The following is a 55,804-nucleotide window of genomic DNA, read 5'->3' on the forward strand; positions in this document are numbered from 1 at the left end:
CACAGCCAGGCGGAATAAGCCCGGCCATGCACAGCGTCCTCGCTGTGTGTGCCTACCCACCCCCGAAGGGATCGGCAGGACTTTCAAAGGAACCGCGTCCCGACCAGAAGGCCAGGGACGGGGTATTTTATAGTCTGGCGTTGACTTTTAGCACGCTGTTGAGTTCTCAAGGAACGGACGCTTCCTTTGGTCCCGTTTCCGGGCCCTCCGGGCGCTTCCCTTCGGTGTTCCACCACTCTATCAGGAGTTTTTCCGCTCCCTTACCGCTCGTTTTCCGCAGTCACAATGGACACACGGGCACACAGAGGCGGATCCAGGAAAAGGATCAAATCCGATAGGTGCCGCCCCTCGCCTTGCCAGCAGTTGACTGCGGGCCTCGGTCGTGGGCAGGGACCCGACAGTACATCCCCGCGCGGGGCGAGGCAAATCGATTACGGGGCAGTCCCCACGCGCATAGGAGGGGCCATGGGGCTCCGCCGGGTGGCCCTCACTCGTGCGGAATCCGCAGTTCCTATGACATACGCTTCTGGCCAGCGCGCCGTCCAGGACAGGCAGTGACGGCGTGTGATGAATCTTCACCCCTGGGAGGCTTCCCATGACCACCGTGACGTCCCCTCTTGCCGGACGCGCCATCGGACTCGCGGCAGTGCCCGATCCGGTCTTCTCCGGCGCGATGGTGGGACCCGGTACCGCTATTGACCCCGTGCGTGAGCCCTCGGCCGCGGTCTCGCCCGTGGACGGCGTCATCGTCTCGCTGCACCCCCACGCGTTCGTCGTCGTCGACGGCGAGGGGCACGGCGTGCTGACGCACCTCGGCATCGACACCGTCCAGCTCAACGGCGAGGGCTTCGAGCTGCTCGTCAACAAGGGCGACACGGTCACGCGCGGCCAGGAGATCGTGCGTTGGAACCCGGTCGCCGTCGAAGAGGCCGGCAAGTCGCCGATCTGCCCGGTCGTCGCGCTCGAGGCCGTGGCCGACTCGCTCGGCGACGTGCGCGAGGACGGCGACGTCAAGGCGGGCGACCCGCTGTTCAGCTGGCAGTGAGCCGGCCCCGTCCCTGAGGACAGACAGGGACGGCACGTACGACATCCACCGCGGCGGTCCGAGCCGCCGCATCAACGGAGACGGGTGAAATGGAGACAACGCTGCGAGGCGTCGGCGTGAGCCACGGTGTGGCGATCGGCGAGGTGCGGCACATGGGCACGGCGGTGCTGGAGCCGCCGGCGAAGCAGATCCCGACGGACGAGGCGCCGCGCGAACAGGGCCGCGCCCGCCAGGCCGTGGAGGCTGTGGCCGCCGACCTCATCGCGCGCGGCAACCTGGCCGGCGGCGAGGCCCAGCACGTGCTCGAGGCCCAGGCCATGATGGCGCAGGACCCGGAGCTCATGGCGGATGTCGAACGGCGCATCACCGTCGGCAGCACCGCCGAGCGCGCCGTGTACGACGCCTTCGCCGCCTACCGCGCGCTGCTCGCCAACGCGGGTGAGTACCTGGCCGGCCGGGTGGCCGACCTCGACGACGTGCGGAACCGTATCGTCGCACGCCTGCTGGGCGTGCCGATGCCGGGTGTGCCGGACAGCGACGAGCCGTACGTACTGATCGCGCGGGACCTCGCACCCGCCGACACCGCGCTGCTCGACCCGACCCTGGTGCTCGGTTTCGTGACCGAGGAGGGCGGGCCGACGAGCCACAGCGCCATCCTGGCCCGGGCGCTCGGTGTGCCCGCGGTCGTCGCCCTGCCGGGCGCCGGTGAGCTGGCCGAGGGCACGGTCGTGGCCGTGGACGGCAGCACGGGTGACATCTTCGTCGAGCCGAGCGACGAGAAGCGCGCGGAGCTGACGAAGGCCGCCGAGGCGCGCAAGGCCGCCCTGGCCGCTTCGTCCGGTCCGGGTGCGACGTCGGACGGGCACAAGGTGCCGCTGCTGGCGAACGTCGGCGGTCCGGCCGACGTGCCGGCCGCGGTCGAGGCGGGTGCGGAGGGCGTCGGCCTCTTCCGCACCGAGTTCCTCTTCCTGGACAACAGCGAGAAGGCGCCGTCCGAGGCCAAGCAGATCGAGGCGTACCGCAAGGTCCTGGAGGCCTTCCCCGAGGGCCGCGTGGTCGTGCGGGTGCTGGACGCGGGCGCGGACAAGCCGCTCGACTTCCTGACGCCGGCCGACGAGCCGAACCCGGCGCTGGGTGTGCGGGGTCTGCGGACCCTGCTGGACCACCCCGAGGTGCTGCGCACGCAGCTCACCGCGCTGGCCAAGGCCGCCGAGGGGCTGCCCGTCTACCTCGAGGTCATGGCCCCGATGGTGGCGGACCGTACGGACGCGAAGGCGTTCGCCGACGCGTGCCGCGAGGCCGGGCTGCGGGCCAAGTTCGGCGCGATGGTGGAGATTCCCTCCGCCGCGCTGCGGGCCCGCTCGATCCTGCAGGAGGTCGAGTTCCTGTCGCTGGGGACCAACGACCTGGCGCAGTACACCTTCGCCGCCGACCGTCAGGTCGGTGCGGTGTCGCGGCTCCAGGACCCGTGGCAGCCCGCGCTGCTCGACCTCGTCGCGGCTTCCGCCGAGGCCGCCAAGGCCGAGGGCAAGAGCTGTGGTGTCTGCGGTGAGGCCGCGGCCGACCCGCTGCTGGCCTGTGTACTGACCGGTCTGGGCGTGACCAGCCTGTCCATGGGCGCCGCGTCCATCCCGTATGTGCGCGCGACCCTGGCCAAGCACACGCTCGCGCAGTGCGAGCGTGCCGCTGCCGCCGCCCGTGCCACGGACACCGCCGAGGAGGCCCGCGTGGCCGCGCAGGCGGTGCTGTCCGGCGAGTGAGCCGGTGACGTGGTGACGCGTCGTTGATGTGTGAGGGGTGCCCCGCCGGTCGGCGGGGCACCTTTCGCGTTTCAGACCGTGGTGTGCCCGTCTCCTTCCGTGGGCTCGGGGAGGTGCAGTCCCGCGCGGTAGTCGACGCCTGGCTCGGGCGGCACGGGTTCGCCGGTCCGGGCGTCGGTGCAGTAGGCGGAGAAGACTTCCGCTTCGCTCAGGGGCCGCAGCCAGCCGTCGCGCAGGCTCCAGCCCCGGACCGTGTCGCGGCGGCCGGGCGCGGCGGTGCGCAGGACGACTCCGCCCGGCCGGTCCGTGGCGATGCCCGCCGCCAGGACCGTGCAGAACACGAGGGCCGCGGCCTCCCCGAGGTGCAGCTTGCCGCCGTCGCCGTGTTCCGCGTGGAGGACGGCGACGAGCGGGGTGGCGCCTTCGGCGGGGACGCTGCACACGAGGTGGTGCGTGCCGGGCCCGACCGCCTCGATGAGCTGCCGCAGGGCCTGGGTGGCCCGGGCGAAGGAGGCGCGGCCGATGTCCTCACCGCAGGACGCGCAGTCGCCGCCGCGGGTGAGCAGTGACGAGGCGTACTCCCAAGTCGCCTGCTGTTCGGCCTCGTTGACGAGCTGGGGCAGGAGTCTGCGGATCGGCTGGCCCTCGTAGGTGACTCTGGTGCCCGTGGCCGCGACTTCGGCCGTGTAGCGGGTGCGGCTGGCCGGGGTGTCGGGGTCGAGGTGGGACTCCGCGCAGAACTCCTCGTAACCGACGGGGTCGAAGAGGGCCACGCTGGTGTGTGTGCCCTGGGATGCGAGTGACCGCAGCAGCCCCTCCATCTGCCGCAGGTACGTCGCGTGGTCGTCGAACATGAAGGATCCGTATCGCCTCATGGCGGCGAAATCCTCCTCGTCTGCCAGCACGGCCACCGTGCTGGGCACTTCGCGGCGCAGTGCGCGCCGTGTTGCAAGACCTCGGTTGCCGCCGTTCCTGGTGTACGCCATGGTTCCCCCTCAGCGCGGACGATCAATGCTCACTCACAGTAACCGGTGCCACTGACAACGCCGGGGCTTCGCGCTCGCGCACCAGGCGACGCTGGGCGCAGCAGACCGCGGCGAGGGCGGCGCCGAGGCCGAGCCAGCCGGCCGGGCCCGCGGCGATCGCGCCGGTCATGGCCAGGGGGCCGGCGCTGCGCTGGACGGCCTGGGCGAGTCCGTGGACGCCGAGGTAGGCGCCTTGGGCGGTGGGCGGGGCGAGGGCCACGGACAGTTCCCAGGAGACGGTGGCGTGCAGCATCTCGGCGGCGGTGAAGGCGGTCGCGGCCAGGGTCAGAGCGGCGGTGGCGAGCCAGGGTGTGCCGGCGGTCGAGGCGGCGAGGGCGGCGCCGCTGGCGAGGAAGACGGCGGCCAGCGGGAGGAGAGTGGCGCGTGCGGCGCGTGGGGTGGAGCCGAAGCGTGCGAGGGGGACCTGGAAGCAGACCACGAGCACGTTGTTGAGGACGAGGAGGAGCGGTACGGCCTGGTGCGGCGCGCTGGTGGCGGTCACGGTCCACAGCGGGAGGCCGATCTTGAAGACGGAGTCGTCGAGGAAGAGCACGGCCTCGCTGGCGGTGTAGGCGAGGTAACGGCGGTCGCGCCAGGGGTTGGTGGTGCCCGCGGGTGCCGGTGCGGCGTCGCGCGTGGCTTCGGTTCCGGTCTCCGTGCCGAGGTTGGGGTACGTCGGTGGTTCGGCGCACCGGAGGGTGAGGAGGGCGGCGAGGACGAAGGAGAGGGCGTCGCCGACGAGCAGCCAGCGGTACACGGCGGTGGTCCCCGCGGTGAGCGCGCCCGCCGCCGCGAGGCCGCCGACGGCCCAGCCGACGTTGGAGACGGTGCGGTTGATGGCCTGTTGACGATGCTCTCCCGGCTACCGCCGGGAGATTCCCTTCGGCTACCCGTGAGTGACCGGTTGGGCTTCACGCATCCGCCTCCGCCAAGGGGCGGGACTCGGCACCGTGTGGCGCCTGCGCGTGCTGTTGGTGACCGAGCCGCCCGTCCGGCGGGCTCGGGCCTCGATCTCCACCGAGGCATTGTGATCGGCATCGTCCTCGTGGCCGCAGTGCACACATGCGAACGATCTGCCGCCCCCCTGGCGGGACGCAGGGTCAACTCTTCCACATGCCGGGTTCCCGCACGTCTGCGAAGTGTGGAACGGTGGCACCGGCCGGAGCTCGGAACCGTACAACCGGCACTTGTACTCCAGCTGACGGCGGCGTTCACCGGGGCAGTTGTCGAGAACGGACCGGTTGAGCCCGGTCTTCTGCCGGACGTTCCGGCCCTGCTGTTCCCAGGATCCTTTCGCGCTGGCGGTCATGTTGGTCACGCGCAGATCCTCAATACCGACGAAACCGTGGTTTTTGGCGAGATCGGTGGTGAGCTTGTGCGTGAAGTCCGCCCGGCGATTGGCCTCTCGGGCCTTTAGTTTCGCAAGGGCTGCGATCGTGCGGCGCAGCCGGTTGCTGTACCTTCCTCCGCTGAACTTCTTGGCGTAGGTGATCTGACGCCCCATCCGCTGCTGAAGGCACCGCAGCCGGTCCCGCTCACGCCCGGCAAGCCCCGTCGGCTTGATCCGCGGTGTGTTCTCAGTGGACACATAGGCGGATGAGGCGACGCCGAAATCGACTCCACAGCCCGGTTTGCCGTTGGGGGCGGCAGGCTTGATGCCAGTTGCAACACCGAAGGAGATGTGCCAACCAACCCCGTCTCTGGAGACTGTGGCGTTGCGGATGGCGCCACCCAAAGCGCGCGAGAGTCGGAAACGCACCCAGCCGATCTTGGGTAACCTTACCTCCGCCCAGTGTCGGTTCAGTTTGCGCACCTCAACCGCTTGTCCCGGCAAGGGCACTGCTAAGCAGTGCCCACGCTTCTTGAACGTCGGAAAGACTGCCGGATGCCGGGGATTGAAGAAGTTGTCATATGCCCGGTCCAGGTGCCGCAGCACCTGCTGACCAGCCTGCGCGGGCAGCTCAACCAGCCACGCCAGGTCGGGATCCGCACGTGCGGCCGTCAGGTACTTGCACTGCTCAACAGCCCGAAGCGTCCGGCCCCGCTGCTCATATACGTGCACCCGCTGAGCGAGAGCCACATTCCACAAAGCGCGCGTGGCATGGCCCCACCCAGTCAGACTCCGCTCCTGAGCCCGGGTGGGGTATAGCCGAAACCTGCGCCCCATGTCCGCCTTCACGCCACGTAATCTAGTGCTGATCCTTGTGGCCGCATGGCCAAAACCGCACAGCAGGCACCGTTTCCTCACTTCTGCACGCTTCGCGACGAATTACTGTCGTAACGTGTTCGTTAACGCCCACTTGCCACGTGCGAAAGCGATCCACACAACCGCCCAACGTGAGCAAGATTCAATGCGAAGAAGTGCGACGACATCGAGGCGCACGGGGCGAGCGGACCGAACGTCTGGGTGCCGGTGCGGGACGAGGCCGCGGTGGTGAACGGGCTGCGGTCGTCGGGGTGGTGGGTGGCCGCGGGGGCCCGCTTCCGGTCGGCGTCGGGAGCGGGCGTACGGATCACCGTGGCGGAGCTGTTGCCCTCGGAGGCGGGGCGGTTCGCGGCGGACTTCTCGCAGGCCCTGGGGGAACGGCAGGCGACGTACGGAGGGTGACGGTGAGGGGCGGGTGGGGGTGCCCCCACCCGCTCGCTTCACGCGCGCTCGCGGCCCAGCTTCTCGTAGAAGTGGAGTAGTTCGACGTTGTCGACGGAGCCGGGGTTGACCGCCTTCTCCAGGGGCGTGCCCTGGAGAAGGCGCTTCACGGGGACCTCTATCCGCTTGCCGGTCAGCGTGTGCGGGATGCCCGTGACCTCGATGACCTCGTCGGGGACGTGCCGCGGTGAGAGCTGTTCGCGGATGGTGTGCTTGATGCGGGCGAGCAGTGCTTCGTCCAGCGTGGCGCCGGGTGCGAGGTGGACGAAGAGCGGCATCCAATAGCCGCCGTCGGGCTGTTCGACGCCGATGACGAGGGACTCCCGGATCTCGGGGAGCCGCTCGACGGCCTCGTAGATGTCCGAGGAGCCCATCCGGACGCCCTGGCGGTTGAGGGTGGAGTCGGAGCGGCCGTGGATGACGACGCTGCCCCGCGAGGTGAGGGTGATCCAGTCGCCGTGCCGCCAGACGCCGGGGAACATCTCGAAGTAGCTGTCGCGGTAGCGGGTGCCGTCCGGGTCGTTCCAGAACCGGATCGGCATGGACGGCATGGGGGCCGCGACGATCAGCTCGCCGACCTCGTCGACGACGGGCTCGCCGTGCGCGTCCCACGCCTGGAGGTCCGTGCCCAGGCAGGCGGCCTGGAGCTCGCCGATGTGCACCGGGAGGGTGGGGACGGCGCCGGCGAAGCAGCTGCACACGTCCGTGCCGCCGCTGACGGAGGCGATCCACATGTCGGCCGCCACCGCGTCGTGGAGCCAGCGGAAGCCGTCGGGGGGCAGCGGTGAGCCCGTGGTGGCCACGCACTTGACGCGGGAGAGGTCGAAGTCGCGGCCGGGGTGGACATCGGCCTTGCGGCAGGCCATCACATAGGCGGCGGAGGTGCCGAAGAGCGTGGCCCCGGTGCGCTCGGCGACCCGCCACTGGGCCGCGGTGTCGGGATATCCGGGGCTGCCGTCGTAGAGCACGACGGTGGAGCCCACCAGGAGGCCGGAGACGAGGAAATTCCACATCATCCAGCCGGTGGAGGTGTACCAGAAGAAGCGGTCGCCGGGGCCCAGGTCGCAGTGCAGGGCGAGCTGTTTGACGTGCTCGACGAGGATGCCGCCCTGGGACTGCACGATGGCCTTGGGCAGGCCGGTGGTGCCCGACGAATAGAGCACCCACAGCGGGTGGTCGAAGGGGACCTGCTCGAAGACGGGCTCCACGCCGGCGGAGGTGAGCGCCTCCCACTCCAGCGCCCCGTCGGGGGCCGGGGTGCCCAGCAGCGGGATGTGCACCACTGCGCGCAGCGTGGGCAGCCCCGCGCGCAGCTCGGTGACCGCGTCGGCCCGGTCGTGGCGCTTGCCGCCGTAGTGATAGCCGTCGACGGTGAACAGCACGACGGGCTCGACCTGCTGGAAGCGGTCGAGGACGCTGCGGGCGCCGAAGTCGGGGGCGCAGGAGGTCCAGACACCGCCGACGGCGGCGGTGGCGAGCAGGGCGACGACGGCCTGCGGGATGTTGGGCACATAGGCGCTGACGCGGTCGCCTGGACAGACTCCGAGCCGGCGGAGCTCGGCCGCCAGGGAACCCACCTGGGCCCGCAGCTCGGCCCAGCTCACGGGGCGTGGCTCATGGGTCTCGTCGACGTGCAGCAGGGCGGGCTCGTGGGCGCGAGCGGGGTCCTCGGCGGTGCGCAGGGCGTGCTCGGCGTAGTTGAGCGTCGCGCCGGGGAACCATGTGGCGCCGGGCATGGCGGGGTCGGCGAGCACCCTCTCGTACGGGCTGGAGAAGCGCACGTCGCACCACTCGGTGACCGCCTGCCAGAAGCGCTCCAGCTCCGCCACGGACCAGCGGTGCAGGGCGGCGTAGCTCGCGGCGGGGTCGCCGGGGACGGGGGCGGGCGCGCCGTGGTGCTCGGCGGCCCAGGCGTGGAAGCGGGTGACCTGTGCCCGGGCGACGCGGTCCTCGCCGGGGCTCCAGAGGGGCTCCGGTCGGTCGGCGGGCTGCGGTGCGGTGGTCATCTGGCTGCTCCCGGCTGTGCGCTTCGTGGGCGTCGCCGCGCACGCCGTCGGGGTGCTGTGCGTGACGCGGCTGACCAGGACGATGCCATGTGATCGACTCGGGCACCAGCCCTGTGGACAACCCGCGGGCGGGCCCGCCGGGGTCCGGTGGATCCCCAGGGGGTGAACGGCTGTTGAACGGAGCACCGGCCCGGTGGTGTCGATGGCAGGCTGAGCAGCATGGATGCACGTGATCTGCGGCGGTTAGCGAATGCGGTCGGGACGGCACGGGGCCTGCGGTCCGTGCGGTGGGCGTGGCGCAGGCGGCGGGCGGACGCGGCGGGGCTGCCCCGGCGGGGCGCGGAGCGGGCACGGGTGCCGGGTGCGGTGCGGGGGGCCGAGCCGCTGCCGGGCGGCGGGGTGGTGCGGTTCGCCCGGTCGTCGCTGCGGGTGCGGGTGGCGGCGGGCGGCGCGGTGTTCTGCGGCTGGGACGGCGCGGAGCCGGAGCCGTCGTACGCCCTGGCGGGGCCGGTGCCGGAGGCGGACGAGCGCGCGGTGCTGGAGCCCGACACGGACGGCGGCTGGCGCGTGGTGTCCGAGAGGGTGCTGGTGGTGGTGGGCCGCCACGGCACGGTCGAGGTGCGGACGCCGGGCGGGGTGGTGCTGCGGCGCGACCTGCCGCCGCGCTGGTGGGAACCGGTGGATCCGGCCGCCCGGGAGGCGGTGGAGGCGCGGTGGACGCAGCGGTCGGAAGTGGCGGCGGACGCGCGGTTCTTCGGCCTGGGCGGCAGGGCGGTGGGCCCGCGGCTGCGCGACGGCGCGTACCGGCTGTGGAACACCGACCCCGGCGGCGCCTTCGAGCCGGGTGACGATCCGCTGTACATCACGATGCCCGTGCAGCTGGTGGTGGCGGACGCGGGCACGCACCTGGCCTTTCACGACAACACCTGGGACGGCCGGGTGACGTTGCGCGAGGGCGAGGAGGGCGCGGGGTCGGGGCACGACCGGCCGGGCAGCTGCGAGGTGCGGATGGACGGCGGCCCGCTGCGCTCCTGGGTGATGGTGGGCACTCCCGCGCGCGTGCTGCACACCTGGGCCACCTTGACCGGTGCCCCGGCGCTGCCGCCCGCCTGGGCGCTCGGCCCGCAGCACGCGCGCTGGGGGTTCGGCAGCGAGCGGGAGGTGCGCCGGGTGGTGACGGGGTACCGGGAACGCGGGCTGCCGCTGTCGGTGGTGCATCTGGACATCGACCACTACCAGGGGCATCGCGTGTTCACGGTGGACCGCGAGCGGTTCCCCGATCTGCCGGGGCTGGCGGCCGAGTTGCGGGGGCAGGGGGTGCGGCTGGTGTCCATCGTGGATCCGGCCGTGAAGGCCCGGCCGGGAGTCGCGGAGTACGACAGCGGCGCGGCGGCCGGCGCGTTCGTACGGGACGCGCGCGGGCGGGAGGTGCGCGGCGAGGTGTGGCCCGGTGAGTGCGTCTTTCCCGACTTCACCGATCCGGGGGTGCGCAAGTGGTGGGGCGGGCTGTACGCGGAGCGGCTGGCGCAGGGCTTCTCCGGAGTGTGGCACGACATGAACGAGCCGGTGTCGTTCGCGGCGTTCGGCGATCCCACGCTGCCGCGCTCCGCCCGGCACTCGCTGGAGGGCCGCGGCGGTGACCACCGGGCGGCGCACAATGTGTACGGGCTGACCATGGCGCGCGCCGGTTACGAGGGCCTGCGCGAACTGCGGCCGCAGGAGCGGCCGTTCCTGTTCTCCCGGTCGGGCTGGGCGGGCATGCAGCGCTACGGCGGCACCTGGTCCGGTGATGTGGCGACCGGGTGGCCGGGGCTGCGGGCGTCGCTGGCGCTGGTCCTGGGTCTGGGGCTGTGCGGGGTGCCCTACTCGGGACCGGACGTCGGCGGTTTCACGGGCCACCCGTCGCCGGAGCTGTTCCTGCGCTGGTTCCAGCTCGGCGCGTACCTGCCGTTGTTCCGTACGCACGCCGCGCACGACGCGGGCCGCCGGGAGCCGTGGGAGTTCGGGGCCGAGGTGCTGGAGCACGCGGGGGCGGCGCTGCGGGAGCGGACGCGGCTGCTCCCGTACTTCGTGACGCTCGCGCACCTGGCCCAGCGCACGGGCGCGCCGTACGTGCGGCCGGTGTGGTGGCGTTCACCGGAGGACCGTGCGCTGCGTGACTGCGAGGACGCGTTCCTGCTGGGCGACTCCCTGCTCGTGGCGCCGGTGCTGGAGCAGGGCACGGACCGGCGGGCGGTGCGGCTGCCGCGCGGGCGGTGGTACGACACGGCGACGGGACAGGCCCACGAGGGGCCGGGGCAGGTGCTGTTGGACGCTCCCCTGTCGCGCATCCCGGTGCTGGCGCGGGCGGGTTCGGTCGTGCCGGTGGCCGGGGCGGACGGTCAAGTGGAGCTGGAGGTGTGGCCGCCGGCCGCCGGGCGTACGGGCGGTGGGGTGCTCGTGCCGGACACGGGCGAGGGGTGGGCGCCACCGTCGGTCGTGCGCTTCACGACGCGGCTGCGGGACGGTGTAGTCGTGGTGGAGCGGGAGGGGGCCGAGGGGGTGGGGTATCCGGTGCGGGTGCGCGGGGCAGAGACGGGTGCGGGTGATTAGGGCGTCCTCAAGCTCCGGACGGGCCGCACGGCTCTCTTCCGTACGCCTTCGCCGTCTGCTATCTGAAACGGCATGTCGCGACTCTCCTCTGCGCTGCGCGCCCTCGCTGTTCCTGTCGCCGCCCTCGTCGCCCTGTCCTGCGTTCCCGCCGCGCACGCCCGGGCGCCGGAGCCGAGACCGCCCGCCGGATTCGTGGCGCTCTCGGACGTCGATCCGTCGGTCCTCCAGGAGATGCGGTACGTCACCGCGCACAACTTCACCGGACACCGCGTCGACGGCTACCGCCGCCCCGTGTGCCTCCTCACCCGTCCGGCGGCCGAGGCGCTGCACAGGGCGCAGCGTGCCCTGCTGCCACGGGGTTACAGCCTCAAGGTGTACGACTGCTACCGGCCGCAGCGGGCGGTCGACGACTTCGTGGCGTGGGCGAAGGATCTCGCGGACGAGCGGATGAAGGCGGAGTTCTATCCCCGGGTCGACAAGTCGCGGCTTTTTGACGACGGTTACATCGCCGCGAAGTCGGGGCACAGCAGGGGCAGCACCATGGATCTGACGCTGGTGCGGCTCCCGGCTCGGCCGACGCGCCCGTACCGCCCCGGGGAGCGCCTGGTGCCCTGTTTCACGCCGCGCGAGTGGAGGTTCCCCGACAACTCCGTCGACATGGGCACGGGCTTCGACTGTTTCGACACCCTCGCGCACACGCTGGACCCGAGGATCCGGGGTGTGCAGCGGGATCACCGGCTGTTGCTGAAGTCCACGATGGAGCGGGCCGGTTTCACCAACCTGGCGGAGGAGTGGTGGCACTACACGCTCCGTGGGGAGCCGTTTCCCGACACCTATTTCGACTTCCCCGTCCGGTGACGACGGCGCTTGACGCTCCCGTACGGCAGGTGAACACTGCCCGTTCGAGCAGTGTGGGCCAGCGCAGTCCTCCGAGGAGACGCCATGACGGGCTCGTACGTCGCCGCGATCGACCAGGGCACCACCTCCAGCCGCTGCATCGTCTTCGACCGGAACGGCACGGTCGTGGCCGTGGACCGGCGTGAGCACCGGCAGATCTTTCCCCGCCCGGGCTGGGTGGAGCACGACGCCGCCGAGATCTGGGCGAAGGTGCGCGCCGTGGTCGCGGGCGCGCTCGCCGCGGCGGGGCTGCGGGCGGACGAGCTGAGCGCGCTGGGCATCACCAACCAGCGGGAGACGACGGTTCTTTGGGACCGCTCCACGGGCAAACCGGTGCACAACGCCGTCGTCTGGCAGGACACGCGTACGGCCGCGCTCTGCCGAGACCTCGGCGGCGCGGACGGGCAGGACCGGTTCCGGGAGGCGACCGGGCTGCCGCTCGCCAGTTATTTCTCCGGGCCCAAGGTGGCGTGGCTGCTGGAGCACGTGCCGGGGCTGCGGCGGCGGGCGGAGAACGGTGAGATCGCGTTCGGGACCGTCGACTCCTGGCTGATCTGGAATCTGACGGGCGGCACGGACGGCGGGGTGCACGTCACCGATGTGACCAACGCGGGGCGCACGCTGCTGATGGACCTCGACACCCTCCAGTGGGATCCGTCGATCCTGGCCGAGATGGGCATACCGGAGGCGGTGCTGCCGGAGATCCGGTCCTCCGCCGAGGTGTACGGGACGGCGGTGGGACCGCTGGCGGGGGTGCCGGTCGCGGCGGCGCTGGGTGATCAGCAGGCGGCGGTGTTCGGGCAGACCTGCTACGGGGTGGGCGAGGCCAAAAACACGTACGGCACGGGGAGTTTCCTGCTGCTCAACACGGGTGACCGGCCCGTGCCGTCCAAGAACGGGCTGCTGACGACGGTCGGTTACCAGCTGGGCGGGGAGGCGCCCGTGTACTGCCTCGAGGGGTCGATCGCGATCACCGGCGCGCTGGTGCAGTGGTTCCGCGATCAGCTGGGCCTGATCCGCTCCGCCGACGAGATCGAGCCGCTGGCGGCGAGCGTCCGTGACAACGGCGGCGCGTACGTCGTGCCGGCCTTCTCCGGGCTGTACGCCCCGTACTGGCGCTCCGACGCCCGTGGCGTCATCACCGGGCTGACCCGCTATGTCACCAAGGCGCACCTGGCGCGGGCGGTGCTTGAGGCGACGAGCTGGCAGACCCGTGAGGTCGTGGACGCGATGTTCCAGGACTCCGGGGTGCCGATCACCTCGCTCAAGGTGGACGGCGGGATGACGGCCAACGGCCTGCTGATGCAGCACCAGGCCGATGTGCTGGGGGTGCCGGTGATCCGGCCGGTGGTCTCCGAGACGACGTGCCTGGGCGCCGCGTACGCCGCGGGGCTGGCCACCGGCGTGTGGGGCGGGCTGGACGAACTGAGGGCGCACTGGCGGCAGGACGCCGAGTGGACGCCCCGGATGGGCGTCGAGGAGCGGGAGCGCGAGTACGGGCGCTGGCGCCGGGCCGTGGAGCGCAGCTTCGGGTGGCTGGAGGAGGGTTCCTCCTAGGCGAGGGCCTGCGGGGTGTCGCGGTGTCCGGTGACGCCGGTGGCGATGGCCTGTTCGACGACAGAGACCAGGACGTGCTTGACGGACTCGCGTTCGCGGGCGTCGCACATGACGACCGGCACGCCGGGGTCGAGGTCGAGTGCGTCGCGGACGTCGCTCTCGGGGTAGCGGTCGGCGCCGTCGAAGCAGTTGACGGCGAGCGTGAAGGCGATGCCGCGGCGTTCGAAGTAGTCGACTGCGGCGAAGCAGTCGGCGAGGCGGCGGGTGTCGGCGAGGACGACGGCGCCCAGGGCGCCCTGGGCGAGTTCGTCCCACAGGAACCAGAAGCGGTCCTGGCCGGGCGTGCCGAAGAGGTAGAGGACCAGGTCGTCGCGGAGGGTGATCCGGCCGAAGTCCATGGCGACGGTGGTGGTGCGCTTGGCCTCCACCCCCGCGAGGTCGTCGACGGGGCGGCCGGCTTCCGTGAGCGTCTCCTCCGTGCGGAGAGGTCTGATCTCGCTGACCGCGCCGACCAGGGTGGTCTTGCCCACGCCGAAGCCGCCGGCCACAAGCAGCTTGAGGGCGAGCGGGACGGGTTCCGTGCGGGTGAGCGTCATGAGGGGCGGCCTCCTTCGGGGTGATCGTTTCGTACGGGACGTGGTCACGACAAGTGTTTCCCCCCGCCCGTCCCTCGCGCCTGCGGGACGCGGCCGGGGGGATGTCGAGTGCTACAGCGCGCGGAGGGCGTCGATGACGTCCCGCAGTACGGTCTCGTCGGGGAGCTCCGCCGGTGGCACCGGGCGGGCCACCCGGACGAATCCCGCGTCGACCAGGTCGCCGACGAGCACCCGCACCACGCCGACCGGCAGGTCGAGCCCCGCGGCCAGCTCCGCGACGGACTGCGGCCGCGTGCGCGAGACTTCGACGATGTCGAGGTGCTCGGGCGAGAGCGTCCGGTCCGCGAGGACGAGCGCGCCGGACGGCCCGGCCAGGGCCTCGTCGGCGATGACCACCGCGATCAGGTCGAGCTCGCTGCCGTCGGCGCTGCGGGTCCGGCCGCGGGTCATGGCGTACGGGCGCACCACCGGGCCCGCGGCGTCGTCGTACCACCGCGCCGCCCCGTCCGAACCCGTGGAGCGGTGGCCGTCGTCTCCGGTCATGCCGGCCTTCACCCGTCGGCGGCCACGCCGGTCCGCGGAGCGGTGGCCAGGTGCGCGCCCACGCGCTTGACGAGCAGCGTCATCTCGTAGGCGACCAGGCCGATGTCGGAGTCGGCGTCGGCGAGCACGGCGAGGCAGCTGCCGTCGCCCGCGGCGGTGACGAACAGGAACGCGTCGTCCAGTTCGACCATGGTCTGGCGGACCTTGCCCGCGTCGAAGTGGCGGCCCACGCCCTTGGCGAGGCTGTGGAAGCCGGAGGAGACGGCGGCGAGGTGCTCGCCGTCCTCGCGGGAGAGCCCCTTGGACTTACCGGTCGCCAGTCCGTCGCCGGAGAGCACCAGTGCCTTGCGTACGGTGCCGACGCGCTCGACCAGGTCGTCGAGCAGCCAGTTCAGGTCGCCGGTGGTCCCGTCCGTGGCGGCCGGTGTGCCGCGGGTCCCGGTGGTGCGTGTCGCGGTCTTCGGTGCGGTCATGGACCGTCCCCCTCGTGTGTGGTTCCTGGTGCCGTGTTTCTCGTCGTGCCGGTTCCATGATCCTCCCGTCCGCGCTGCCAGCCGCGCTGGAGGGCCGCCATGCGGGCCCGTACCTCCTCGGCGTCGCGCTCGTGTTCCGCAGCGGCGGCGTCCGTGGGGGCGTCCGGCGCGCGGCGGACGGGGTCGTTCCGCAGTTGTGGGGCGAGGCTGGCCTGTCGTACGCGCCGGGGCAGCCCGCCGGTCGGGGTGCGCTCCTCGTCGTCGGCCGGGCCGCCGGGCCGGCGGCGGCCTTCCACCGGGCGGCCGTGTTCGTGGGCCAGGACGGGGGGTCTGCGGCGGGGCAGCGGCTGCGGACCGTCGTCCGCCTGGTGGTGCTGTGCCTCCCCGTCGTCCGTCGCGGTGTCGAACGGGCAGAGCGGAAGCTCCGGTTCGGCTCCGCCGCCGCGCAGCGGAGCGCGGTCGGGCGCGGCGAGCGCGGAGAGCGGTGACAGGGGCGTCGTCACCCGGTCCTGGGGAATCTCCTGTCCCCCGATGTCCGCGTCCGGTGCCGCGCCCTTGCCGGCGGTGGTGAGCAGCGCGAGGGGGACGAGGACGACCGCGGTGGTGCCGCCGTACGGGGAGGGCTGGAGCGAGACCTTCACGCCGTGGCGGCGGGCGAGCCTGCTGACGACGAACAGACCGAGGCGGTCGGTGTCGGACAGCTCGAACTCGGGGGTCTCGGCGAGCCGGAGGTTGGCTTCGAGCATGAGGTCCGGGGGCATGCCGAGCCCGCGGTCGTGGATCTCGATCGTGAAGCCGTTGGGGACCCGCTCGCCCAGGACCTGGACGCCGGTGTGCGGCGGGGAGAAGACGGTGGCGTTCTCCAGGAGTTCGGCGAGGAGGTGGGTGAGGTCGCCGACGGCGGGCCCGTGCACGGCCAGCCGCGGCAGGCGCCGCACCTCGATGCGTTCGTACGCCTCGACCTCGGCGACCGCGGCCCGCACGACGTCCATCAGGGGCACCGGTCTGCGCCACTGCCGGGCGGGGGCGGCGCCGGAGAGGATGACGAGGCCCTCGGCGTGGCGGCGCATGCGGGTGGTGAGGTGGTCGAGGCGGAAGAGGTCGGCGAGTTCGTCGGTGTCCTCCGTGCGGCGCTCCATGGCGTCGAGGAGGGTCAGCTGGCGGTGCAGGAGCACCTGGCTGCGGCGGGCGAGGTTGACGAAGACCTCGGAGACGCCGCGGCGCATGTCGGCCTGTTTGACGGCGGCTTCGACCGCGGCGCGCTGGAGGGTGTTCAGGGCCTGGCCGACCTGGCCGAGTTCGTCGGTGCCGAAGTCGCGGCGGGGCGCCTCGGCCTCCACGTCGACGTGTTCGCCCGCGGCGAGGCGGCGCATCACGCCGGGCAGCCGTACGCCCGAGGCCTCGTGTGCCTCCTTGCGCAGGTCGCGCAGGTCCCGGACCAGGCCGCGGCCGACCTTGAGGGAGACGACGAGCGAGCAGACGAGGGCGGCGAGGCCGAGGATGCCGGCGGCCGCGGCCTTGACGAGGACGCCGAAGGCGACGGGCCGGACGCGGTCCGTGTAGCGGTCGATGGCGTCGGTGCCCATCCGGCCGAGCTCGTCGAGGACTGTTCCGGCGGTGGCGTTCCAGCGCTGGGGGTCGACGGTGTGCGGGGCGCGGTCCGCGCCCGCGAGGACGATGGCGTCCTCGGTGGAGCGCAGGGTCTCGGCGGTGCTGCCGCGCCAGTAGTCCTCGTAGGTCTTCTGCTCCCCGGCGGGCAGCACCGGGAGGCTGGCGCCGTAGAGGACCCGGCGTTCGGCGACGCGGTCGGAGAAGGCGCGCAGGTCCTGGCGGCTCATGGTGCCCGCGGTGAGCGCGGAGGCGAGCAGGGCGTCCTCGCGGGAGAGCGCCTCGCGGGCGCGGGCGATGCCGACGAGGGCGCGGCCCTGCTTGTCCATCTCCGCGTCCTGGAGGGCGCTGAGGGTGCCGAGGAAGACGTAGTAGGGCTCGACGAGTTCGTTGTACGCCTGGAACGCGCCGTGGCGGCTGATGGTGGCGTCCTCGGCCTTGTGGCGCAGGCCGTCGAGGTCGCCGAGGCTCTTCTCGATGGCGGTGAAGCGGGCCGCGGCCTGGGAGCTCATGCCGTCGCGGAGGTCGCCGTCGGCGCCGGAGCGGAAGACGGCGACGGCCTTGTCGGTGGTGCGCTGCCGCTCGCGCAGGTCGGCGAGGGCGTCGGAGCGGCGGGTGTCGGCGAGGTAGACGAGGGTCTGGCGGCGCTCCTTCTGCAAGGCGTGGACCAGATCCTCGGCGGGGTAGCCGACCTTGCGCATGACGTCGGCGACGGTGAGCAGCTGGGCGGCCTCGCTGCCGGTGATCACGGTGGCGAAGACCCACAGGGCGGTCAGCGACACCAGTGGCACGAGCAGCAGCGCCACGATCTTCCGGCGGATCGACTTCCCGCGAAAGCGCATGGCCTCCCCAACGTCAACCCCGGCGCCCGGGGGTGGTGTTCCGACAACAATGCGGCGTGAGCCTACTACTGCGTGGTACGGGACTCGAAGGCCAGTGCGGTGGCCGGACTCCGGCGGTGGCGGCCATGGGTCCCCTGTTGTCCGGTGATTCCAGGACTTTTCGGTCTGGCCGGATTCCCCTCCCCCACGGGAACCTTTGGGCAACGTCATTCGCTCTTCATGCAGGGAACCGATGACGGGACGGGGGACGGGCAGGGCGGCGCGATGCCCGACACCCATCCCTTTGCTCCTGTTTGGCGCCCGTTGTGAGCGTCTTTTGGCAGCGGCCCCACGGGGGCGGCCACTGGGGGAGGTGAGCGGTCATGGACCGGAATCGCGACATCCCGTCGCACCGGAGCCGCCCGCTGTGGGTCGAGGAGCCGGCGCGCCGGCCGCGGATGCCGGATCCGGTCCGCACGGCGGCGGTGCGCGCGGGCCTCGTCGTCGCGGTGACGCTGGTGGAGTCGATGGTCGCGGCGCTGTTCGCGCTGGCGGGTTCGTGGCTCGCGCTGCCCGCGCTGCTGTGCGTCCTGGCGAGCGTGGTGGCGGCGACCTGGGCGGTGCTGGATGTGTGGGTGACGCGGCAGGTGTGGCGGCAGCGCCATGGTGTGGTCTCGGTGCCCAGCAGTTCGGCCCGCCCGATACGCAGGGCCCGTCGCCCGCGCTTCCCCTGATCGTCACGGGCACGTCCGGCAGTTGAGGAGGGGCGCGCTCACTTCCCCCGTCGCGCCCCCTCCCCGTGACCGAGTCCGCTCACGCCCCCGCGGGCACCGGTTCCTCCTCCGCCGGGCGGCGGTACATGCGCGTTGCCGTGATCTGGCCGTGGACCTTCTCCTCGTCCGGGTCCTGCTGCTGCGGCAGGCCGGGGCGCAGGTGCTCCTCCACGCTGATGTACTTCAGGCCCGCCCGCAGGTCCGCGTCGTTGCGCAGGCGGATGACGAGGGGGAACTCCGCCAGGGCCGTCGTGTCGAACAGGCCGGTGGTGTAGAGCAGCTGGACGCCGAGCGCGTCGGCGACCGCCCGCTGGAGCTCCAGCAGATAGGTGGCGTTGGCGCGGCCGATCGGGTTGTCCAGGAACAGCGTGCCCGCGTGCCGCTGCTTGTCGCGGCCGCGGTCGTTGCTGCGCAGCGCCGCCATGGTGCAGTACAGCGCGATGGCCGCGGTCAGCAGCTGTCCGCCGGAGAACACGTCGCCCATCTGCCCCACCGAGACCCGCTCGGCGCGCAGCACGGCGTCCGGCTTGAGGATCTCGACGGCGACGCCGCGCGGTTGCAGCGCCGCCGCGACACCGCGCAGCAGCAGGGACATCCCGTCGCGCCGGAGGTCGGAGTTCTTCCTGACCGCGGAGCGGGTCGCCTCGTCGATGACCTCGCCGAGGCGTTCGGTGAGCGTGGACTGGTCGGGGTCGTCGAAGCGGATGCGCAGGAACTCCTGGCCGGACCACTCCCCCAGCCCCTCGGGCAGCCGGGAGAGCCGCTGGGCGGAGCGCAGGGTGGTGAGCGAGGACTCGACGAGCCCGCGCAGCCGGTCGACGATGCTGTCGCGGTTGCGCTCCAGCTGCTCCAGCTCGTCGGTCAGCACCCGCAGCCGGGGCGCGAACGCCTCGGCCCACGCGGACGCGTGCTCCGGCAGGGCGGCGGCGGGCAGCTCGCGGATCTGCTGGCGGGCGGGGGTGCGCACCTGCTCGTAGCGGGTGGAGTTGGCGTGGCGCACGAGGATGTCGCTCGCCTCGCGGACCGCCGCCTCGGCGGCCGAGAGCTCCCCGGCGCAGCCGCGCAGGGAGCGGCGGGCCTCCCCGGCGGCCTGCCGGGCCTCCTCCAGGGAGCCCGCGTACGGCTCGGGCTCCTCGGCGTCCTCCTCGGGGGTGTTGTCGCGCAGCAGGTCGCGCAGGAGGGCCGCGGTGTCGTCGAAGCCGGAGGCGGCGTCCTCGGCGGCGCGGTGGGCGCGCAGCAGGTCGCCGTGCGCCCTGCGGGCGCTCTCCAGGGCGTCGGTGCGGGCGGCCAGTTCGGCGGTGGCGGTGCGCAGCAGTTCCTTGGCCCGGTCGGCGTCGGCGGGCACCAGCTCCTCGGGGAGCTCGGTGTGCGCGTCGCCGTCGGCGGGGGCCAGGCGCTCGGCCTCGCCGCGGAGGCGGCCGAGCTGCTCGCTGGCGGTGGAGGCGCGGGTCTCCAGCATCTGGACGAGCTGTTCCGCGCGGGCCGCCGCGGCCTGGCGGGACGGGCCGTCGGCGCCGTCGGTGCCCTCCAGGAGCTGGGCGGCGCGGGTGCGGACCTTGTTGGTGAGGCGGTCGAGCTCGGCGCGGGCGGCGCTCTCGTCGCTCTCGGCGCGGGCCTGTTCGGCGCGCAGGTCGGCGCCGACGCCGACCTTCTCGTAGAGCTGCGAGGCGGCGCGGTAGGCCTCGCGCAGGGCGGGCAGGGAGGCGGTGGGCGGCTCCGTGGTCGCCGAGACGTCGTCGGGGGCGCCCGCGATCTCCGCGCGCTCGGCGCGCAGCGCCCGGGCGGTGCGGCGCGCGTCGTCGGCCGCGCGCTGGGCGGCGCGGCGGTCCTCGTCGGCGGCGCGGGCCCGGTCCACGTACGCGGCGGCGCGCTCCTCGGACTCGGCGGCCTCCTCGGCCAGTTCGCGCAGGCGCGTCTGCCAGGAGGCGCGCTCGCGGAGCCGGTAGGCGAGCCCGGCCAGGGCGTCGGCGACGCGCCGGGCGCGGGCGGCGACCTCCTGGCGCTCGTCGCGCACCCGGGCCGCCTCGGCGGCACTCTCCTCGGCCTCGGCGCGGGCCGTGCGCAGCTCGGCCAGCTCCTCCTGGGCGGTGTCGGCGACCGTACGGGCCCGCTCGGCCTCGGCGGCCAGCTCGGCGAGCCGGCCGGCCGGGCAGCCCGCGCGCCACGACGTCAGCCGGGCGGCGAGCGTGCGGTCCCCGGTGAGGCGTGCCGCTATGGCGCGGATCTCCTCGTCGCGGGCCGTGGCGCGGGCGCGCAGCGCGTGGCGCTCGTCGTCGGCGGCGCGCTCGTCGTGCATGGCGGGGTTCGGCGGCACGAGAAAGACACCGGAGGCGCCGAGGTCCTGGGCGTCCTGCACGGGCGGCGGGGCGAGCAGGGCAGCGGCGGTGCCGACGGCGACGGCGGAGCGCGGCAACAGCGAGGCGGCGCCGAGGACTTCGCGGGCGCGGGCGTGCGAGTCGGCGTCGGTGATGACGACGCCGTCGACGAGCTCGGGGCGGGCCGCGAGCACGGCGGCGTGGTCGGCCGGGTCGACGGCCTGGGCGAGGTAGCGCCAGCCGGGCAGGGCGGGGATGCCGTGCTCGCCCAGATACTCCACGGTGGCCAGCACGTCGGGGCTGGGGGGCAGCAGGCCGCCGTCGCCGAGCGCGCCGAGGATCCGCGCGTCGTCGGCGGCGGCGGTGCGCAGGTCGAACATCTGCCGCTCGGAGGTGGCGACGCTCTCGTCGAGCAGCTCGCGCAGCGCGTCGGCGTTGCGGTCGACCTCCTCGGCGGTGAGGGGGCCGGTCGCCTGGCGGCGGGAGCCGTCGTACGCCGCGGCCGTCCCGCCGTCGGGGCCGCTGCCCTCGGCGGAGCGGCGCGGGGCGGGCGGGCGCTCGCCGGTGCCCGCGGCGCCGCCGCCCTCCTGTCCGGGGGCGGTGCCGCGCTGGCCCGGCACCTGGCCGGAGGCCATCGGCTCGGGCAGGCCCAGCAGTTCGATCAGCCGTCGCTCGGCGCCGAGGGATTCGGCGGCGCGCCGCTCGGCGTCGTACGCCGATCCCGCGGCGGTGGCGGCGTCGGCGGCGCGGGCCGCGGACAGCTCCGTACGGGCCAGGGCGGCGGCCGCCTCCTTGGCCCGCTCGGCGGACTGGCGGGCGGTCTCCCGGGCGGCCTCGTAGGCGGCGACGGCCGGCTTCTCGGCGTCGCTGGCGGCGAGCGCGGCGCGGGCGGGGTCGGCGTCGGGGGCGCTGTCGTCGAGCCAGCCGGCGCGGACGGCCTCGGCGGTCTCCTGCTCGACCTCCGCGAGCCGCTGGCGCAGGTGGCCGGTCTCGCTGCGGGCGCGCTGCGCCTCGGTGGCGGCGGCGGTGGCGTCGCGGTGGGCGGCCTCGCCGGCCTCCTGGAGGGCGGCGGAGCGCTCCTCCTCCTCGTTGGCGACGCGCTCGCCCTCCTCGGCGGCGCCGTTGAGGGCGCGCACGAGCTCGGTGGCGGCCTGGGCGCGGGCGGCCAGGGCGGGGGCGGCGTCGCGCTCGGCCTCGCGGATGGCGGCGGCCACGCGCGCGGAGCGGTCGGAGGCGGCGCGGTGGCGCAGGACGGTCTCGGCGGCCTGCCACGCGGAGTGCAGCGTACGGGCGTCGTTGAGCTCGCGGCGCTGGGCGGCGGCGGCCTTCTCGGCCGCGGCGAGCGCCAAGGAGGCGTGCCGGTAGGCGATTTCGGCGGCGACCAGGGAGCGGCGGCCGCGCTCGGTCTCGGCGTCGGTGACGGCGTGCGCGGCGGCGGCGACCTGCTCGGCCAGTTCGGCGGTGCGGCCGCGCTCCTCGGCGCCGCGCGCGGACAGCCTGCGGGCGAGGGCGCGGGTGCGGCGCTCGGCGCCGGCGTGCACACCGCGCGCCTGGTCGCGCTTGACGGCGGAGTCGGCGATGCGGGAGAGCAGGTCGAGGGAGCCCGCGGTGAAGTCGCGCTCGGCGGTCAGCTCGGCCCGGCGGCCCAGCTTGTGGGCGAAGCCGTGCACGAGGTCGGCGAGGCCGTCGGTGTCCCGGGTGTCGGTGACGGCGCGCAGGAGGAGGTCGGTGAAGTCGGAGTCGTTCTTCACGGCGAAGAGGCCGGCGGCCTCGCCCTCGTCGGCGTTCATCTCGCGCTGGTAGCGGAAGAGTTCGGGGTCGAGGCCCAGCTCGCCGAGGTGTTCGTTCCAGCGCTCGTGGATCTCCTCCCAGATCACGTCCAGGTTCGGGTAGGCCTTGCCGGCCTCGGTGAGGGCGTCGCGGAAGCCCTTCATCGTGCGGCGGCGGCCGCGGGCACCGGAGGCGCCGTCGGCGGCGCGCAGGGCGGTGGACTCGGCGACGGGCAGCGAGTCGAGGCTGAGCCCGGGGCCGGGGCGGAACGAATACCACGCCTCGGCGAACTTCCGCGGGTCGTTGGAGACCTGGCGGCCGCGCCACTCGCTGACCTTGCCGACGACGACGGACTCGCCGGTGAGGACGTGCTGCCACTCCAGGGCGACGTGCCCGCAGTCGTCGGCGAGGAGGAACTTGCGCAGCACGCCGGAGCTGGCGCCGCCCAGGGTGTTGCGGTGGCCGGGCAGCATGACCGAGAAGATCAGCTTGAGCAGGACGGACTTGCCGCCGCCGTTCTCCAGGAAGAGCACGCCCGCGGGCGCGGGGCGGCGGGGCGGGCCGGTGGGCTCGTCCTCGAAGAAGTCCGCCTGCGCGGGCGCGGGGTCGGGCACCTGGGCACCGACCCCCCGCAGGTCCAGCACGGTGTCGGCGTAACGCGCACCGGCGGGCCCGATGGAGTAGAGGCGGACCCGGGACAGCTCGTACATGGCGGACTCTCGTTGTCGTGACGGGCGGTGGTCAGGAGTTGGTGTTCTCGAAGAACGGCAGGCCGGCGTCGGCGACCAGGTCGAGGGCGTCGGCGTCGTCCGGCGGCAGCAGGGTCGCGCTGCCGTCGCCGACGGGCACGACGCCGAGCTCCAGCAGCTCGGACATGGCTGCGGTGCCCGCCATGTCGCGGACCTGGAGCTGGTAGCGGGCCGTGGTGCGGTAGGCGCCGCCCGCGTCGTCGCCGGTGCGCTGGAGGAAGCCGGAGTCGACGAGGAAGGCGACGGCCTTGGCGATGATGCCGGTGGTGGAGCCCGCGAGGCGGCGGGCGTCCTTGGTGGCGCCGGTGGCGCTGCGCCGGGCGTAGACCCGCCAGGCGGCTTCCAGTCCGGGGGCGTCGCTGGTGGGGTCGGTGTTCTCGCCCTGCTCGGCGGCCCGCTCCTCCAGCCTGCGGCAGGCCTGGCGCACGAAGGCGTCGATGCCGTTGACGGTGACGCGGCCGATGTAGCCGTCGTCGGCGAGGTCCTCGGGGCGGGGGAAGGCCATGGCGGCGACCGCGAGGTGGGCGAGGCCGTGCAGGAAGCGGTCGGCGGAGTCGACGGTGGCGCGGCGGGCGTAGTCGCCCATCCGTACGGCGAAGACGGAGTCCTCGGCGGCGGTGACGGCCATCCCGGCGCGGGTGGAGACCTCCAGCACGATGAGCCCGAGCCCGGCGGCGACGGCGTCGGCGAGGCGCGCGAAGGCGGGGTCGTCGCGGTGGCGGCGCAGCAGCTCCGCGTACTCCGCGTCGCGGGCGGGCTGGAGCTTGGGCTGGAGCCCGAACGCGATGAGCCGGGCCGCGTCCGCGGCGTCGGCCGGGGTGACGTTGCCGCTGGGGGCGGGGGCGACCGCCTCGCCGCTGACCGCGGGGTCCGGCTGTGCCGCGTCGTCGGCGTCGTACTCAGTCACGGTTGCTGCTCCTGTGGGGATTTCCATGGGCCAAGGTCCGTTCGGCACCGCCGGACGACGCCGTCGTGCACCCGCTCACGACGCCGCCTCGCGGTCCGCCGCCATGCCCGCCGCGTCCAGGAGGGCCGTGCCGACGATGAGGTCGGCGCCGCCGAACTCCGGGTCGTCGAGCTCCGTGCCGTCGTCGACGGCGAAGAGGAGGGTCGGTTCGCCCTGGCGGTAGGCGGTGCCGACCGGCGGGCTCGCGGCGTGGACGGACAGGAGGGCGACGAGGTAGGGGAGTTCGGGGTCGCGGCGGCGTGCCTCGGCGAGGAGTCCGGACAGGCGTCGGGGGGCGTCGGCCGGCAGGTCGAGGAGCTCCATGGCGCTCGCCAGCTGCGCCTCGCTGAAGCGGCTGTCGTCGGGGGTGGTGATGAGGTCCGGCTCGGGCATCTCCGCGCCGAGGTGCTCGCGCTCCGCGGGCGGGGTGAGCAGCATCTCGACCAGGTCGCCGACGCGCACGGAGGCCGGGGTGCGCAGGCCCGTGCCGCCCGCGAAGAAGGCGTCGGTGACCCGCCCGGCCCGCTCGACGGGGAGCGGCAGCAGGGGGGCGAGGAGCTGGCCGTAGAGGTCGAGCCCGGAGCCGGCGGTGGAGGGCGCGAAGGCCTGCCGGTCCTGCTCGGCGCGGAAGAGGGGGCCGGCCTCCAGCAGCCTGGACTGGAGCTGGGTGTGGCGGCGGATGCAGTCCTTGACGATGTCGACGAGCTCGGCGGCGCGCCGCTTGTGCTCCGGGTCCTCCGCCTCGTCGCGCGCCTTGCGGATGTTGGTGAGGATCGCGTTCTCGTGGCGGTAGCGGTCGGCGACGTGGTCGAGCGCTTCGGCGATCATGTCGGGGACGGTGCGCAGCCAGTCGACGGCGCGGACGTTGCGGCGGGTGGCGTCGAGGGTCTTGCGGAGGGTCTCCGCGTACTGCACGGTGCGGTAGCGGGCCTGTTCGGCGGCGAGCTGGGCGTCGGCGAGGCGGCCCCGGCTGATGAGGACCTCCAGCTTCACCTCGGCGGCGATCTGGGCGCTGGTGACGTCGGTGTCGAGGGCGCCGACGAGGACGTTGACCGCTTCGTCGGTGGTGCGCAGGAAGACCGTGCCGCCGTGGCCGGGGACCTCTTCGATGAGCTTGAAGTCGTAGTCGCGCCGGACGTAGGCGCCGTCGGCGCCGAAGGTGCCGTAGACGGCGCGGAAGCCCCGGTCGACGCTGCCGACGTTGATGAGGTTCTCCAGGACCCACCGGGCGACGCGCTCGTGCTCGGCCGCGGGGCGGCCGGGTGCCTGGGCGCCGACGCGCGGCAGCAGCCGGGACACTATCTGCTCGTGGTCGGCGCCGGTGTCGAAGTCCATGTTGAGCGTGACGAGGTCGATGGCGGCGAGCGCCACCTCCGCCATGGCGTAGCCGCCGTACTCCCCCGCGAGGTTGGCCTTGCGCGCGTCCAGGTCGTGCAGGGGCGCCGTGCAGGCGAGCGCGCGGAGCCTGCGGGCCAGGCCCTCGTCGGCGGCCGGGCCCGGGGCTGGGCGGGAGGGCCCGTTGAGCTGGGGCGGAACGGCCGCCGGGGCTGGAGAAGTCACGTCGCACAGAGTAGGCGGTCGCACCGACAACGGACGAAACGGCACGGGCGAAATGCCCGTCCCGTCCTAGTGTGTGGCGCCGCCGACCACGCGAAGGTCCGCTGTACGCCCGGCCGCGGTGATCGCGATCACACGCAGCGCCTCGGCCGCGGCGGCCACGGGGAGTGACGGCAGCGCCCGGTCGGTGACCTGTTCCGGCGCGTACGGCACGTGCACGAACCCGCCCCGCAGGCCGGGGCGTTCGGTCGCGGCGAGGTGCATCAGGCCGTAGAAGACGTGGTTGCAGACGAAGGTTCCGGCGGTGTGGGAGAGGGAGGCGGGCAGGCCCGCCTCGCGTACGGCGGCGACGCACGCCTTGACGGGGAGGGTGGCGAAGTAGGCGGCGGGGCCGCCGGGGACGACCGGTTCGTCCAGAGGCTGCGCGCCGGCGTTGTCGGGGATGCGGGCGTCGTCCAGGTTGACGGCAACGCGTTCGACGGTGACGTCTGGGCGGCCGCCCGCCTGGCCGACGCAGAGCACGATGTCGGGGCCGGTGGCCGTGACGGCGGCGCGCAGGGCGTCGAGGGCGGCGCCGAAGACGCAGGGCAGTTGGGCGGCGGTCAGCTCGATCCCCTCGGGCGGCCGCTCGGCGGCGGCCCGCACGGCCTGCCAGGACGGATTGACGGTCTCTCCGTCGAAGGGCTCGAATCCGGTCAGCAGCACCCGGGTCATGGCCGCTCCTCCGCTCGGGTTCCTGGGGGCGTCATCAGAAGGAGAAATCAGAAGGCGAACAGGGACATGATCACTATGTTGCAGCCGAGCAGGGCGACCGCGGTGGGCAGTTGGGCCTTGATGGGCCCGTACTGGTCCTTGAGCTCCAGCAGGGCGGCGGGCACGACGTTGTAGTTGGCGGCCATGGGGGTGACCAGGGTGCCGCAGAATCCGGCCAGCATGCCGATGGCGAGGACCGCGGGCGCGCTGCCGTGCTCCTGCACCACCAGGACCGGCCAGCCGACCGCGGCGGTCATCACCGGGAAGGCGGCGAAGCCGTTGCCCATGACGACGGTGAAGAGGAACATCCCGACGCAGTAGACGACGACCGCGAGGTAGAGGGAGTGGTCGGGGAGCACCGCCGTGGTGATCCTGCGGACCTGGTCGCCGACGCCGGCGACGGAGAAGATCGTGCCGAGGGTGGCGAGCAGCTGCGGCAGCAGCATGGCCCAGCCCATCGTCTCCAGCATGGAGCGCCCGGCGTGCACAGGGGTGGAGAGCTTCTTCTCGCGCAGCATCGCCATGCCGACGGCGAGGGCGACGACGGAGCCGATCCCGAGGCCGAGGATGGTCTCGCTGCCCTTCTGCAGGACCGGCTGTCCGCCGACGGAGAGCTTCTTGACGCCGACGGCGCAGATCAGGGCGACGACGGGGATGGTGAGCGCGGGGACGAAGAGCTTGCTGCCGAGGCGCCGCGCGCTCGCCGCCCGCTGCTCCGGCGTGGTCGTACGGGCCGTGCCGCGGCCGGTGAAGCCGAATCCGGCGAGGCCGGCCATGACGAGGACTGCGACGCCGAGAGGTTCGGCGGGCGCCGACTTGTCGGCGACCCAGGTGCCGTAGACGAAGCCGAGGCCGAGCAGGCCCCAGAAGGCGGCGGTGCCATGGCGCCTGGGGTTGGTGCGGTCGGTGAGCATCTGGGCGGCCATCAGCAGGAAGATGGCGCCGACCAGCCAGTAGAACCACTCCGCCTTGATCACTTGACGGCTCCCACGGGCTTGTCGGCGACCGTGCGCGCCAGTGTGCGGTCCAGGCGCAGCAGCCGCCAGCCGTGGACGGCGAGGGCGCACAGGGCGGTGGGGACGGCCCACAGCGCGAGGTCGAGCGGTTCGAGGTGGGTGTGGTAGGTGGTGTTGACGAAGCCGGTGATCAGCAGGATCGAGCCGACGGCCAGGAAGACGTCCTCGCCGAAGAAGAGCCCGACGTTGTCGGCGCTGGCGGCGAAGGACCGCACCTTCTCGCGGACCTTGTCGGGCAGCGGCCCGTGGCGGCGCTCGGCCGCGCCCTCCGCCATGGGGGCGGCGAGCGGGCGGACGGTCTGGGCGTGGCCGAAGACGCTGTTGAGGCCGAGGGCCGCGGTGAGCTGGCGCAGCAGGAGGTAGAGGGCGAGGAAGCGGCCGGCGGTGAGGGCGCCGAACCGGGATATCAGCCGACGGGCCTGTTCCTGGAGGCCGTACCGCTCCAGGAGGCCGATGACCGGGAGGGTGATCACGAAGATCGTCACCGAGCGGCTGGAGGCGAAGCCCTCGCCGAAGGCGGCGAGGACGCGCTGGGGCGACAGGCCGCCGAGGAGGCCGGTGGCGATGCCGGCGCCGCCGACCACCAGCAGGGGATTGCGTCTCGTGGCGAAGCCGATGACGACCACGAGGACGCCCAGGAGAACGATCATGCGCCCTGCCTTCCGGGTGCCCGGACCCCACTCGTTCCGGTGAGGTGACTGGCGAGGAGGCTAAGATATTGTTCAACAATCCTCAAGAGGATTGACTTACGATTCCGTATCGCTCTTGATCGCCCTTGATTGACCTCGATCGCCCCTGATCGTCACCGCTCGTCACACCCGTCGAACCATGGGGGGACGCCATGGCCCTGTCCACCGCCCAGCGCGTGGCCGACGCGCTCCGCGACCGCATCGAGGGCGGCAGGCTGCCGCCCGGCACCCAGCTGTCCGAGGAGGCGCTCGGCCGGGAGCTCGGGGTCTCACGCAACACCCTGCGCGAGGCCTTCCGGCTGCTCGTCCACGAGAGCCTGGTCGTGCACCGGCTCAACCGCGGCGTCTTCGTCCGGGTCCTGGAACCCGCCGACGTCACGGACATCTACCGGGTGCGGGCAGCCCTGGAGACCGCGGGCGTCCGGGCCGCCGACGGCGCGGGAGCAGCCCTGCGCGCCGCGGTCACCGAGGCCGTCGCCCGGGGCGAACGCGCCGCCGCGGACGGCGACTGGCAGGAGGTGGGCTCGGCCGACCTCCGCTTCCACCGGGCGCTCGCCGGCCTCAGCGGCAGCGCCCGCATCGACTCCGCGATGGACCGGCTGCTGGCCGAACTGCGCCTGGCCTTCCACGCGATGCCCTCGCCGCGCCGCTTCCACGAGCCGTTCCTGCCGCGCAACCGCGCGCTCGCGACGCTGCTGGAGAACGGCGAATACGGCCGCGCGGAGGCCGAGTTGACCACCTATCTGGATGACGCGCGTCAGCTCATCCTCGACACGATGCGGGAGGCCGCCCCATGACCGGACCGGAGCACGACACCGACACCCGCCCCGTCCTCGACCTCAACGCCGACCTCGGCGAGGGCTTCGGGCGCTGGCAACTGACCGACGACGAGGCCCTGCTGTCGGTCGTCACCAGCGCCAACGTCGCCTGCGGCTTCCACGCGGGCGACCCCTCCACCATGCGCCGGGTGTGCGAGCGCGCCGCCGAGCGCGGCGTCCGCATCGGCGCCCAGGTCTCCTACCGCGACCTCGCCGGCTTCGGGCGGCGCGCCATGGACGTGCCCCCGGACGAACTGGCCGACGAGATCACCTATCAGATCGGCGCGCTGCGCGCCTTCGCGCGGGCGGCCGGTTCGGACGTCACCTATGTGAAGCCGCACGGCGCGCTCTACAACCGCACGGTCGCCGACGCCGAGCAGGCGCGGGCCGTCGTCGCGGGCGTGCTGCGCGCGGGCGGCGCGCTGCCCGTGCTCGGACTGCCCGGCTCGCGGCTGCACGAGGCGGCGGCGGAGGCCGGACTGCCGGTGGTCGCCGAGGCGTTCGCGGACCGCGCGTACACCGCCGCCGGGACGCTCGTGTCCCGCCGCGAGCCCGGCGCCGTCGTGCTCGACCCCGAGGCCGTCGTCGCCCGTTCCGTCCGGCTGGCCCGCTCGGCCACCGTCACCGCGCTCACCGGCGAGGACGTGGCCGTACGGGCCCGCTCGCTGTGCCTGCACGGCGACACCCCCGGCGCCGCAGACCTCGCCCGCCGGGTGCGGGCCGCCCTGGAGGACGCCGACGTGCGGGTGGAGGCGTTCGCGTGAGCGCGCCCGCACCGGGGCTGCGCGCCCTGCCCGTCGGGCGGCACGCGCTGCTCGTGGAGGTCGCCACCGGCGAGGACGCCCAGGCCCTCCACGCCGAACTGCTGCGCCGCCGCGCCGCGGGCACCCTCCCGCCCGTACGGGAGATCGTCCCGGCGGCGCGCACCGTCCTGCTGGACGGCCTGGCCGAGCCGCGCGCCCTCGCCGCCGACCTCGCGCGCTGGAGCGTGCCGCCGCTCGCGGCCGCCGGGGGTGCCCCGGTGGTCCTGCCGGTCCGCTACGACGGCGCGGACCTCGCCGAGGTCGCGGCGCTGTGGGGCGTCGCGGAGGAGGAGGTGGCGCGGATCCACTCCGGACTCGAATTCCGGGTGGCGTTCTGCGGGTTCGCCCCCGGCTTCGGCTATCTGACCGGGCTTCCGGAGCGGCTGCACGTGCCGCGCCGGGCCACACCGCGCACGGCCGTGCCCGCCGGATCGGTCGGTCTGGCCGGCCCGTACACCGGCGTCTACCCGCGCTCCTCCCCCGGCGGCTGGCAGCTCCTCGGCCGCACGGACGCGGTGCTGTGGGACACCGGCCGCGAGCCGGCGGCGCTGCTCTCGCCCGGCACGCGCGTGCGCTTCGAGGTGGTCGCGTGAGCGGCGCCCTCACCGTCGTCCGTGCCGGGGCGCTGACGACCGTCCAGGACCTCGGCAGACCCGGTCACGCGCATCTCGGGGTGGGGCTCTCCGGCGCGCTCGACCGGCCCGCGCACCGGCTGGCCAACCGCCTCGTCGGCAATCCGGCCCCGTGCGCCACGCTGGAGACCACCGTCAACGGCTGCGCGGTACGGGTGGACCGGGCGGTGACCGCGGCGGTCACGGGGACGCCCTGCGCGGTGCGGGTGGACGGCCGCCCGGTGGCCTGGGGCGCGGCCGTGCGGGTGCCCGCGGGCGCCGTCCTGGACGTCGGCGCCGCCGTCTGCGGGGTGCGCGCGTACGTGGCCTTCGGCGGCGGGGTGGCCGTGCCGCCCGTGCTCGGCAGCCGCTCCCGGGATCTGCTGTCGGGCCTCGGGCCCGACCCCCTGACCGATGGCGCGACGCTGCCTCTCGGCGCGCCCTGCGGGCCGTCCGAGGGCGCGGACGCGGTGCCCTGGCCCGGGCCGCCGACCGGTGGGCTGGTCCTGCCGGTGGTGCTCGGGCCGCGCGAGGACTGGTTCACGGCGGAGGCGCTGCGCGTGCTCGCCGGTGGCGGCCACCGGGTGTCCCCGGCGAGCAACCGCATCGGCCTGCGGACGGAGGGGCCCGCCCTGGCCCGGGCCCGGGACGGTGAACTCCCCAGCGAGGGGATGGTCCTCGGCGCCGTCCAGGTCCCACCGGACGGCCGCCCGGTGGTCTTCCTGGCCGACCACCCGACGACCGGCGGCTACCCCGTCATCGGTGTCGTCCCCGAGCCGTCGCTGGCCTCCGCGGCGCAGGCCGCGCCCGGCACCCCGGTGCGTTTCGTGCCCGTGCGGAAGTGAACCGCACCGGAGGGCCGAGGGCGGCGGCCCGGCCGCCGTCGGTGGCCGCCGTCAGTCGATGCCGCGGATGATGTGCGATTCCGCGTCGGTCTCCTCGGTGGTGGTCTCGGGTGTCTCCCGCGGCGCGGCGCGGCGGGCCCCCACGGTCTCGTCCAGGCCCTCCGCCCGGCCCGGCATGCGGTCGCCCTGCCTCTTCAGCTGTTCCACGACGGCTTCCTTTCGCACGCTGTTCCCCTGGTCCCCCCGATGCGCCGCCGGCTCACGCGTCCGGAATGCGATGCCCGGGTTTCCCCAGCGTGACCTGTCGAAACAGAAGCCACCACATCGGATATAGCCAGATACGAACTACCTCGCGCCAGGTGGCAAAAGGGGGCAATGACGATAAAATGCAGGCAGGTCCGAACTGACACTGAAAGAAGAAGGTGGCTGACGTGACCGCCCCTACCTCACCCCGGATCGAACACCACCCGGACATCCTGGCGCTGCGCGCCCACTCCGAGGAGACCACCAGCACCCCCGTCGCGCAGAGCGTCGAGGCCCTCGCCCTGCTGTGCGGCGTCTATCTGGCCGCCTCCCCCTGGATCGCCGGCTTCAGCGGCGCGACGACCCTCGCCGTCAACAACCTCATCACCGGCATCGCGTTCGCCTGCCTGGCCGGGGGCTTCGGCCACGCCTACGAGCGTACGCACTCCATGAGTTGGGCCGGGCTCTGCATCGCGGCCTGGACGATCGTCTCGCCCTGGGTCGTCGCCGGGCACGCGTTCGCCACGCGCGCCGTCGTCAGCAACGTCATCGTCGGAGCGGTGGCCTGTCTCGCCGCGCTGGCCCTGGCCGGGCTGGGGATGTCCCGATCGGCCACGGCACGGCCGGGACTTCGGCAACGCTGAGCAGCGGGGCGGAAGCGCCGGGTGACCGCCCGCCCGCTCCGCCTCCGCTCTCGGTGTCCGGACAGGACCAGGCCGACTTCCGTCGTCCGCAGGCCCCGCCGCCCGCGTCCCGGGTGGCGGGGCCTTCTTGCGCGCCCCCGCGCCGGAGCCCTTTACACCAGCCTCCCGGTCGCCGCGAAACGGTCGTTCACCCCTGGGAATGAAAACCGGGCCGATCTTCGGAATTGAAGACTCCGCCGGACGGGAACGGGCAATGCTCCCCTCTCTCCGATCACTCCTTTCCCACGAGGTGCGAGCCATGACGACCGAACGAGCCGCCGTGTTCGAGCTGTTGCGGGCACGCGGAGTGACCGCCGCGGCACTCGCCCGCGCCTCCCACATGGCCGAAACCGCTCCCCAGGGGCCGGTGTCCGTGTCGCTGACGACGGGCGATTTCGACATCGAGGGGCTGCTCGGCCCGGGGAAGGCCCTCGCATGATCCACCTCTACGGCACCACCGAGGTCCGCACGGAGCGCGACACTTCGCCGCCCACGGCGACCGCGGGCGAGAACCTGCGGCTCGCGCTCACCTATCTCCTGCCCGCCTACCTCAAGGGCGCCTTTCGGGGCCGTCCCCGGGTCGCGGCGCTCGTCGCCCGGCTGGACGCCGCCCGGCACGGCGTGGACACCATGCGGCGGATGCGCCGCAGGCACGGCCGCGGCCCGGTCATGGTGCGCGGCACCTCCGGGCCGACGCTGCTCGTCCTGGACGCCGACGACGCGCGGCAGGTGCTGACCGGGCCGGTGGAGGTGTACGCGGTCGACACCTGGGAGAAGGTGACCGGTTTCGCGGGGGTGCAGCCCGACGCGCTGGTCGCCTCGCACGGCGGGCAGCGGGCGGTCCGCCGGGCGTTCAACGACTCCGTCCTGGACGCCGGCTGCCCCGTGCACCGGCTCGCGGACCACTTCCTGCGGGTCGTCGGCGAGGAGGCCGCGGCCCTGCTCGGCCCGCGCGCGGTGGCCGGGCTGGACGCGGACGCCTTCCGGGAGCGGTTCGAGCGCGTGGGGCGGCGCTGCTTCCTGGGCGAGGCCGCCGCGGACGACGTGGAGTTCTCCCGGCTGCTGGGCGAACTGCTCGCCGAGGCCAACTGGATGGGCGCCCGGCGCTGGCGCCTGGCCCACGTCCGACGGGTCAGACGGCGCATGATGCAGCGCCAGGCCCGCTATCTGGCCGAGGCCGACCCCCGCAGCCTGACCGGGCTGTTCGCCGCCGCGCCCAGGGGACCGGAGACGGCACCGGAGGCCCAGCTCTCGCACTGGTTCATGGCGCTGACGTCGGTGCAGGCGGCCACCGTGCAGGCGCTCGCCCTGCTCGCCACGCACCCGCGGCACCACGAGCGGGCCCTGGCGGAGGTCGGGGCCGCGGACCGCAAGCACGGCGCCCGCACGGTGGCCGGCTTCTGCGACATGCCGTACGTACGGGCGTGCGTGCAGGACGCGGCGCGGCTGTGGCCGCCCGTGACCGGCCTGATGCGGCGCACGACCGCGGAGACGCGCTGGCGGGACGCGGTGGCACCGGGCGGGGTCAACGTCCTGGTGCCCGCGGGCTTCCACGCGCGCGACGGCGAACGCATCGAATACGCCCACCGGTTCGCGCCGGAGCTGTGGCTCGACGGCACGGCGGAGGGCGACTGGGCGATCAGCCCGTTCAGCCGGGGCGAGGCCGAGTGCAGCGGCACGGAGCTGGCGCTCCAGCTGGCCACCGGCTTCGTCGCGGAGTTGCTGCGCGGGGGCGAACTCGCCGTCTCCGGCGTCCGCATGGGCCCGTCCGGTCCCCTGCCGTACACCTTCGACGCGACGCGCCTGCGCGTGGGCGTCCGCGCCACGACCCGCCCGGCCGAGGAGGGGGACGGCGCATGACGACCGAGAACGACATCCCGGAGCAGGAGCCGGAGGCCGTGCCGCAGGACGCCCCCTCGCCGACGGAAACCGCCCCGCTCGACACCGCGTCGCTCGCCGCCCTCGCCCGGACGCTCAGCGAGGTCGCCGGGGCCGTGCGGGAGGCCGGGCGGACCGTGACCGCCGTGGCCACCGACCCCGCGCTGCTCAGGTCGGTGGGCCGGTCGCCGCGCAGCGGCACCCGCGCGGTGCGCGCCCTGGCCCGTACGCTTCTCGACCCCGCCGGACTCGGGTTCGCGCCCGACGGCGGGCGCGTGGGCCGGGCCGCCCGGCTGGGCGCGGTGCTCACCAGCAGGCGGAGCCTGGCGCTGGACATGGCGGTGGCCGCGCTCAAGCTCCGGATCCGGCTGTGCGCGGTGCGGCACCCGGAGTTCGTCGAGGAGGGCCCGGTGCGGCGGCTGCTGATCGCCATCGACGCCGACCGGCAGCTCCTGGCGCTGCGCATCCTCCGGCAGAACGTCCGGGCGCAGGGCGCCCAGCGCGCCCTGGCCGCGCTCGCGCCCGCCCTCGCCGAGGTGATGGCGTGGAACGCGCTCGTGGACGAGAACCCCTTCAACGACGAGGCGGCCTGGTGCATCGTCACGGGCACCCGGGCGGACGGCGATCCGCTGCTCGGCATCCGCATCGGGGCCTGGGCCCGCTGGGACCGGGGCGCGGGCCGGGCCGTGGCACAGCCGCCGGACCCGGAGTTCCTGGCGGGTCTCGACAACGACGGCGGCATCACCGGCCACCTGCGGAACCTGGCCGCGCTCGGCAACGACGGCCAGGCCCTCGTCCAGCGCATCGGCGGCCCGGACGGCATCACCCGCTATCTGGTGCTGCTGCCGGGCATGGCCCTCGGGCTGCCGCGCAACCCCACCCCGCAGGACCTGGTGGGCGCCGTCACCGCCGTGGGCCGCAACGACTCGCCGTACACGCGCGCCGTCCGCAAGGCCCTCGCGCTGACCGTCCCGGACGGCGCGGAGATCGCGCTGGTCGGGCACAGCCAGGGCGGGGTCACGGCCATGAGCCTGGCCGAGCTCCCCCAGGTCACCGAGCGCTGGCGGCTGACGCACGTCGTCGCCGTCGGCGCGCCGATCGACTTCAAGCGCCCGCGCGACCCCCGCACCCGGGTCGTCAGCATCGTCAACGAGCACGACGTGGTGCCCGGTCTGGAGGGCCGCAGCCCGGTGTCGGTCTTCCCGCTGCCCGCCGACTGGCTGGAGATCACCTGGGCGGATCCCACGCACGACTTCCCCCAGTGCCACAACGTCGACGTCTACGCGCAGGGCCTCGACAAGGTGGTCCCGGAGGCGCGGGACGAGGTGGACGACCTGCTCGCGCCGTACCGCGGCCGGGTGGAGGAGACCGTCGTCGTCCGGCTCCACGACCGCTGACCCGCCGCCCCGCCTGGATCCACCGCCCCGATTCCCCCCTGTTGGAGAGCTGTCGATGACGCCCCTGCCGCGCCCCCGCCGCGAGTGGCACTCCCTGCCGTTCCCGCTCGCGCTCCTGGAGATCAAGAGACAGCGGGAGCTGCTGCGCGCGCACAATCTGCACGACACCTACGGCGCGGGCGGCGAGCGGCCCCGCAGGCCGAGCCCGAAGCTGCTGCCGTACCGCAGTTACGACGGTTCGGGCTATGACCCGGACGACGTCGACATGGGCCGGGCGGGCACGCGCTTCGACCGCAACTGCGCGCTGCCGGAGACCTTCCCGGAGGCCGAGGACAAGGGGCTGTTCGAACCGAGCCCGCGCGAGGTCAGCAGGCAGCTGCTGGCGCGCCGTTCGGGCTTCAGGCCCGCGCCCTCCCTCAACATGCTGGCCGCGGCGTGGATCCAGTTCCAGAACCACGGCTGGTTCAGCCACGGCGACAACAGGACCGACGAGCCGCTGGACGTCCCGCTCGCGGCGGACGACGGCTGGCCGGCCTGCCCGATGCTCGTCCGCCGCTCCCGCCCCGACCCGGTGCCGCACTCCGACCCCACGCGGCCGCCGACGTACGAGAACACCGTCACCCACTGGTGGGACGGCTCGCAGATCTACGGATCGAGCGAGGAGCGGTGCCGGGCCCTGCGGACGGGCGAGCGCGGCAGGCTCGCCATGGCGGGCGGGCGGCTGCCCGACGAGAGCGCGCCGGGCCTGTCCGGCATCGACCTCACCGGGTTCAACGACAACTACTGGGTCGGTCTTTCCCTGCTGCACACGCTCTTCGCCAAGGAGCACAACGCGATCTGCGACCGGATCGCGGCCGCGCACCCCACGTGGGGCGACGAGCGCCTCTTCCAGACGGCCCGGCTGGTCAACGCGGCGGTCATGGCGAAGATCCACACCGTGGAGTGGACCCCGGCGGTGGTCGACCGGCCGGTGACCCGGGCTGCGATGCACATCAACTGGTACGGCGTGCTGCCGGCCCGGATGCGCGGCAGGGTCGGGCGGCTCGGCAGGGGCGAGACGCTCTCCGGGATCCTGGGTTCGCCGACCGACCACCACACGGCCCCGTTCTCCATGACCGAGGAGTTCGTGACCTCCTACCGGCTGCATCCGCTGATGCGGGACGAGTACGCCATCCACTCGCACCGCACCGGGGCGCTGATCGAGCGCACGGACTTCGAGGCGCTCCAGGCGCTCGCGACCCGCAAGGCCGTGGACCGCTGGGGCTGGTCGGACCTGCTGTACTCCTTCGGCGTCATGAACCCCGGTGACATCACCCTGCACAACCACCCCGACTGTCTGCGCGACCTCACCCGGGTCTCCGGGGAGCGGGTCGACCTGGGCACGGTGGACGTCCTGCGCGACCGGGAGCGCGGCGTCCCCCGCTACGCCGCCTTCCGCGCCGCCCTGCACCGGCCGCCGGTGACCGGCTTCGAGGAGCTGACCGGCGGGGACGTGGGGCTGGCGGCGGAACTGCGCGAGGTGTACGACGGGCGGCTGGACCGCGTCGACACCATGGTCGGGATGTACGCCGAACCCCGGCCGCGCGGCTTCGCGTTCAGCGACACCGCGTTCCGGGTCTTCGTGCTGATGGCGTCCCGGCGGCTGAAGAGCGACCGCTTCTTCACCACCGACTACCGGCCGGAGGTCTACACCCCCGAGGGCCTGGAGTGGATCGAACGCACCGGGATGGTCGACGTCCTGCTGCGCCACCACCCGGAGCTGGCGCGCCCCTTGCACGGGGTGCGGAACGCGTTCTCACCCTGGCGGATGCTGCGACCCGGAGGAATCAACTGATGGAGCGGAACGAGACGGGCGCGGCCCCCTGGTCGCGGCCCGTCCGCACGGAGGCCGCCCAGCTGCTGGAGCAGGCCCGCAGGCTGCGCGCGGGCGCGATGACGGTGACGCTCCCCGACCCGGAGGGCGCGGCCCTGCGGAAGCAGATCCTCGGCCACGCGGAGCGCGCGGAGTCCGCGGCACGGTCCCTGGAGCGGGCGGCGGACGCGCTGGCCGGCCACGAGAAGGTGCTCGCCGCCCTGGCGCGCGGGCGCCGCGAGAACGGCGGGGCCACACAGATCGGCTGATGCTCTCCGGGCGCCCTCACCTGCCGGACGGGCCGGGTCTCCCGGCCCGTCCCCCGCGTCATCCGGCGCGCACGAACCAGCGGTCACCGCGCGACTCCACCAGCCCCTGGTCGGCGAAGCCTGTCACGTGTTTGAGGATCGTGCGCGCCTGATAGCCGACCGCCTCGGCCAGTTCCTCGACGGACGCCCCAGCGGAGCCGTACTCCCGCAGCCCCTCCCACGTGCGGGCGGTGTGCCTGCCGAGGCCGGGGACGACCACCGGCCGCTGCGGCGCCGCCATGGCGCGAGGCCGGGGGGTGCGGTTGACCTTGCGATGCCGGCGGCCTTTCTGGCGCTTGCTCATGGATGTACCACTGCTCCGTCCCGTAGCGGATCGTCTCCGTTCGACAACTCGGCACGGCGGCGGGCGGTTACGGCCGTTCCACCGGGTGTGCGAGACATCACGCGCCGCGAACGGGCCGACCACCCCCGGGGCCCGCGAGTCGGATATGTGACGCTTGAGGCGTGCGCATACTGATTGTCGAGGACGAGGTGGGGCTCGCCGACTCGCTCCGCCGGGGGCTGGCCGCCGAGGGGCACCGCGTGGACGCCGTCCACGACGGGCCGCGCGGCCTGGAGGCGGCGCTCACCGGTGAGTACGACGTGATCGTGCTCGACGTGATGCTGCCCGGGCTGAGCGGCTACGAGATCTGCGGCCGCCTGCGCAGGCTGGGCCAGTGGACGCCGGTGCTGATGCTGACCGCCAAGGACGGCGAGTACGACGAGGCGGAAGGGCTCGACGCGGGCGCGGACGACTACCTGTCCAAGCCGTTCTCCTTCGTGGTGCTCAGCGCCCGGCTGCGCGCGCTCGCCCGCCGCGGGGGCGCGGAGAAACCGCACCCGCTCCAGGCCGGGGACCTCGTCCTGGACACGGCGGCGCGGGCCTGCCGGCGCGACGGCCGGGAGATCGAACTGACCGCGCGCGAGCTGTCCGTGCTGCGCTGCCTGATGGCGGGCGCCGGGCAGGTGGTGGCCAAGCGGGACATCCTCGACGAGGTCTGGGACTCCCCCGCCGACACCGACCCGAACATCGTCGAGGTCTATGTCTCCTCGCTCCGCAGGAAGATCGACGCGCCGTTCGGCCGCCGGGCGATCGTCACCGTGCACGGCGCGGGCTACCGGATAGCGCCCGACGGTGGCTGACGGCCGCGACCGCCGCCGCACGCGGTCCCGGCTGCTGCCCCGTACGGTCCGCGGCCGGGCCGCGGCCGCGGCCGCGCTGGCGATGGCGCTGGTCCTCGGGGTCGGCGGCAGCTGGCTCTACGCCGTGCTGCGCACCAATCTGCTGGACACCACCAACGGGCGCACCGAACTCGCCGCCCGCGAGGTGGCCGCCCAGGCGGACGCCGGCGGGCTGCCCGCGCTGCTGGCCGCTCCCCGGGCGGGCGTCGACGTCGTCCTGGTCCTGGACGGCGACGGCACGGTCGTCGCCACGACCCGTCCCTCCGCGGGGCCGCTCGCGGCGGAGTTCCGGGCGCTGCGCCCGCCGCCGGGGCAGGACGTGGCGTCGCGCATCCTGCCCGGTTCCGGCGCGGTGGGCGGGGAGCGCGGCGACGTGGTGGTGGTCCGGACGTCGGCGGGCGGCCGGGAGACTTACGTCTACGCGCTGACCGTGCTCAACGACGTGGACGGCGCCACGCACGCCATCGCCCTCGGCCTGCTCGCGGGCTCCCCGCCGCTCATAGCCCTGGCCGCCGCCATCGCCTGGGCGGTGACCGGGCTCGCGCTGCGCCCGGTGACCACGATCCGTACGGAGCTGGCGGCCGTCACCCCGAGCGGCCTCGACCGGCGGGTGCCGGAGCCCGCGGGCGGTGACGAGGTGGCGCTGCTGGCCCGTACGGTCAACGCCACCCTGGACCGGCTGGAGCAGGCGGTGGGCCGGCAGCGGCAGTTCGTCGCCGACGCCTCCCACGAGCTGCGCAACCCGGTCGCGGCGGTCCGCTCCCAGCTGGAGGTGGCGCTGGCGTCGCCCGGCGGTCCGACGGAGGAGTCCGTACGGGCCGCGCTGGCGGAGACCGTACGGCTCCAGCGGGTCGCCGCGGACCTGCTGCTCCTGGCACGGCTCGACGCGCGGGTGCCCGCGGCCGGAGAGCCGGTGGACCTGGCGCTGCTGGCCGCCGAGGAGGCCGCCCGGCGGCCGGGCGCCCGGGTGCCGGTGGCCGTGCGGGCGGACGCCCCCGTGCCGATGCGCGGCCGGGAGAGTCAGCTGGAGCGGCTGCTGGCCAATCTCGTCGACAACGCGCTGCGGCACGCGGCGAGCCGGGTCACCGTGAGCGCGGGTGTCGCGGAGGGCGGGGCGGTGGCGGTGCTCGAGGTCGCCGACGACGGGCCGGGCATCCCCGAGGACCGGCGGGAGCGGGTCTTCGAGCGCTTCGTGCGGCTGGACGCGGCGCGCGACCGGGAGAGCGGCGGCAGCGGGCTCGGGCTGGCCATCGCCCGCGAGATCGCGCACGCGCACGGCGGGACGCTGACGGCCGGGGAGCGGACGGGCGGCGGCGCGCGGCTGGTGGCCCGCTTCCCGCTGGCCGCCTTGACCCGTTCCTGAAGGTCCGCTCGGCACCTTCAGGTTTCCTTCAGCGCGTGCGGTCCAACATTGATCAGTGTGACCGTGGAATCCGTGCAACTCGAGGGCCGTGACGAGAGCCCGGCGACGACGGAGCGCCCGCCGGTGGCCCGGCGGCGGCGCAACCGTGAGGCGCTGCTGCTCACGATGGCCGTCCTGATCAGCTGCTTCGGTTACGCCTACGCCGGTCTGTCGGTCAACGGCAGCTTCCCGCGCGGGTTCCCGGGCTTCGCGGCGAGCATGGTGTGCCTGGCGCTCGTGCCGCACCTGGCGGTGCGCCGCTGGGCGCCGTACGCCGATCCGCTGATCCTGCCGCTGTCGATCCTGCTGTCGGGGTTCGGTCTGGTGCTGCTCTTCCGGCTGGACTTCGCCTACAGCGCCCGCTACAAGACCGCCGAGCCCACCGCGTCCGGCCAGTTGCTGTGGACCGTGATCGGGGTGGCCGTGTGCGTCGGCGTGATCCTGCTGCTGAAGGACCACCGGTGGCTCCAGCGCTACATCTATGTACTGATGGCGATCGCGCTGGTGCTGCTGATGGCGCCCGCGTTCTTCCCGGGCGACACCTACGGCGCCAAGCGGTGGATCTTCATCGGGCCGCTGTCCTTCCAGCCCGGCGAGTTCGTCAAGACGATGATCGCGGTGTTCTTCGCGGGCTATCTGGTCGCCCACCGGGACGCGCTGGCGCTCACCGGGCGCAAGGTGCTGGGCGTACGGCTGCCGCCGGGCCGGCAGCTCGGGCCGATCCTGGCCGTGTGGGTGCTGAGCCTGCTGGTGCTGGTCTTCGAGCGGGACCTCGGCACCTCGCTGATCTTCTTCGGGCTCTTCGTGGTGATGCTGTACACGGCGACCGAGCGCACCAGTTGGGTGCTGTTCGGGCTGGCGATGGCCGTGGTGGGCGCCACCGTGGTCGGTTCGACCGAGCCGCACGTCAAGGGCCGCATCGTCGCCTGGCTGCACCCCTTCGACATCTTCCTGCCGGAGGACCGGCGGCCCAAGGGGCTGATCTCCAGTCAGCTCGCGGACGCGCTGTTCGGCTTCGGCAGCGGCGGGGTCACGGGCACCGGCCTCGGACAGGGCCACCCCGAGCTGATCGGCTTCGCGGGCCGCAGCGACTTCATCCTCACCACGGTCGGGGAAGAGCTGGGACTGGCCGGCACGATGGCGGTGCTGACGCTGTACGCGCTGCTGGTGCAGCGCGGGCTGAGCGCGGCGCTGGCCTCGCGCGACCCGTTCGGCAAGCTGCTCGCGGTGGGGCTTTCCGCGGCGCTGGCCCTGCAGGTCTTCGTCGTGGCCGGCGGTGTCATGGGCCTCATCCCCCTGACCGGCAAGGCCCTGCCGTTCCTCGCCAAGGGCGGCTCGTCCCTGGTGGCGAACTGGCTGCTGGTGGCGACCCTCATCAGAATCAGCGACTCGGGCGGCCGGGCGCTCCAGGAGTCGGTGCCGCTGCCGAGGGCCCGCGGCTGAGCCGGTGCGGGGGAACGAACCCGTCCGGCAGTGCCCGACGCCCCGTGGCCTCTGCACGCAAAGGCACTTACCGTGAGGTAGGCAAGCGATAGGCGAACTGCGCACATCCCGCAAGGGAAGGGGTACGCATGACCACCGCACATGTCGAGCCCGCCACCTATCCGTTCAACGACGCCTCCGGCCTCGCCCTGTCCGAGCTGTACGAGCACGCGCGCAGCGGCGAAGGGCTGCTGCGCGTACGGATGGAGCACGGAGAGCCCGCCTGGCTCGTGACCCGCTACGCCGACGCCCGCCTCGTCCTCGGCGACCGCCGGTTCAGCCGCGCCGCGGCCGCCGACCACGACGAGCCCCGCCGGACGCCGGGGCGGCGCGAGGCCGGAATCCTCGGCATGGACCCGCCGGACCACACCCGGCTGCGGACCCTGGTGTCGAAGGCGTTCACCGTGCACCGGGTCGAGAAACTGCGCCCGGACATCCGCGCGCTGGCCGAGAGCCTGCTGGACCGGATGGTGGCGGCGGGACCGCCCGCCGACCTGGTGGAGCACTTCGCGCTGCCCCTGCCCGTCGGGGTGATCTGCCGGCTGCTCGGCGTGCCCGCAGAGGACCAGGGGCGCTTCCGTGTGTGGAGCGACGACGCGCTGTCGACCAGCCCGCTGTCCACGGAGGAGATGGCGGCGAGCAGAGACGAGTTCCGCGCCTACATGGCGGGGCTGATCGAGGCGCACCGGGCGCGGCCCGCCGACGACCTGATGACCGCGCTGATCGAGGCGCGCGACGTGGACGACCGGCTCTCCGAACTCGAACTGATCGATCTGTGCGACGGTCTGCTCATCGCCGGTCACGAGACGACCGCGAGCCAGATCCCCAACTTCCTCTGGACGCTGCTGGATCACCCCGGGCAGTTCGACCGGCTCCGCGCCGAGCCGGACCTCGTCCCCGCGGCGGTCGAGGAGCTGCTGCGCTTCGTGCCGCTCGGCGTGGGCGCGTCGTTCGCCCGTTACGCCACGGAGGACGTCGAGGTGGGCGGCACGCCCGTACGAGCCGGTGAGCCCCTGCTGGTGGCCGTCGGCGCCGCCAACCGCGACGCGCTGCGCTTCGCCGCGCCGGACTCCCTGGACCTCGGCCGCGCGGGCAACCAGCACCTGGGCTTCGGGCACGGCGTGCACCACTGCCTGGGCGCCCCGCTGGCCCGGCTGGAACTCCAGGAGGCGCTGCGGGCGCTGGTGTCGCGGCTGCCCGGCATCCGGGCGGCGGGTGACGTCGAGTGGAAGACGGAGATGCTGGTCCGCGGTCCGCGCACGATGCCGGTGAGGTGGTGAGCGATGGTGTGGCGGGTCTCGGTGGACCGGGAGCTGTGCCTGGGGTCGGGCATCTGTGCGGCGCTGGCACCGGAGTTGTTCGAGCTGGCCGAGGAGCGGTCACGGGTGCGCGGCGGTGAGGCCGCGCCCGACGACACGCTCCTGGACGCGGCGGACTCCTGCCCCGCGCAGGCGATTTCGGTGACGGACGGGGCGCGGATCCTGGGCCCGCGCCCTTAAGGAGAGCGGGCGTCCGGGGCCGTCCGGCCGCGGGGGCGGGGCAGGGGGACAAGCAGAACAGGTGTACATGGGGACTGCTGGGTACATTCCGGGCGCCCGGGCCAACCCCCTGCGCCCGGCCCCAGCGAAAGGCCACCCTTCATGCGGGAAGCCCCCCTCCGCCGACTCCGAAGCACCGCGCTCGGCACCGTACTTCTGGCCCTGCTCGCCGCCCTCGTCATGACCGCGCCCACGGAGGCCAAGGCACCGGACAGACCCGTGGTCACCACCGACCACGGCCGGGTGCGCGGCATGGCGCACGGCGCGTACAACACCTTCGACGGCATCCCGTTCGCCGCTCCCCCCACCGGCGCGCTGCGTTGGCGGCTGCCCGCCGACGCGGCGAAGTGGAAGGGCGTGCGGGACGCGGGCGCGCCACGCTCGCGCTGTGCGCAGGTCTCGCCGGACGAGCCCGGCAAGGTGCTCGGCTCGGAGGACTGCCTCTATCTGAACGTCACCGCGCCGACGGCCCGCGCGACGGGCCGGGGCCGGCCCGTGATGGTCTGGGTGCACGGCGGCGGCTTCACGTCGGGCGGCGGCAGCGACTACCCCGCGCAGCGGCCCGCGGTACGGGGCGACGCCGTCGTGGTCACGGTCAACTACCGGCTGAGCGTGTTCGGTTTCTTCGGCCACCCGGGGCTGGGCGGTGCGCCCGATTTCGGCCTCGCCGACCAGCAGGCGGCCCTGCGCTGGGTGCACACCAACGCGGCCCGCTTCGGCGGCGACCCGCGCAACGTGACCCTGTTCGGGGAGTCGGCGGGTGCGCTGAGCACCTGCGCGCACCTGATCTCCCCCAAGTCGGCGGGACTCTTCCACAAGGCCGTGATCCAGAGCGGCTCGTGCATGACCGAGATGCCCGTCGGCGCCACCGACCCCGGCGCCCCCGCGTACAGCCCGTGGGCGCCGCAGAGCCGGGTACAGGACGCGGGCGCCGAGGCCGCCCGCGCCCTCGGCTGCACGCTTCCGGGCGCCGAGGCGCTGCCCTGTCTGCGCAAGCTGCCGGTGACGAAGCTGGTGACCCCGGAGCTGACGCAGAAGTTCTCGCTCGTCTCCTACGGCAACGCGCTGCTGCCCGAGCGGCCCGAACGGGCGCTGGAGGGCGGCCGCTTCCACCGGGTGCCGGTGATCCAGGGCAGCAACCACGACGAGATGCGGCTCTTCACCGGCCTGGCGCTGGCCGACCACCCCATCGCGGACGCCGCCGCCTACCGGGCCCGGCTGAAGGGCTCCTTCGGCGCCGCCGCCGGTGCCGTCGAGGAGCTCTACCCGGTGGCGAAGTTCCCGACACCCGCGCTCGCCTGGTCCACCGCGCTCACCGACCGCGCGTGGACGTGCACGACCCTGCGGGCCGACCGGGCGCTGGCCGCGCACGTGCCCACGTACGGCTATGAGTTCAGCGACCCGAACCCGCCGGTGATCCCGGGGTTCCCGCGCGTGAAGGACTTCCCGTACGGCGCCGCGCACGCCTTCGAGCTGCCCTACCTCTTCGACATCCCGGTGGAGCCGGCCTTCACGGCGGGGCAGCGGGAGCTGTCGGAGCGGATGACGGGCTACTGGGGCCGGTTCGCGCACACCTCACACCCGGACCTTCCGGGCGCACCGCGGTGGCCTGCCTTCCGGAACGACGCGCCGCTGGCGCTGAGCCTCGCTCCGGGTGCCGACGGCATCCGGATGGTGGATCTGGGCGCCGAGCACCACTGCGCGTTCTGGGACGCGCACCGCGTCTGAAAGGCCCGCACTGCGCGGCGCGCGGCGCCGTTGCACGATGAGGGCATGCTTCTGGCCGAGATCGCCCGGGTGTCCGCGGCCGTGGCCGCGACGGGCTCGCGGTCGGAGAAGACCGGCCTGCTGGCCGGTCTCTTCCGGGCGGCCGGGCCCGACGAGGGCCCGGCCGCCATCACCTATCTGGCGGGGCGGCTGCCGCAGGGCAGGGTGGGGATCGGCTGGAGCGTGCTGCGCGACACCCCGCCGCCCGCGGCCGCGCCCTCCCTGACCGTGGGGGACGTGGACCGGGCGGTCGACGCGTTCGCCGCCGTGGCGGGCAAGGGCGCGCAGGCCGAGCGCAAGCGGCTGGTCGACGCGCTGATGGGGGCCGCCACGGCGGAGGAGCAGCGGTTCCTGCGCGGGCTGCTCGGCGGTGAGCTGCGCCAGGGCGCTTTGGACGCGCTCGCCGTCGAGGGGCTCGCGGCGGCTGCGGGCGCGCCGCCCGAGGACGTGCGGCGGGCGGTGATGCTCGGGGGCTCCCCGGCGGCGGTGGCGCGGGAGCTGCTGGCCCGCGGCCCGGCGGCGCTGGCGGACTTCCGGCTGGAGGTGGGGCGCCCGGTGCTGCCGATGCTGGCGCAGACCGCCAAGGATGTCGACGAGGCGCTGGACCGGCTCGGGCCGTGCGCGGTGGAGGAGAAGCTGGACGGCATCCGGGTGCAGGTGCACCGGGACGGCGACCGCGTACGGATCTGGACCCGCACCCTGGAGGAGATCACCGAGCGGCTGCCGGAGCCGGCCGGGGTGGTGCGGGAACTGCCGGTCGAGCGGGCCGTGCTCGACGGCGAGGTGATCGCCCTGGACCCGTCGGGACGGCCGCGGCCCTTCCAGGAGACCGCCGGCCGGGTGGGCTCCCGGCTGGACGTGGCGGGGGCGGCCGTCGCCATCCCGCTGTCCCTCGTCCTCTTCGACCTGCTGACGGTGGACGGCCGCGACCTGCTGGCCCTGCCGGCCGCCGAGCGCCACGCGGAGCTGACCCGAGTGGTGCCGGAGCCCTCGCGCGTACGGCGGCTGGTGGTCGCGGACCCGGCGGACGAGGGCGCGCGGGCGGCGGCCCGCGCCTTCGCGGAGGCGGCCTTGGAGCGCGGCCACGAGGGCGTGGTGGTCAAGGCGCTCGACGCCCCGTACAACGCGGGCCGGCGCGGCGCCTCCTGGCTGAAGGTGAAGCCCGTCCACACGCTGGACCTGGTGGTGCTGGCGGCCGAGTGGGGCCACGGCCGGCGCACCGGCAAGCTCTCCAACCTGCATCTGGGGGCGCGCCGGGCGGACGGCTCGTTCGCGATGCTCGGCAAGACCTTCAAGGGGCTGACGGACGCGCTGCTGTCCTGGCAGACGGAGCGCCTGCGCGAGCTGGCGGTGAGCGACGACGGCTTCGTCGTGCGGGTCCGGCCGGAGCTGGTGGTGGAGATCGCGTACGACGGCGTCCAGCGCTCCTCCCGCTACCCGGAGGGGGTGACGCTGCGGTTCGCCCGGGTCGTGCGGTACCGCGAGGACAAGCGGGCGTCGGAGGCGGACACGGTGGAAACGGTACGACGGGCGCATACGGGCCCGCAGGCGTAGCCCCCTTCCCCGGGGCACCCGCCGCGCTGCCGCTACCCTGGCTTGCGACGGCGCGTACCCCTCGGGGGCGCGACCCTATTCGCCAGGAGAATCCACGTGCTGCGCACCATGTTCAAGTCCAAGATCCACCGGGCCACGGTCACCCACGCCGACCTGCACTACGTGGGGTCCGTGACCATCGACGCCGACCTGATGGACGCCGCCGACCTGCTGCCCGGCGAGCTCGTGCACATCGTCGACATCGACAACGGCGCCCGCCTGGAGACCTATGTCATCGAGGGCGAGCGCGGCTCGGGCGTGATCGGGGTGAACGGTGCCGCCGCGCACCTCGTGCACCCCGGCGACCTCGTCATTCTCATCAGCTACGCCCAGGTCGAGGACGCGGAGGCCCGCGCCCTCGTTCCCCGGGTCGTGCACGTCGACGCGGACAACCGCATCGTGACCCTGGGCACGGACCCCTCGGCCCCGACCCCGGACACCCTGCGCAGCCCGCACGCGGTCGGCCCCTCCGGCAGCTGAGGGATTCCGGGTCCGGGGCGAGAGGCCCCGGACCCCCGCCTCAGCGGTTGACGTTCACGTCACCGGGGCACAGCCGCCGTCGGCGGCGGTGCGTGAGCGCCCGTCGTGGCGCGGAAGTTGGCCGACACCTGCCCGTCGTACCCCCGCTGATCGGCGCTGTTCGCCGGTCGGCGACTTCCGGCCGCCGGATTTTCCGATGCCTCGGGCCGCGTCATATCGTTCACGGCGGAACGCGGGCGGCCGCGTGGGAAGACCTGAGCGAAGGAACGGAATTGGACCTGGACCCCGACCACTCCTCGGCGCGCGGCGACCAGGAGGCCCTGCGGCGCCTGCTGCTGAGCACGGTGGAGAAGGCGGGGCTGCCCGGCCCGCCGCCCGAGCTGTCCCTGCCGCTCCGCCCCGCCGCGGTCGAGGCCGCCCGGCTGGCGGGCCGCGAGCATCCGCTCGCCCAGGAGCGCGCGGCGGAGCTGGCCCGGCGGTTGGGCGAGGCGTCCGCCGCGCTCCCGCCGGAGGCCGCCACCGGCCCGGTGGAGTGGCCGGTGGAGCTGGCGGACCCGGACGAACTGCCGCATCTGCGGCGCGCGGTGGCCCGCTCGACGGAGCTCCCGCCGACCGCCGCGCTCGTCCGCTGGCGGCCCGCCGACCAGGCCGTCTTCGCATCGGCGGTCCGGCTGCTGGACGCGGTGTGGCCACGCATGCTCGGTGAACTGCGGGCGACGGTCGCCCAGGTGGCCCTGCTCGACGGCGCGGCGGTCGACGGCCACACCGACACCACGGTGCCGGGGGCCGTCCTGATCGGCCGTCATCTCCTCTCTTCCACGCCGGCCGGGCTGCCGGCCTCGGTCGGGCTGGCCGAGGCGCTGGTGTACGAGGGCACGCGCAGCCGCTGCGCGGCCGCGGCGGCGGCGCGTGGGCCGTTCCCGGCGGCCGAGGGGGACGGCGCCTGCCACCGGGCGGTGGGGCTGGCCCGCTGCGTGCTGCTGTACGAGCGGCTGCTGGAGGCCGGACCGGCGGCGGAACCGGCGATGGAGGAGCGGTACGGGCGGCTGCGCGCCGAGCTGGGCTCGGCGGCGGGAGGCGGGCGGTTGCTGGCCCGGATCGACCGCTTGACGGCGTAGCCGCCCGCCGGGGATCGCCGGGTCAGGCACCCTCCGCGGCCATCGCCGCCAGACCCTCGTGCAGCGCCGTCCGCGGGCGGAAGCCGAACGCCCGGGAAGCGACGGTGATGTCCGCGGCCGCGTGCCGCGCGTCCCCGCGCTCCGCGGGGCGCGGGAGGACCTCCACCGGGCCCGCCACGCTCTCCACGGCGGCGATCGCCTGCTTCATGGACACCGGGGAGCCGCCGAGGTCGGCCACCCCCGTGAAGCCGGAGCAGGCCGCGTCCCGCATGGCGGCGACGGCGTCCCGTACGTACAGGAAGTCGCGGGTCTGCTCGCCGTCGCCGTACAGCGGGAACGGCCGGCCGGCCGCGGCGGCCGCGAACAGGCGGGCGAAGGCCATGTCGGGCCGCTGGCGGGGTCCGTAGACGGAGAACAGCCGCAGGGACAGCGTGGGCACCCCGTAGGCCGTGCGGTAGAGCGCGCAGAGGTGCTCGGCGGCCAGCTTGGTGACCCCGTAGGGGGACACCGGGCGGGGGCAGGCGGTCTCCGCTGTGGGGGACGTCCGCGCGTCGCCGTAGACGGACGAGCTGGAGGCGTGGACGAAGGCGCCGGACGCACGGTCGCGCACAGCCTCCAGCAGCGCCTGGGTGGCGAGGATGTTGCGGCGGGCGTGGAGCTCGAAACCCGGCCCCCAGGAGGACCGCGCCCCGGACTCCCCCGCGAGGTGGTAGACGGCGTGGGCGCCGTCGAGCAGCGGGCCGAGGTCGGCGTCCAGCAGGTCCGCGTGGTGGAAGGAGAAGGCCGGGCGGCGGCTCAGGTCCCGCAGGTTGCGTCTCTTGAGCGCCACGTCGTAGCTGTCGGTCAGCGCGTCGACGGCGACGACGGTGTCACCGGCCGCCAGCAGGTGCGCGCACAGGTGGGAGCCCATGAAACCGGCCGCGCCGGTCACGACGGCCCGCATCACGGCCTCCCGGCGGCGGGCGCCGAGGGCGCGCTTCCCGAGCGGTGGCAGGCGATGCGCATGGCTGATGACCTCCGGGGCGAGGCGGTGGCGGACCGCGGGCACGGGCGGTCCGGCCCTCATTCGCTCAGGGCCGCGCCGGGAAGGGAAGACCCCGCGCGAACGGGAGGTGCCGTTCGAGCCACTCGGCCGTGTCCGGCCGGTCTTCCGCGCCGTCCTGCGGCCGTCCCGTTCCGCACCACCGCCGCGCGGCGCTGTCCTCGATCGCCGGACCGGCTTGATGTGGCTGATGCGCGTGCGCGAATTCAGCCGGTCCGGCGATCGAGGGCGCCGCCCGGGTCACTTGCCCTGGAAGAGCTCCACCAGGTCCTGGCGGCCGAAGACCGCCGCAGCCTCGACCGCGGAGGGCGATCCGGCGGACGGGTCGGCGCCGTGGGCGAGCAGCGTGCGGACGATCTCGTCCTCGCCCTTGAACACGGCTCCGGCGAGCGGGGTCTGGCCTCGGTCGTTGGGACGGTTCGGGTCGGCCTCGCGCTGGAGCAGGGAGAGGACCGCGTCGAGGTGGCCGTGGTAGGCGGCCAGCATGATGAGCGAGTCGCCTCGGTCGTTGGTGAGGTTGACCGGCACGCCCGCGTCCACATAGGCGGCGAGGGTGTCGGTGTCACCGTGTCGCGCCAGGTCGAAGACCTTGGCCGCGAGCTGGAGCACCTCGGGGTCGTGCGCGGGCTCGGTCTCGGGGGTCTGCTCGGTCATGTCTGCGGTCCTCCGGGTTGGGCTGCTGGCGGCCTGGTGAGGTCGGTGGTGCCCACCCTATGTACGGCCGGGCCGCTGGAACCATGGGCTCCGGCCGTAGCGCGTCGCGTCCGGCCCTGAATCGCCATCAGGGGGCCGCCGGGGTCCGCCGGCGGTCCGGACCGGGTTCGGACGCGTCCGAACGGGTGAATCCCGGGAAACCCCGTCCGGACCGGCCCACAGGGCGGCACTGATCGCCACCGGCCGGGTTTCGAGCCGTGTTCAGGCGGTTCGCCCCGCCCGCCGGGCCGTGCGCCCCTTGCTCCGTGCGGGGCGATCGAAGATCGAACAGCGAATCATCCGCTTTTGCCTTGTTAGCACTTTCTGTGAGTCTTGAGGAACTCGTGGTGACCGTCCCCATCAACCAGGAGAACGTCATGATCCTGTCCATCTCCGGCGTCGTGCTGTTCGGCGTCGTCGTCTTCCTGTTCTTCCGCAAGGACGGCCTCAAGCCCTCCCACGGCATCGTCTGCGCCCTGTTCGGCTTCTACCTCGCCGGCACGGCCATCGCCCCGAGCATCAAGGCGGGCAGCGCGAGCCTCGCCGGACTGCTGGGCGGCCTCAGATTCTGACCGGACCCCCGTACGGGGAGGACGACATGGCCCGGCGACCGCTCTCCGCCGGCCTGACGGGCGGCGTCGGCCTCGCCCGCGGGCGGGAGTTCGCGCGGTCGGCCGCCTACCACGCCGCCGACGTCCTCCACCCGCTGATCAGCGTCGCGCGGGGACTGGGCGTGCTGGCCCGGGGCGGGCTGCGCCGCTTGACGGGGATGCCCGCGGACCGGCGCGCGCCCGCGCTGCTGCTGGCGTGCTCGTGCACCGTCATCGTGGCGCTCGTGCCGTACGGGCCGGCGGTCACCGCGATCGCCGTGATGGTGGCGGCGGGCTGGGCGGGGCGCGAGCGCGCGGCCGGGGACGCGGAGCTCGACGGCGAGGAGAACGAGCGGCTCCAGCTGCTGTACGAGTCCTTGGTGCCCTACCTCTCGATGCCGGAGGACCCCGACCCGCTCTACGCCCACGGCGGCGACCCGGAGGAGGCGTTCCTGACCCACGCCTTCGAGGACGGGCGGCTGGTCTCCCTCCAGCTGCGCTACCCCGCCTACTTCGCCGACGGCGAGGCCGTGGCCCGGGCCAGGGTCGAGCAGCTGCTGCAGATCAAGGCCGGACGCGGCCGCGAGTACCGGTTCGACTGGGACGAGGAGGCCAACCGGCTCACCCTGACCGTCCTGCCCGCGCTGCCGACCGACATCCTCGCCCAGCGGTTCGTGACCACGCCCGGGGAGACCGTGCTCGGCTTCACCGACGCGTGCTCAGTGCAGCGGACGCTGCCGGTGGTCGACGACGAGGGGATCCGCGACGAGCCGCCCGTCGTCTGGCGCACGGGCCGCCGCTCCACTGAGCCCCACCTGCTGGCCCTCGGCAGGCCCTCCGGCGGGACGACCACCCTCCTGCGCTCGATCGTGCTCCAGGCCCTCGGCCACGGCGACGTCCTGCTGATCGACGGCGGCGGCGCCGGGGGCTATACCTGCTTCCCCGGCCGGGAGGGGGTGCTGGCCCTGGAGTGCTCCCCCGCGGGCGCGCTCGCCTCGCTGGAGTGGGCCTGCCACGAGACCGAGCGGCGGCTGACGGCCGCCAACCACGCCCGGCAGCAGGGGCGGCCGCTCCCCGAGGACATCCGCCGCCCCCTGTGGATCGTCGTCGACCGGCCCACGGCGCTGAGCCACCTCGCGACGGGCGAGGGGCGCCCCGACCCCCAGGAGCTGCTCGAAGTGCCGCTGCGCCACGGCCGGGCCGCCAACGTCACGGTCGCCGTGGCCGACCACCTGGAGCACGCGCACCTGCTCGGCGAGGCGGTGCTCGCCCACACCCACGCCCGGGTGATCCTCGGCCCCGCCACCCCGGAGCAGGTACGGACCGCGCTCGGCGCCCCACCGCACACCACCCCCACGCCGGACGTGCCGCCCGGCCGCGGCTACGCGCGGCTGGGCTCGGGGCCCGTCCACCGGGTGCAGGTGCCGGCCACCCCGGACCCGCTCGACGAGGAGGCGGCCGAGGCAGAGCGGCAGGCGGTGCTCAAGCTGCTGCCCCGGGCGACCGGCCCGCTGTACGGCGGTGGGGTGGAGGCGGCGCCCGCGCCGGACGCCCCGGTGCCGTACGACGCGGGGACCACGTCGGCACGGGACCCGGACGGCACCGGGGCGTCCGGCGCGGCCGGGCCCGTCGAGGGCTTCGGGCGCCACCTCGGCGGCGGGGAGCCGCTGCCGGTTCAGGCCACGTAGGTCCGCGGGGCCTCGACGGCCGCCGTCGCGCCGCTCGCCACCAGGCGGGCGGCCTCCGCGAGCCGGCTCGCGGCCTCCTCGGCGACCGCGCCGGTGACCGTGAACGGCACCCGCACGAACCCCTCGAAGGCCCCGTCGATGCCGAACCGCGGCCCCGACGGCACCCGTACGCCCAGCCGCTCCCCCGCCTCCGCGATCCGCGAGCCGGACAGCCCGCCGGTGCGCACCCACAGCGTGAGCCCGCCGCGCGGAACGGTGAACTCCCAGTCCGGCAGGTGCCGTCCGAGCGCGGCGACGACGGCGTCGCGGTTCTCCCGCGTGGTGGTCCGCCGTATGGCGACGGCGGCGTCCCAGCCGTCGGTGTTCAACAGCCACGCGACGGCGAGCTGTTCCATCACGGGCGTGCCGAGGTCGGCGTAGGCGCGGGCGGCGACGAGGCTGCGGATCACGTCCGGGGCGGCCCTGACCCAGCCGATCCGCAGGCCCGCCCAGAACGACTTGCTGGCCGAGCCGACGGTGATCACGGCGCTGCCCGCCGGGTCGAAGGCGCAGACGGGCCGGGGCAGTTCGAGGTCCGGCTCCAGGGCGAGGTCGGACATGGTCTCGTCCGCGATGAGCACGGTGCCCGCGGCGCGGGCCGCCTCGACGAGCTCCCGGCGCTGCTCGTCGGGGGCCAGCGCGCCGGTGGGGTTGTGGAAGTCGGCGATGACGTAGGCCATCCGGGGCGCGGCGTCGCGCAGCACCTGGCGCCAGGCCGGCAGGTCCCAGCCCGCGAGCCCGTCGGCCATGGCCACGGGCACCAGCCGGGCCCCGGCCTCGCGCATCAGCTGGAGGACGTTGGCGTAGGAGGGCGATTCGACGGCGACCCGCTCGCCGCGCCCGGCCATGAGCCGGCAGATCGCGGCGACGGCGCCCATGGCACCGGTGGTGACCATGATCTGCTCGGGCATGGTGGGAATGCCCCGCGCGGTGTAGCGGTCGGCGATGGCCTGCCGCAGCGCGGGCAGGCCCGCGGGGTAGTCGCCGTGGGTGTGCGCGTAGGGCGGCAGTTCCTCGAGCGCGCCCTGGAAGGCGCGGGTCAGCCACGGCTCGGGGGCGGGCAGGGCGGCGCAGCCGAGGTCGATGACGGAGCCCGCGGCCTCCGGCGGCAGCGGGTCGAGGCCGCGGGTGGGCAGCGGGTTCCCCGCGGGCACGGACGTCCAGCTGCCGGCGCCGCGCCGGGACTCCAGGAACCCCTCGCCGCGCAGCGCCTCGTAGGCCGCGGCGACGGTGGTGCGGCTGACGGCGAGGGCCGCCGCGAGCTCGCGCTCGGCGGGCAGCCGGGCGGCCACCGGGACCCGTCCCTCCAGGACGAGCAGCCGGATGCCGTCCGCGAGGGAGCGGTAGGCGGGGGCGCGGCGGCCGCCGATCAGGGTCACGACGCCCTGCCCGGCGCGCTCGTGCTGCGAGCCGAGGAGGTGCGCGAGCTTCTGCGCCCCCACCGAAGAGGTCCACTGACTCATCTCGACCGGTCCACCTTTCAGCGATTGGCCATGGATCATTGCCCGTTCCAGTCCACAGACTGTCATGCGGCAGGCCACTTGCACCACTGTTCCTGCCGATACGTCGTGCTGAAACGCTTGGGAGGATCCTGTGTCCGCATCAGGGGGACTGCTTCTGGCCCGCCGTCTGCTCATGCTCTACGGCGGGCTCGTGCTGTACGGCGTGAGCGCGGGGCTGCAGTTGCGGGCGGGGCTCGGGCTCGCTCCGTGGGACGTGCTGAACCAGGGGGTCGCCCGGCACACGGGCATCTCGATCGGCACCGCCTCGATAGCCATCGGCGCGCTGGTGCTGCTGCTGTGGATCCCGCTCCGGCAGCGGCCGGGGCTCGGCACGGTCTCGAACGTGCTGGTGATCGGCCTCGCGATGGACGCGACGCTGTCCCTCGCCCCCGCGCCCGCGTCGCTGTGGGCGCGGATCCCGCTGCTGGCCTTCTCGGTGGCGCTCTGCTCGGTGGCGACGGGGCTCTACATCTCCGCGCGGTTCGGACCCGGCCCGCGCGACGGGCTGATGACCGGTCTGCACCGGCGCACGGGGCGTTCGGTGCGGCTCGTACGGACCTGCATCGAGGTCGTCGTGCTGGCGACGGGCTTCCTGCTCGGCGGATCGGTGGGCGCGGGCACGGTGCTCTACGCGCTGGCCATCGGACCGCTGTCGCAGTTCTTCCTGCGCTTCTTCGCCCTGCCCCAGGAGGCGCCCTCGGCGGTGGTCGCGAGCGGGGCCGCGCCCGGCACCCCGGCCCCAGGAACGCTGTCCGGGCCGGCGGCGGCGCGCGAAGTTCCGGACCTGGTTTAGGTCGGGGAGAGGTGGGCCGGTAGTGTACGCCTTCGACCCACCGGACGGACCGTTACTGCGCGCTAAAGCGACAGAAACGCAGGGTGACATCCGTTGCCAGATGTGACAAAACGGGCGCTGGTGGGTACAACAAGGGGCGGCACGACGGGCGACGCATGTCCCTTCAACGGGAATCTTCACCGCCGACCGGACGTTGACCGGATGACGACGACAGCGACACCTGTCCTGTGGGCGACCAAGCCCGGGAGGCACGATTCATGAGTGAGCGAGCTCTCCGCGGCACGCGACTTGTGGTTACCAGCTACGAGACCGACCGCGGCATCGATCTGGCCCCGCGCCAGGCGGTGGAGTACGCATGCCCGAACGGGCATCGATTTGAGATGCCGTTTTCGGTAGAGGCGGAGATTCCGCCGGAGTGGGAGTGCAAGGCGTGCGGCGCCGTTGCACTCCTGGTGGACGGCGACGGTCCTGAGGAGAAGAAGGGCAAGCCTGCGCGTACGCACTGGGACATGCTCATGGAGCGCCGGACCCGTGAGGAGCTGGAGGAGGTGCTGGCCGAGCGGCTGGCCGTCCTTCGCTCGGGTGCCATGAACATCGCTGTGCATCCGCGGGACAACCGCAAGTCCGCCTGACCGCGTAGCGGCGGGCGACACACCCAAGGGCCGGGCCACTGCATCCAAGCAGTGGCCCGGCCCTTGGGTGTGCGCGCTTGTACGGGGCCCCGGCCGGGAGGCCGGGGCCCCGTTGTGCTCAGCGCGGCAGCTGGGGCCCGTCCTCGCGCGGAGCGCGCGCCGGCTCGTCCTCCCGGATGACCTCGCCCTGGACGACCTTGTCGTCGGGCATCCGCATGCGCGCCTGCTGGAAGGCGTTCCCGAACGTGCCCGGGGCCGCGGGACGGCCCAGCCGCCGCTCGAACCCCTTGCGGAGCAGGCTGCGCGTGGGCGGGAAGAGGCACAGCAGCCCCGCCACGTCGGACAGCAGGCCGGGCAGGATGATCAGCAGCCCGCCGAGCATCGTGAGGCCGTTGCCCCCGCCCTCCGGCGCCGGCCCGGCCACCGCTCCCCCGGGCTGGAGCGTCACCGTAAGCCGCTGCCAGGCCCGGCGCCCGGCCCGCTTGATCACATACGAGCCGACGACCACGCCACCGGCCAGCAGGGCGAAGACCGTGAGGCCCCCGGCGGCCCCGGCCACCAGTGTCAGCAGCCAGATCTCCAGCACCACCCACACCGCCACCCCCAGGGGGACGAGCTTGCGGGCGCGGCTCTTCCGCGGCGGTCGGCCTTCGGGGGTCTGCTGTGCTCCGAACGTCATGCCTCAAG

At 74.0% G+C, this 55,804-nt stretch carries 49 protein-coding genes and 1 pseudogene; 31 read left to right on the forward strand and 19 right to left on the reverse strand.

From position 1 onward, the window contains the following. Nucleotides 1-595: 595 nt before the first annotated feature. Both ABD269_RS05990 and ptsP read left to right on the forward strand, forming a co-directional pair. Entirely contained in the window at nt 596-1,045 is a 450-nt protein-coding gene (locus ABD269_RS05990; RefSeq protein WP_301889283.1) for a PTS sugar transporter subunit IIA, read from the forward strand. Nucleotides 1,046-1,134: 89 nt separating this feature from the next. Beyond that, a complete protein-coding gene (ptsP, locus tag ABD269_RS05995) occupies nt 1,135-2,805 on the forward strand; it encodes a phosphoenolpyruvate--protein phosphotransferase (RefSeq protein ID WP_344116766.1) in 1,671 nt (556 codons plus the stop codon). A gap of 71 nt (nt 2,806-2,876) precedes the next feature. On the opposite strand, the gene ABD269_RS06000 is transcribed toward ptsP, so the two are convergent. Then, the gene (locus tag ABD269_RS06000) at nt 2,877-3,791 is read right to left on the reverse strand and encodes a hypothetical protein (RefSeq protein WP_344116768.1); all 915 of its coding nucleotides are present in this window, start codon (nt 3,789-3,791) and stop codon (nt 2,877-2,879) included. Nucleotides 3,792-4,185: 394 nt separating this feature from the next. On the opposite strand from ABD269_RS06000, the pseudogene ABD269_RS35310 reads away from it, so the two are divergent. Then, a pseudogene (locus ABD269_RS35310) lies at nt 4,186-4,308 on the forward strand (TetR/AcrR family transcriptional regulator); the annotation flags it as partial. Between the two features lie 408 nt (nt 4,309-4,716). Here ABD269_RS35310 and ABD269_RS06010 read toward each other — a convergent pair. Further along, entirely contained in the window at nt 4,717-5,997 is a 1,281-nt protein-coding gene (locus ABD269_RS06010) for an RNA-guided endonuclease InsQ/TnpB family protein (protein ID WP_344116858.1), read from the reverse strand. A gap of 240 nt (nt 5,998-6,237) precedes the next feature. Between ABD269_RS06010 and ABD269_RS06015 the strand changes: the two genes are divergently transcribed. Further along, complete coding sequence (locus ABD269_RS06015) at nt 6,238-6,438, forward strand: hypothetical protein (protein ID WP_344116772.1); 201 nt, start codon at nt 6,238-6,240, stop codon at nt 6,436-6,438. Nucleotides 6,439-6,476: 38 nt separating this feature from the next. Here ABD269_RS06015 and ABD269_RS06020 read toward each other — a convergent pair whose 3' ends face one another. Then, on the reverse strand, nt 6,477-8,483 hold the full coding sequence (locus ABD269_RS06020; RefSeq protein WP_344116774.1) for an acetoacetate--CoA ligase: 2,007 nt from the start codon (nt 8,481-8,483) through the stop codon (nt 6,477-6,479). Between the two features lie 219 nt (nt 8,484-8,702). On the opposite strand from ABD269_RS06020, the gene ABD269_RS06025 reads away from it, so the two are divergent. The 3 genes from ABD269_RS06025 to glpK all read left to right on the forward strand — a co-directional run bounded on the left by ABD269_RS06025 (nt 8,703) and on the right by glpK (nt 13,529). Further along, the gene (locus ABD269_RS06025) at nt 8,703-11,075 is read left to right on the forward strand and encodes a glycoside hydrolase family 31 protein (protein WP_344116777.1); all 2,373 of its coding nucleotides are present in this window, start codon (nt 8,703-8,705) and stop codon (nt 11,073-11,075) included. Nucleotides 11,076-11,147: 72 nt separating this feature from the next. Then, complete coding sequence (locus ABD269_RS06030) at nt 11,148-11,933, forward strand: M15 family metallopeptidase (protein ID WP_344116779.1); 786 nt, start codon at nt 11,148-11,150, stop codon at nt 11,931-11,933. A gap of 84 nt (nt 11,934-12,017) precedes the next feature. Further along, nucleotides 12,018-13,529, forward strand: a complete 1,512-nt coding sequence (gene glpK, locus ABD269_RS06035; RefSeq protein ID WP_344116781.1) for a glycerol kinase GlpK — start codon at nt 12,018-12,020, stop codon at nt 13,527-13,529. Here glpK and ABD269_RS06040 read toward each other — a convergent pair. From ABD269_RS06040 to ABD269_RS06055, 4 genes are all read right to left on the reverse strand, one after another. Then, nucleotides 13,526-14,125 carry a GTP-binding protein gene (locus ABD269_RS06040; RefSeq protein WP_344116783.1) on the reverse strand — a complete coding sequence of 200 codons (600 nt, stop codon included), beginning with the start codon at nt 14,123-14,125 and terminating at the stop codon, nt 13,526-13,528. The two genes, glpK and ABD269_RS06040, sit on opposite strands and share 4 nt — an antisense overlap. A gap of 111 nt (nt 14,126-14,236) precedes the next feature. Then, complete coding sequence (locus ABD269_RS06045; RefSeq protein WP_344116785.1) at nt 14,237-14,668, reverse strand: DUF742 domain-containing protein; 432 nt, start codon at nt 14,666-14,668, stop codon at nt 14,237-14,239. Nucleotides 14,669-14,676: 8 nt separating this feature from the next. After that, nucleotides 14,677-15,141 carry a roadblock/LC7 domain-containing protein gene (locus tag ABD269_RS06050; protein WP_301889265.1) on the reverse strand — a complete coding sequence of 155 codons (465 nt, stop codon included), beginning with the start codon at nt 15,139-15,141 and terminating at the stop codon, nt 14,677-14,679. Then, nucleotides 15,138-17,591, reverse strand: coding sequence for a sensor histidine kinase (locus ABD269_RS06055; RefSeq protein WP_344116787.1), 2,454 nt, complete (start codon nt 17,589-17,591; stop codon nt 15,138-15,140). The genes ABD269_RS06050 and ABD269_RS06055 overlap by 4 nt, the downstream gene beginning before the upstream one ends. 362 nt (nt 17,592-17,953) lie before the next feature. Here ABD269_RS06055 and ABD269_RS06060 point away from each other — a divergent pair, with 362 nt between their 5' ends. Further along, nucleotides 17,954-18,304, forward strand: coding sequence for a hypothetical protein (locus tag ABD269_RS06060; RefSeq protein WP_344116789.1), 351 nt, complete (start codon nt 17,954-17,956; stop codon nt 18,302-18,304). A 79-nt stretch (nt 18,305-18,383) separates the two neighbouring features. Here ABD269_RS06060 and ABD269_RS06065 read toward each other — a convergent pair whose 3' ends face one another. The 6 genes from ABD269_RS06065 to ABD269_RS06090 form a co-directional block, all read right to left on the reverse strand. Further along, nucleotides 18,384-23,138 carry a coiled-coil domain-containing protein gene (locus ABD269_RS06065; protein ID WP_344116791.1) on the reverse strand — a complete coding sequence of 1,585 codons (4,755 nt, stop codon included), beginning with the start codon at nt 23,136-23,138 and terminating at the stop codon, nt 18,384-18,386. A gap of 31 nt (nt 23,139-23,169) precedes the next feature. Next, nucleotides 23,170-24,084: a hypothetical protein gene (locus tag ABD269_RS06070; protein ID WP_344116793.1), complete on the reverse strand. Its 915-nt coding sequence runs from the start codon at nt 24,082-24,084 to the stop codon at nt 23,170-23,172. Nucleotides 24,085-24,159: 75 nt separating this feature from the next. Next, entirely contained in the window at nt 24,160-25,683 is a 1,524-nt protein-coding gene (locus ABD269_RS06075) for a hypothetical protein (protein WP_116210584.1), read from the reverse strand. 66 nt (nt 25,684-25,749) lie between these two features. Beyond that, the gene (gene pcp, locus ABD269_RS06080; RefSeq protein WP_344116797.1) at nt 25,750-26,394 is read right to left on the reverse strand and encodes a pyroglutamyl-peptidase I; all 645 of its coding nucleotides are present in this window, start codon (nt 26,392-26,394) and stop codon (nt 25,750-25,752) included. A gap of 47 nt (nt 26,395-26,441) precedes the next feature. Then, nucleotides 26,442-27,410 carry a DUF979 domain-containing protein gene (locus tag ABD269_RS06085; protein ID WP_344116799.1) on the reverse strand — a complete coding sequence of 323 codons (969 nt, stop codon included), beginning with the start codon at nt 27,408-27,410 and terminating at the stop codon, nt 26,442-26,444. Next, nucleotides 27,407-28,099 carry a DUF969 domain-containing protein gene (locus ABD269_RS06090; protein ID WP_344116801.1) on the reverse strand — a complete coding sequence of 231 codons (693 nt, stop codon included), beginning with the start codon at nt 28,097-28,099 and terminating at the stop codon, nt 27,407-27,409. Before ABD269_RS06090 ends, ABD269_RS06085 begins: the two co-directional genes overlap by 4 nt. Nucleotides 28,100-28,290: 191 nt before the next feature. Between ABD269_RS06090 and ABD269_RS06095 the strand changes: the two genes are divergently transcribed. From ABD269_RS06095 to ABD269_RS06110, 4 genes are read left to right on the forward strand one after another with little or no spacing between them, the layout of a single operon-like run. Further along, nucleotides 28,291-28,935 carry a GntR family transcriptional regulator gene (locus ABD269_RS06095; RefSeq protein WP_344116803.1) on the forward strand — a complete coding sequence of 215 codons (645 nt, stop codon included), beginning with the start codon at nt 28,291-28,293 and terminating at the stop codon, nt 28,933-28,935. Then, complete coding sequence (locus ABD269_RS06100) at nt 28,932-29,720, forward strand: LamB/YcsF family protein (RefSeq protein WP_344116805.1); 789 nt, start codon at nt 28,932-28,934, stop codon at nt 29,718-29,720. The genes ABD269_RS06095 and ABD269_RS06100 overlap by 4 nt, the downstream gene beginning before the upstream one ends. After that, complete coding sequence (gene pxpB, locus ABD269_RS06105; RefSeq protein WP_425572844.1) at nt 29,717-30,352, forward strand: 5-oxoprolinase subunit PxpB; 636 nt, start codon at nt 29,717-29,719, stop codon at nt 30,350-30,352. Before ABD269_RS06100 ends, pxpB begins: the two co-directional genes overlap by 4 nt. Beyond that, nucleotides 30,349-31,215, forward strand: a complete 867-nt coding sequence (locus ABD269_RS06110) for a 5-oxoprolinase subunit C family protein (protein WP_344116807.1) — start codon at nt 30,349-30,351, stop codon at nt 31,213-31,215. The genes pxpB and ABD269_RS06110 overlap by 4 nt, the downstream gene beginning before the upstream one ends. 51 nt (nt 31,216-31,266) lie before the next feature. Here the strand turns inward: ABD269_RS06110 and ABD269_RS06115 are convergent, their stop codons facing one another. Further along, the gene (locus ABD269_RS06115) at nt 31,267-31,422 is read right to left on the reverse strand and encodes a hypothetical protein (RefSeq protein WP_301889246.1); all 156 of its coding nucleotides are present in this window, start codon (nt 31,420-31,422) and stop codon (nt 31,267-31,269) included. Nucleotides 31,423-31,646: 224 nt separating this feature from the next. Between ABD269_RS06115 and ABD269_RS06120 the strand changes: the two genes are divergently transcribed. From ABD269_RS06120 to ABD269_RS06145, 6 genes are all read left to right on the forward strand, one after another. Next, complete coding sequence (locus ABD269_RS06120) at nt 31,647-32,102, forward strand: SPW repeat protein (RefSeq protein WP_344116810.1); 456 nt, start codon at nt 31,647-31,649, stop codon at nt 32,100-32,102. Nucleotides 32,103-32,400: 298 nt separating this feature from the next. Beyond that, the gene (locus tag ABD269_RS06125) at nt 32,401-32,580 is read left to right on the forward strand and encodes a hypothetical protein (protein ID WP_344116812.1); all 180 of its coding nucleotides are present in this window, start codon (nt 32,401-32,403) and stop codon (nt 32,578-32,580) included. Further along, nucleotides 32,577-34,001, forward strand: coding sequence for a cytochrome P450 (locus ABD269_RS06130; RefSeq protein ID WP_301889243.1), 1,425 nt, complete (start codon nt 32,577-32,579; stop codon nt 33,999-34,001). Before ABD269_RS06125 ends, ABD269_RS06130 begins: the two co-directional genes overlap by 4 nt. After that, nucleotides 33,998-35,416: an alpha/beta hydrolase family protein gene (locus ABD269_RS06135; protein ID WP_344116814.1), complete on the forward strand. Its 1,419-nt coding sequence runs from the start codon at nt 33,998-34,000 to the stop codon at nt 35,414-35,416. The genes ABD269_RS06130 and ABD269_RS06135 overlap by 4 nt, the downstream gene beginning before the upstream one ends. A 55-nt stretch (nt 35,417-35,471) precedes the next feature. Beyond that, entirely contained in the window at nt 35,472-37,250 is a 1,779-nt protein-coding gene (locus tag ABD269_RS06140) for a peroxidase family protein (protein WP_344116816.1), read from the forward strand. Next, nucleotides 37,250-37,537, forward strand: a complete 288-nt coding sequence (locus ABD269_RS06145) for a hypothetical protein (protein ID WP_344116818.1) — start codon at nt 37,250-37,252, stop codon at nt 37,535-37,537. The genes ABD269_RS06140 and ABD269_RS06145 overlap by 1 nt, the downstream gene beginning before the upstream one ends. Before the next feature lie 58 nt (nt 37,538-37,595). Here ABD269_RS06145 and ABD269_RS06150 read toward each other — a convergent pair whose 3' ends face one another. Next, nucleotides 37,596-37,880, reverse strand: coding sequence for a hypothetical protein (locus ABD269_RS06150; protein ID WP_301889238.1), 285 nt, complete (start codon nt 37,878-37,880; stop codon nt 37,596-37,598). A 161-nt stretch (nt 37,881-38,041) separates the two neighbouring features. Here ABD269_RS06150 and ABD269_RS06155 point away from each other — a divergent pair, with 161 nt between their 5' ends. From ABD269_RS06155 to ABD269_RS06195, 9 genes are all read left to right on the forward strand, one after another. Continuing rightward, on the forward strand, nt 38,042-38,719 hold the full coding sequence (locus tag ABD269_RS06155) for a response regulator transcription factor (protein WP_301889237.1): 678 nt from the start codon (nt 38,042-38,044) through the stop codon (nt 38,717-38,719). After that, nucleotides 38,712-40,121, forward strand: a complete 1,410-nt coding sequence (locus ABD269_RS06160) for a sensor histidine kinase (RefSeq protein ID WP_344116821.1) — start codon at nt 38,712-38,714, stop codon at nt 40,119-40,121. The genes ABD269_RS06155 and ABD269_RS06160 overlap by 8 nt, the downstream gene beginning before the upstream one ends. A gap of 165 nt (nt 40,122-40,286) precedes the next feature. Then, nucleotides 40,287-41,603, forward strand: coding sequence for an FtsW/RodA/SpoVE family cell cycle protein (locus ABD269_RS06165; protein ID WP_301894570.1), 1,317 nt, complete (start codon nt 40,287-40,289; stop codon nt 41,601-41,603). Between the two features lie 128 nt (nt 41,604-41,731). Beyond that, complete coding sequence (locus ABD269_RS06170) at nt 41,732-42,922, forward strand: cytochrome P450 (RefSeq protein ID WP_344116823.1); 1,191 nt, start codon at nt 41,732-41,734, stop codon at nt 42,920-42,922. Between the two features lie 3 nt (nt 42,923-42,925). Then, nucleotides 42,926-43,141: a ferredoxin gene (locus tag ABD269_RS06175; protein ID WP_301889232.1), complete on the forward strand. Its 216-nt coding sequence runs from the start codon at nt 42,926-42,928 to the stop codon at nt 43,139-43,141. 141 nt (nt 43,142-43,282) lie between these two features. Continuing rightward, nucleotides 43,283-44,908: a carboxylesterase/lipase family protein gene (locus tag ABD269_RS06180; RefSeq protein WP_344116826.1), complete on the forward strand. Its 1,626-nt coding sequence runs from the start codon at nt 43,283-43,285 to the stop codon at nt 44,906-44,908. Between the two features lie 45 nt (nt 44,909-44,953). Beyond that, nucleotides 44,954-46,501: an ATP-dependent DNA ligase gene (locus ABD269_RS06185; RefSeq protein WP_344116828.1), complete on the forward strand. Its 1,548-nt coding sequence runs from the start codon at nt 44,954-44,956 to the stop codon at nt 46,499-46,501. Between the two features lie 96 nt (nt 46,502-46,597). Continuing rightward, nucleotides 46,598-47,020 (forward strand): aspartate 1-decarboxylase, encoded by a 423-nt coding sequence (panD, locus tag ABD269_RS06190; protein ID WP_301889229.1) that lies wholly within the window; start codon nt 46,598-46,600, stop codon nt 47,018-47,020. A gap of 272 nt (nt 47,021-47,292) precedes the next feature. After that, on the forward strand, nt 47,293-48,138 hold the full coding sequence (locus ABD269_RS06195; RefSeq protein WP_344116831.1) for a flagellar biosynthesis protein FlhF: 846 nt from the start codon (nt 47,293-47,295) through the stop codon (nt 48,136-48,138). Nucleotides 48,139-48,160: 22 nt separating this feature from the next. Here ABD269_RS06195 and ABD269_RS06200 read toward each other — a convergent pair whose 3' ends face one another. Then, nucleotides 48,161-49,204 (reverse strand): NAD-dependent epimerase/dehydratase family protein, encoded by a 1,044-nt coding sequence (locus ABD269_RS06200; RefSeq protein ID WP_344116833.1) that lies wholly within the window; start codon nt 49,202-49,204, stop codon nt 48,161-48,163. Between the two features lie 216 nt (nt 49,205-49,420). Further along, complete coding sequence (locus tag ABD269_RS06205) at nt 49,421-49,834, reverse strand: ankyrin repeat domain-containing protein (RefSeq protein ID WP_301889224.1); 414 nt, start codon at nt 49,832-49,834, stop codon at nt 49,421-49,423. 416 nt (nt 49,835-50,250) lie between these two features. Between ABD269_RS06205 and ABD269_RS06210 the strand changes: the two genes are divergently transcribed. Then, nucleotides 50,251-50,445: a hypothetical protein gene (locus ABD269_RS06210; protein WP_116215519.1), complete on the forward strand. Its 195-nt coding sequence runs from the start codon at nt 50,251-50,253 to the stop codon at nt 50,443-50,445. Nucleotides 50,446-50,471: 26 nt separating this feature from the next. After that, nucleotides 50,472-52,151 (forward strand): hypothetical protein, encoded by a 1,680-nt coding sequence (locus tag ABD269_RS06215; protein WP_344116836.1) that lies wholly within the window; start codon nt 50,472-50,474, stop codon nt 52,149-52,151. Here the strand turns inward: ABD269_RS06215 and ABD269_RS06220 are convergent. Continuing rightward, the gene (locus ABD269_RS06220) at nt 52,139-53,653 is read right to left on the reverse strand and encodes an SCO1417 family PLP biosynthesis transcription factor (RefSeq protein ID WP_301889222.1); all 1,515 of its coding nucleotides are present in this window, start codon (nt 53,651-53,653) and stop codon (nt 52,139-52,141) included. The two genes, ABD269_RS06215 and ABD269_RS06220, sit on opposite strands and share 13 nt — an antisense overlap. A 172-nt stretch (nt 53,654-53,825) precedes the next feature. Between ABD269_RS06220 and yczE the strand changes: the two genes are divergently transcribed. Both yczE and ABD269_RS06230 read left to right on the forward strand, forming a co-directional pair. Then, entirely contained in the window at nt 53,826-54,485 is a 660-nt protein-coding gene (gene yczE / locus ABD269_RS06225; RefSeq protein WP_344116865.1) for a membrane protein YczE, read from the forward strand. Between the two features lie 257 nt (nt 54,486-54,742). Then, nucleotides 54,743-55,117, forward strand: a complete 375-nt coding sequence (locus ABD269_RS06230) for an RNA polymerase-binding protein RbpA (RefSeq protein WP_087929069.1) — start codon at nt 54,743-54,745, stop codon at nt 55,115-55,117. A 118-nt stretch (nt 55,118-55,235) separates the two neighbouring features. On the opposite strand, the gene fxsA is transcribed toward ABD269_RS06230, so the two are convergent. After that, on the reverse strand, nt 55,236-55,796 hold the full coding sequence (gene fxsA / locus ABD269_RS06235) for an FxsA family membrane protein (protein ID WP_344116839.1): 561 nt from the start codon (nt 55,794-55,796) through the stop codon (nt 55,236-55,238). Nucleotides 55,797-55,804 lie beyond the last annotated feature (8 nt).

The sequence above is a fragment of the Streptomyces blastmyceticus genome (genome assembly GCF_039521185.1).
GTDB classification, from domain to species: domain Bacteria; phylum Actinomycetota; class Actinomycetes; order Streptomycetales; family Streptomycetaceae; genus Streptomyces; species Streptomyces blastmyceticus.

What these genes read in the sequence shown, in the direction of transcription:
- ABD269_RS06025 (WP_344116777.1), top strand. Translation starts at nt 8,703, where the DNA reads ATGGATGCACGTGATCTGCGGCGGTTAGCGAATGCGGTCGGGACGGCA.
- ABD269_RS06100 (WP_344116805.1), top strand. Translation starts at nt 28,932, where the DNA reads ATGACCGGACCGGAGCACGACACCGACACCCGCCCCGTCCTCGACCTC.
- ABD269_RS06065 (WP_344116791.1), bottom strand. Translation starts at nt 23,138, where the DNA reads ATGTACGAGCTGTCCCGGGTCCGCCTCTACTCCATCGGGCCCGCCGGT.
- ABD269_RS06090 (WP_344116801.1), bottom strand. Translation starts at nt 28,099, where the DNA reads ATGATCGTTCTCCTGGGCGTCCTCGTGGTCGTCATCGGCTTCGCCACG.
- ABD269_RS06125 (WP_344116812.1), top strand. Translation starts at nt 32,401, where the DNA reads ATGACGACCGAACGAGCCGCCGTGTTCGAGCTGTTGCGGGCACGCGGA.
- ABD269_RS06055 (WP_344116787.1), bottom strand. Translation starts at nt 17,591, where the DNA reads ATGCGCTTTCGCGGGAAGTCGATCCGCCGGAAGATCGTGGCGCTGCTG.
- ABD269_RS06205 (WP_301889224.1), bottom strand. Translation starts at nt 49,834, where the DNA reads ATGACCGAGCAGACCCCCGAGACCGAGCCCGCGCACGACCCCGAGGTG.
- ABD269_RS06030 (WP_344116779.1), top strand. Translation starts at nt 11,148, where the DNA reads ATGTCGCGACTCTCCTCTGCGCTGCGCGCCCTCGCTGTTCCTGTCGCC.
- ABD269_RS06130 (WP_301889243.1), top strand. Translation starts at nt 32,577, where the DNA reads ATGATCCACCTCTACGGCACCACCGAGGTCCGCACGGAGCGCGACACT.
- ptsP (WP_344116766.1), top strand. Translation starts at nt 1,135, where the DNA reads ATGGAGACAACGCTGCGAGGCGTCGGCGTGAGCCACGGTGTGGCGATC.
- ABD269_RS06140 (WP_344116816.1), top strand. Translation starts at nt 35,472, where the DNA reads ATGACGCCCCTGCCGCGCCCCCGCCGCGAGTGGCACTCCCTGCCGTTC.
- ABD269_RS06020 (WP_344116774.1), bottom strand. Translation starts at nt 8,483, where the DNA reads ATGACCACCGCACCGCAGCCCGCCGACCGACCGGAGCCCCTCTGGAGC.
- ABD269_RS06215 (WP_344116836.1), top strand. Translation starts at nt 50,472, where the DNA reads ATGGCCCGGCGACCGCTCTCCGCCGGCCTGACGGGCGGCGTCGGCCTC.
- ABD269_RS06170 (WP_344116823.1), top strand. Translation starts at nt 41,732, where the DNA reads ATGACCACCGCACATGTCGAGCCCGCCACCTATCCGTTCAACGACGCC.
- ABD269_RS06200 (WP_344116833.1), bottom strand. Translation starts at nt 49,204, where the DNA reads ATGAGGGCCGGACCGCCCGTGCCCGCGGTCCGCCACCGCCTCGCCCCG.
- ABD269_RS06180 (WP_344116826.1), top strand. Translation starts at nt 43,283, where the DNA reads ATGCGGGAAGCCCCCCTCCGCCGACTCCGAAGCACCGCGCTCGGCACC.
- yczE (WP_344116865.1), top strand. Translation starts at nt 53,826, where the DNA reads ATGCTCTACGGCGGGCTCGTGCTGTACGGCGTGAGCGCGGGGCTGCAG.
- ABD269_RS06045 (WP_344116785.1), bottom strand. Translation starts at nt 14,668, where the DNA reads ATGACCGGAGACGACGGCCACCGCTCCACGGGTTCGGACGGGGCGGCG.
- ABD269_RS06165 (WP_301894570.1), top strand. Translation starts at nt 40,287, where the DNA reads ATGGCCGTCCTGATCAGCTGCTTCGGTTACGCCTACGCCGGTCTGTCG.
- ABD269_RS05990 (WP_301889283.1), top strand. Translation starts at nt 596, where the DNA reads ATGACCACCGTGACGTCCCCTCTTGCCGGACGCGCCATCGGACTCGCG.
- pcp (WP_344116797.1), bottom strand. Translation starts at nt 26,394, where the DNA reads ATGACCCGGGTGCTGCTGACCGGATTCGAGCCCTTCGACGGAGAGACC.
- ABD269_RS06210 (WP_116215519.1), top strand. Translation starts at nt 50,251, where the DNA reads ATGATCCTGTCCATCTCCGGCGTCGTGCTGTTCGGCGTCGTCGTCTTC.
- ABD269_RS06095 (WP_344116803.1), top strand. Translation starts at nt 28,291, where the DNA reads ATGGCCCTGTCCACCGCCCAGCGCGTGGCCGACGCGCTCCGCGACCGC.
- ABD269_RS06135 (WP_344116814.1), top strand. Translation starts at nt 33,998, where the DNA reads ATGACGACCGAGAACGACATCCCGGAGCAGGAGCCGGAGGCCGTGCCG.
- ABD269_RS06000 (WP_344116768.1), bottom strand. Translation starts at nt 3,791, where the DNA reads ATGGCGTACACCAGGAACGGCGGCAACCGAGGTCTTGCAACACGGCGC.
- glpK (WP_344116781.1), top strand. Translation starts at nt 12,018, where the DNA reads ATGACGGGCTCGTACGTCGCCGCGATCGACCAGGGCACCACCTCCAGC.
- fxsA (WP_344116839.1), bottom strand. Translation starts at nt 55,796, where the DNA reads ATGACGTTCGGAGCACAGCAGACCCCCGAAGGCCGACCGCCGCGGAAG.
- ABD269_RS06060 (WP_344116789.1), top strand. Translation starts at nt 17,954, where the DNA reads ATGGACCGGAATCGCGACATCCCGTCGCACCGGAGCCGCCCGCTGTGG.
- ABD269_RS06010 (WP_344116858.1), bottom strand. Translation starts at nt 5,997, where the DNA reads ATGGGGCGCAGGTTTCGGCTATACCCCACCCGGGCTCAGGAGCGGAGT.
- ABD269_RS06040 (WP_344116783.1), bottom strand. Translation starts at nt 14,125, where the DNA reads ATGACGCTCACCCGCACGGAACCCGTCCCGCTCGCCCTCAAGCTGCTT.
- ABD269_RS06050 (WP_301889265.1), bottom strand. Translation starts at nt 15,141, where the DNA reads ATGACCGCACCGAAGACCGCGACACGCACCACCGGGACCCGCGGCACA.
- ABD269_RS06220 (WP_301889222.1), bottom strand. Translation starts at nt 53,653, where the DNA reads ATGAGTCAGTGGACCTCTTCGGTGGGGGCGCAGAAGCTCGCGCACCTC.
- ABD269_RS06185 (WP_344116828.1), top strand. Translation starts at nt 44,954, where the DNA reads ATGCTTCTGGCCGAGATCGCCCGGGTGTCCGCGGCCGTGGCCGCGACG.
- ABD269_RS06150 (WP_301889238.1), bottom strand. Translation starts at nt 37,880, where the DNA reads ATGAGCAAGCGCCAGAAAGGCCGCCGGCATCGCAAGGTCAACCGCACC.
- ABD269_RS06230 (WP_087929069.1), top strand. Translation starts at nt 54,743, where the DNA reads ATGAGTGAGCGAGCTCTCCGCGGCACGCGACTTGTGGTTACCAGCTAC.
- ABD269_RS06145 (WP_344116818.1), top strand. Translation starts at nt 37,250, where the DNA reads ATGGAGCGGAACGAGACGGGCGCGGCCCCCTGGTCGCGGCCCGTCCGC.
- ABD269_RS06175 (WP_301889232.1), top strand. Translation starts at nt 42,926, where the DNA reads ATGGTGTGGCGGGTCTCGGTGGACCGGGAGCTGTGCCTGGGGTCGGGC.